Origin of the sequence: Microbacterium sp. Marseille-Q6965, from assembly GCF_946151065.1 — a bacterium.
Lineage (GTDB): Bacteria > Actinomycetota > Actinomycetes > Actinomycetales > Microbacteriaceae > Microbacterium.
Genome location: NZ_CAMGZA010000002.1, coordinates 169465 through 225149, shown reverse-complemented (window position 1 = coordinate 225149; position 55685 = coordinate 169465). Strand labels below are relative to the sequence as shown.

At 71.9% G+C, this 55685-nt stretch carries 57 protein-coding genes, 2 tRNA genes and 1 riboswitch (2 of these 60 only partly in view); of the genes, 26 read left to right on the top strand and 33 right to left on the bottom strand.

Annotated features, from left to right (window positions below; genetic code table 11):
• The 5 genes from groL to N8N77_RS07560 form a co-directional block, all read right to left on the bottom strand.
• A protein-coding gene (gene groL, locus N8N77_RS07580) for a chaperonin GroEL (protein WP_261165969.1) crosses the window boundary here: on the bottom strand, positions 1–134 show its 5' end (the start). The gene continues 1486 nt to the left of window position 1, outside the view; only the first 134 of its 1620 coding nucleotides appear in the window; its start codon is at positions 132–134; its stop codon lies beyond the left edge, outside the window.
• A 251-nt stretch (positions 135–385) separates the two neighbouring features.
• Complete coding sequence (locus tag N8N77_RS07575; protein WP_261165967.1) at positions 386–589, bottom strand: cold-shock protein; 204 nt, start codon at positions 587–589, stop codon at positions 386–388.
• 107 nt (positions 590–696) lie between these two features.
• Entirely contained in the window at positions 697–1233 is a 537-nt protein-coding gene (locus N8N77_RS07570) for a LytR C-terminal domain-containing protein (protein WP_261165965.1), read from the bottom strand.
• Positions 1234–1293: 60 nt separating this feature from the next.
• Complete coding sequence (locus tag N8N77_RS07565) at positions 1294–1533, bottom strand: DUF3263 domain-containing protein (protein ID WP_261165963.1); 240 nt, start codon at positions 1531–1533, stop codon at positions 1294–1296.
• 9 nt (positions 1534–1542) lie between these two features.
• A complete protein-coding gene (locus N8N77_RS07560; protein ID WP_261165961.1) occupies positions 1543–2574 on the bottom strand; it encodes a DUF2332 domain-containing protein in 1032 nt (343 codons plus the stop codon).
• A gap of 65 nt (positions 2575–2639) precedes the next feature.
• Between N8N77_RS07560 and msrB the strand changes: the two genes are divergently transcribed.
• Entirely contained in the window at positions 2640–3041 is a 402-nt protein-coding gene (gene msrB, locus N8N77_RS07555) for a peptide-methionine (R)-S-oxide reductase MsrB (protein ID WP_261165959.1), read from the top strand.
• On the top strand, positions 3038–3601 hold the full coding sequence (locus N8N77_RS07550; RefSeq protein ID WP_261165957.1) for a nitroreductase family protein: 564 nt from the start codon (positions 3038–3040) through the stop codon (positions 3599–3601). Before msrB ends, N8N77_RS07550 begins: the two co-directional genes overlap by 4 nt.
• Here the strand turns inward: N8N77_RS07550 and N8N77_RS07545 are convergent.
• Entirely contained in the window at positions 3582–4574 is a 993-nt protein-coding gene (locus tag N8N77_RS07545; protein ID WP_261165956.1) for a DMT family transporter, read from the bottom strand. The two genes, N8N77_RS07550 and N8N77_RS07545, sit on opposite strands and share 20 nt — an antisense overlap.
• Before the next feature lie 78 nt (positions 4575–4652).
• Between N8N77_RS07545 and N8N77_RS07540 the strand changes: the two genes are divergently transcribed.
• Positions 4653–6023 (top strand): glucose-6-phosphate dehydrogenase, encoded by a 1371-nt coding sequence (locus N8N77_RS07540; RefSeq protein ID WP_261165954.1) that lies wholly within the window; start codon positions 4653–4655, stop codon positions 6021–6023.
• 104 nt (positions 6024–6127) lie between these two features.
• On the opposite strand, the gene N8N77_RS07535 is transcribed toward N8N77_RS07540, so the two are convergent.
• From N8N77_RS07535 to N8N77_RS07525, 3 genes are all read right to left on the bottom strand, one after another.
• On the bottom strand, positions 6128–10831 hold the full coding sequence (locus tag N8N77_RS07535) for a DUF11 domain-containing protein (RefSeq protein WP_261165952.1): 4704 nt from the start codon (positions 10829–10831) through the stop codon (positions 6128–6130).
• Between the two features lie 223 nt (positions 10832–11054).
• Positions 11055–11127, bottom strand: a tRNA-Thr gene (locus tag N8N77_RS07530).
• 44 nt (positions 11128–11171) lie between these two features.
• Positions 11172–12194 carry a thioredoxin domain-containing protein gene (locus N8N77_RS07525; RefSeq protein ID WP_261165950.1) on the bottom strand — a complete coding sequence of 341 codons (1023 nt, stop codon included), beginning with the start codon at positions 12192–12194 and terminating at the stop codon, positions 11172–11174.
• Positions 12195–12428: 234 nt separating this feature from the next.
• Here N8N77_RS07525 and N8N77_RS07520 point away from each other — a divergent pair, with 234 nt between their 5' ends.
• Together N8N77_RS07520 and N8N77_RS07515 are read left to right on the top strand one after the other, a co-directional pair.
• Positions 12429–13532, top strand: coding sequence for an ABC transporter ATP-binding protein (locus tag N8N77_RS07520; protein WP_261165948.1), 1104 nt, complete (start codon positions 12429–12431; stop codon positions 13530–13532).
• Positions 13533–13631: 99 nt separating this feature from the next.
• Positions 13632–14930 (top strand): DUF4032 domain-containing protein, encoded by a 1299-nt coding sequence (locus N8N77_RS07515; RefSeq protein ID WP_261165946.1) that lies wholly within the window; start codon positions 13632–13634, stop codon positions 14928–14930.
• Positions 14931–14973: 43 nt separating this feature from the next.
• Here the strand turns inward: N8N77_RS07515 and N8N77_RS07510 are convergent, their stop codons facing one another.
• Positions 14974–15240: a BBE domain-containing protein gene (locus tag N8N77_RS07510; protein ID WP_261165944.1), complete on the bottom strand. Its 267-nt coding sequence runs from the start codon at positions 15238–15240 to the stop codon at positions 14974–14976.
• Positions 15241–15279: 39 nt separating this feature from the next.
• Here N8N77_RS07510 and N8N77_RS07505 point away from each other — a divergent pair, with 39 nt between their 5' ends.
• A complete protein-coding gene (locus N8N77_RS07505; protein WP_261165942.1) occupies positions 15280–15441 on the top strand; it encodes a helix-turn-helix domain-containing protein in 162 nt (53 codons plus the stop codon).
• Between the two features lie 18 nt (positions 15442–15459).
• Here N8N77_RS07505 and rlmB read toward each other — a convergent pair whose 3' ends face one another.
• Both rlmB and cysS read right to left on the bottom strand, forming a co-directional pair.
• Positions 15460–16428, bottom strand: coding sequence for a 23S rRNA (guanosine(2251)-2'-O)-methyltransferase RlmB (gene rlmB, locus N8N77_RS07500; RefSeq protein ID WP_261165941.1), 969 nt, complete (start codon positions 16426–16428; stop codon positions 15460–15462).
• Entirely contained in the window at positions 16421–17809 is a 1389-nt protein-coding gene (cysS, locus tag N8N77_RS07495; protein ID WP_261165939.1) for a cysteine--tRNA ligase, read from the bottom strand. The genes rlmB and cysS overlap by 8 nt, the downstream gene beginning before the upstream one ends.
• An 85-nt stretch (positions 17810–17894) precedes the next feature.
• Between cysS and N8N77_RS07490 the strand changes: the two genes are divergently transcribed.
• Positions 17895–18815 carry a DMT family transporter gene (locus N8N77_RS07490; RefSeq protein WP_261165937.1) on the top strand — a complete coding sequence of 307 codons (921 nt, stop codon included), beginning with the start codon at positions 17895–17897 and terminating at the stop codon, positions 18813–18815.
• Between the two features lie 51 nt (positions 18816–18866).
• On the opposite strand, the gene ispD is transcribed toward N8N77_RS07490, so the two are convergent.
• Both ispD and N8N77_RS07480 read right to left on the bottom strand, forming a co-directional pair.
• Positions 18867–20162 carry a 2-C-methyl-D-erythritol 4-phosphate cytidylyltransferase gene (ispD, locus tag N8N77_RS07485; RefSeq protein WP_261165935.1) on the bottom strand — a complete coding sequence of 432 codons (1296 nt, stop codon included), beginning with the start codon at positions 20160–20162 and terminating at the stop codon, positions 18867–18869.
• 79 nt (positions 20163–20241) lie between these two features.
• Complete coding sequence (locus tag N8N77_RS07480) at positions 20242–20724, bottom strand: CarD family transcriptional regulator (protein ID WP_261165933.1); 483 nt, start codon at positions 20722–20724, stop codon at positions 20242–20244.
• 170 nt (positions 20725–20894) lie between these two features.
• On the opposite strand from N8N77_RS07480, the gene N8N77_RS07475 reads away from it, so the two are divergent.
• A complete protein-coding gene (locus tag N8N77_RS07475; RefSeq protein ID WP_261165931.1) occupies positions 20895–21365 on the top strand; it encodes a DNA modification methylase in 471 nt (156 codons plus the stop codon).
• A 64-nt stretch (positions 21366–21429) separates the two neighbouring features.
• Here N8N77_RS07475 and N8N77_RS07470 read toward each other — a convergent pair whose 3' ends face one another.
• The gene (locus N8N77_RS07470; RefSeq protein WP_261165929.1) at positions 21430–22116 is read right to left on the bottom strand and encodes a response regulator transcription factor; all 687 of its coding nucleotides are present in this window, start codon (positions 22114–22116) and stop codon (positions 21430–21432) included.
• Positions 22113–23309 (bottom strand): cell wall metabolism sensor histidine kinase WalK, encoded by a 1197-nt coding sequence (locus N8N77_RS07465; RefSeq protein WP_261165927.1) that lies wholly within the window; start codon positions 23307–23309, stop codon positions 22113–22115. The genes N8N77_RS07470 and N8N77_RS07465 overlap by 4 nt, the downstream gene beginning before the upstream one ends.
• Before the next feature lie 178 nt (positions 23310–23487).
• On the opposite strand from N8N77_RS07465, the gene phoU reads away from it, so the two are divergent.
• Positions 23488–24174 (top strand): phosphate signaling complex protein PhoU, encoded by a 687-nt coding sequence (phoU, locus tag N8N77_RS07460; protein ID WP_261165925.1) that lies wholly within the window; start codon positions 23488–23490, stop codon positions 24172–24174.
• A gap of 71 nt (positions 24175–24245) precedes the next feature.
• Here phoU and N8N77_RS07455 read toward each other — a convergent pair whose 3' ends face one another.
• On the bottom strand, positions 24246–24998 hold the full coding sequence (locus tag N8N77_RS07455; protein ID WP_396652815.1) for a phosphoglyceromutase: 753 nt from the start codon (positions 24996–24998) through the stop codon (positions 24246–24248).
• A 71-nt stretch (positions 24999–25069) separates the two neighbouring features.
• Between N8N77_RS07455 and N8N77_RS07450 the strand changes: the two genes are divergently transcribed.
• Positions 25070–25891: a bifunctional 2-polyprenyl-6-hydroxyphenol methylase/3-demethylubiquinol 3-O-methyltransferase UbiG gene (locus N8N77_RS07450; RefSeq protein ID WP_261165922.1), complete on the top strand. Its 822-nt coding sequence runs from the start codon at positions 25070–25072 to the stop codon at positions 25889–25891.
• 4 nt (positions 25892–25895) lie between these two features.
• On the opposite strand, the gene N8N77_RS07445 is transcribed toward N8N77_RS07450, so the two are convergent.
• The 4 genes from N8N77_RS07445 to N8N77_RS07430 form a co-directional block, all read right to left on the bottom strand.
• On the bottom strand, positions 25896–27002 hold the full coding sequence (locus tag N8N77_RS07445; RefSeq protein WP_261165920.1) for an aromatic acid exporter family protein: 1107 nt from the start codon (positions 27000–27002) through the stop codon (positions 25896–25898).
• A 40-nt stretch (positions 27003–27042) separates the two neighbouring features.
• The gene (locus N8N77_RS07440) at positions 27043–28143 is read right to left on the bottom strand and encodes a folate-binding protein YgfZ (protein WP_261165918.1); all 1101 of its coding nucleotides are present in this window, start codon (positions 28141–28143) and stop codon (positions 27043–27045) included.
• On the bottom strand, positions 28143–28748 hold the full coding sequence (locus N8N77_RS07435; protein ID WP_261165916.1) for an FABP family protein: 606 nt from the start codon (positions 28746–28748) through the stop codon (positions 28143–28145). Before N8N77_RS07435 ends, N8N77_RS07440 begins: the two co-directional genes overlap by 1 nt.
• Positions 28749–29025: 277 nt before the next feature.
• A complete protein-coding gene (locus N8N77_RS07430; RefSeq protein WP_261165914.1) occupies positions 29026–29316 on the bottom strand; it encodes a hypothetical protein in 291 nt (96 codons plus the stop codon).
• A gap of 129 nt (positions 29317–29445) precedes the next feature.
• Here N8N77_RS07430 and N8N77_RS07425 point away from each other — a divergent pair, with 129 nt between their 5' ends.
• The 7 genes from N8N77_RS07425 to pstB all read left to right on the top strand — a co-directional run bounded on the left by N8N77_RS07425 (position 29446) and on the right by pstB (position 37705).
• On the top strand, positions 29446–30150 hold the full coding sequence (locus N8N77_RS07425; RefSeq protein WP_261165912.1) for a response regulator transcription factor: 705 nt from the start codon (positions 29446–29448) through the stop codon (positions 30148–30150).
• Between the two features lie 75 nt (positions 30151–30225).
• Positions 30226–32409, top strand: coding sequence for an RNA degradosome polyphosphate kinase (locus tag N8N77_RS07420; protein ID WP_261165910.1), 2184 nt, complete (start codon positions 30226–30228; stop codon positions 32407–32409).
• Entirely contained in the window at positions 32406–33344 is a 939-nt protein-coding gene (locus N8N77_RS07415) for an NUDIX hydrolase (protein ID WP_261165908.1), read from the top strand. The genes N8N77_RS07420 and N8N77_RS07415 overlap by 4 nt, the downstream gene beginning before the upstream one ends.
• Positions 33345–33569: 225 nt before the next feature.
• Positions 33570–34676 (top strand): phosphate ABC transporter substrate-binding protein PstS, encoded by a 1107-nt coding sequence (locus N8N77_RS07410; RefSeq protein WP_261165907.1) that lies wholly within the window; start codon positions 33570–33572, stop codon positions 34674–34676.
• Positions 34677–34814: 138 nt separating this feature from the next.
• Positions 34815–35783 carry a phosphate ABC transporter permease subunit PstC gene (pstC, locus tag N8N77_RS07405; RefSeq protein ID WP_261165906.1) on the top strand — a complete coding sequence of 323 codons (969 nt, stop codon included), beginning with the start codon at positions 34815–34817 and terminating at the stop codon, positions 35781–35783.
• Position 35784: 1 nt separating this feature from the next.
• Entirely contained in the window at positions 35785–36885 is a 1101-nt protein-coding gene (gene pstA / locus N8N77_RS07400) for a phosphate ABC transporter permease PstA (RefSeq protein WP_261165905.1), read from the top strand.
• Between the two features lie 40 nt (positions 36886–36925).
• On the top strand, positions 36926–37705 hold the full coding sequence (gene pstB / locus N8N77_RS07395; protein ID WP_261165904.1) for a phosphate ABC transporter ATP-binding protein PstB: 780 nt from the start codon (positions 36926–36928) through the stop codon (positions 37703–37705).
• 51 nt (positions 37706–37756) lie between these two features.
• Here pstB and N8N77_RS07390 read toward each other — a convergent pair whose 3' ends face one another.
• The 3 genes from N8N77_RS07390 to N8N77_RS07380 all read right to left on the bottom strand — a co-directional run bounded on the left by N8N77_RS07390 (position 37757) and on the right by N8N77_RS07380 (position 40618).
• A complete protein-coding gene (locus N8N77_RS07390; protein WP_261165902.1) occupies positions 37757–38659 on the bottom strand; it encodes an aminodeoxychorismate lyase in 903 nt (300 codons plus the stop codon).
• A gap of 242 nt (positions 38660–38901) precedes the next feature.
• Positions 38902–40023, bottom strand: a complete 1122-nt coding sequence (locus N8N77_RS07385; protein WP_261165900.1) for a 5-(carboxyamino)imidazole ribonucleotide synthase — start codon at positions 40021–40023, stop codon at positions 38902–38904.
• 52 nt (positions 40024–40075) lie between these two features.
• Positions 40076–40618: a PH domain-containing protein gene (locus tag N8N77_RS07380; RefSeq protein WP_261165898.1), complete on the bottom strand. Its 543-nt coding sequence runs from the start codon at positions 40616–40618 to the stop codon at positions 40076–40078.
• A 144-nt stretch (positions 40619–40762) separates the two neighbouring features.
• Between N8N77_RS07380 and N8N77_RS07375 the strand changes: the two genes are divergently transcribed.
• The 3 genes from N8N77_RS07375 to N8N77_RS07365 all read left to right on the top strand — a co-directional run bounded on the left by N8N77_RS07375 (position 40763) and on the right by N8N77_RS07365 (position 43460).
• On the top strand, positions 40763–41533 hold the full coding sequence (locus tag N8N77_RS07375) for a biotin--[acetyl-CoA-carboxylase] ligase (RefSeq protein ID WP_261165896.1): 771 nt from the start codon (positions 40763–40765) through the stop codon (positions 41531–41533).
• A 113-nt stretch (positions 41534–41646) separates the two neighbouring features.
• The gene (locus tag N8N77_RS07370) at positions 41647–43233 is read left to right on the top strand and encodes an acyl-CoA carboxylase subunit beta (protein WP_261165894.1); all 1587 of its coding nucleotides are present in this window, start codon (positions 41647–41649) and stop codon (positions 43231–43233) included.
• A complete protein-coding gene (locus N8N77_RS07365) occupies positions 43230–43460 on the top strand; it encodes an acyl-CoA carboxylase epsilon subunit (RefSeq protein WP_261165892.1) in 231 nt (76 codons plus the stop codon). The genes N8N77_RS07370 and N8N77_RS07365 overlap by 4 nt, the downstream gene beginning before the upstream one ends.
• A gap of 254 nt (positions 43461–43714) precedes the next feature.
• Here the strand turns inward: N8N77_RS07365 and N8N77_RS07360 are convergent, their stop codons facing one another.
• From N8N77_RS07360 to N8N77_RS07345, 4 genes are read right to left on the bottom strand one after another with little or no spacing between them, the layout of a single operon-like run.
• The gene (locus N8N77_RS07360) at positions 43715–44752 is read right to left on the bottom strand and encodes a hypothetical protein (protein ID WP_261165891.1); all 1038 of its coding nucleotides are present in this window, start codon (positions 44750–44752) and stop codon (positions 43715–43717) included.
• A complete protein-coding gene (locus N8N77_RS07355) occupies positions 44749–45984 on the bottom strand; it encodes a sensor histidine kinase (protein WP_261165890.1) in 1236 nt (411 codons plus the stop codon). Before N8N77_RS07355 ends, N8N77_RS07360 begins: the two co-directional genes overlap by 4 nt.
• Positions 45974–46630: a response regulator transcription factor gene (locus N8N77_RS07350; protein WP_261165889.1), complete on the bottom strand. Its 657-nt coding sequence runs from the start codon at positions 46628–46630 to the stop codon at positions 45974–45976. The genes N8N77_RS07355 and N8N77_RS07350 overlap by 11 nt, the downstream gene beginning before the upstream one ends.
• A 58-nt stretch (positions 46631–46688) precedes the next feature.
• Positions 46689–47966: a class I SAM-dependent RNA methyltransferase gene (locus N8N77_RS07345; RefSeq protein WP_261165887.1), complete on the bottom strand. Its 1278-nt coding sequence runs from the start codon at positions 47964–47966 to the stop codon at positions 46689–46691.
• A 104-nt stretch (positions 47967–48070) separates the two neighbouring features.
• On the opposite strand from N8N77_RS07345, the gene N8N77_RS07340 reads away from it, so the two are divergent.
• On the top strand, positions 48071–48862 hold the full coding sequence (locus N8N77_RS07340) for an SGNH/GDSL hydrolase family protein (RefSeq protein WP_261165886.1): 792 nt from the start codon (positions 48071–48073) through the stop codon (positions 48860–48862).
• A gap of 282 nt (positions 48863–49144) precedes the next feature.
• Here the strand turns inward: N8N77_RS07340 and N8N77_RS07335 are convergent.
• Positions 49145–49220: transfer RNA gene (locus N8N77_RS07335), tRNA-Arg, on the bottom strand.
• Between the two features lie 53 nt (positions 49221–49273).
• On the opposite strand from N8N77_RS07335, the gene N8N77_RS07330 reads away from it, so the two are divergent.
• The gene (locus tag N8N77_RS07330) at positions 49274–50545 is read left to right on the top strand and encodes a hypothetical protein (protein WP_261165884.1); all 1272 of its coding nucleotides are present in this window, start codon (positions 49274–49276) and stop codon (positions 50543–50545) included.
• Here N8N77_RS07330 and N8N77_RS07325 read toward each other — a convergent pair.
• Genes N8N77_RS07325 through N8N77_RS07315 form a run of 3 tightly spaced genes read right to left on the bottom strand, consistent with a single transcriptional unit; the run spans position 50518 to position 52219 of the window.
• Positions 50518–51054, bottom strand: a complete 537-nt coding sequence (locus N8N77_RS07325; protein ID WP_261165882.1) for a hypothetical protein — start codon at positions 51052–51054, stop codon at positions 50518–50520. The two genes, N8N77_RS07330 and N8N77_RS07325, sit on opposite strands and share 28 nt — an antisense overlap.
• Positions 51051–51584 (bottom strand): DUF4352 domain-containing protein, encoded by a 534-nt coding sequence (locus N8N77_RS07320; RefSeq protein ID WP_261165880.1) that lies wholly within the window; start codon positions 51582–51584, stop codon positions 51051–51053. The genes N8N77_RS07325 and N8N77_RS07320 overlap by 4 nt, the downstream gene beginning before the upstream one ends.
• Entirely contained in the window at positions 51581–52219 is a 639-nt protein-coding gene (locus N8N77_RS07315) for a hypothetical protein (RefSeq protein WP_261165878.1), read from the bottom strand. The genes N8N77_RS07320 and N8N77_RS07315 overlap by 4 nt, the downstream gene beginning before the upstream one ends.
• A gap of 93 nt (positions 52220–52312) precedes the next feature.
• Here N8N77_RS07315 and N8N77_RS07310 point away from each other — a divergent pair, with 93 nt between their 5' ends.
• From N8N77_RS07310 to N8N77_RS07300, 3 genes are all read left to right on the top strand, one after another.
• Positions 52313–53890: an anion permease gene (locus N8N77_RS07310; protein ID WP_261165877.1), complete on the top strand. Its 1578-nt coding sequence runs from the start codon at positions 52313–52315 to the stop codon at positions 53888–53890.
• Between the two features lie 53 nt (positions 53891–53943).
• A riboswitch (guanidine-III (ykkC-III) riboswitch) is annotated at positions 53944–54010 on the top strand.
• Positions 54011–54026: 16 nt separating this feature from the next.
• Positions 54027–54341 carry a multidrug efflux SMR transporter gene (locus N8N77_RS07305; RefSeq protein ID WP_261165875.1) on the top strand — a complete coding sequence of 105 codons (315 nt, stop codon included), beginning with the start codon at positions 54027–54029 and terminating at the stop codon, positions 54339–54341.
• Complete coding sequence (locus N8N77_RS07300; protein WP_261165873.1) at positions 54342–54695, top strand: multidrug efflux SMR transporter; 354 nt, start codon at positions 54342–54344, stop codon at positions 54693–54695.
• Between the two features lie 10 nt (positions 54696–54705).
• On the opposite strand, the gene N8N77_RS07295 is transcribed toward N8N77_RS07300, so the two are convergent.
• Positions 54706–55422 (bottom strand): NRDE family protein, encoded by a 717-nt coding sequence (locus N8N77_RS07295; RefSeq protein WP_261165872.1) that lies wholly within the window; start codon positions 55420–55422, stop codon positions 54706–54708.
• 76 nt (positions 55423–55498) lie between these two features.
• On the opposite strand from N8N77_RS07295, the gene coaBC reads away from it, so the two are divergent.
• Positions 55499–55685, top strand: the start of a protein-coding gene (coaBC, locus tag N8N77_RS07290; RefSeq protein ID WP_261165870.1) for a bifunctional phosphopantothenoylcysteine decarboxylase/phosphopantothenate--cysteine ligase CoaBC. The gene runs 1058 nt beyond the window's last position; the window shows 187 of its 1245 coding nt (coding positions 1–187); it begins with the start codon at positions 55499–55501; its stop codon lies beyond the right edge, outside the window.

Here is a 55685-nt window from a genome sequence, read left to right as displayed (position 1 = left end):
GCGCCCCACTTCTTCTCGAGCACGACGTTGCGACCGCGCGGGCCGAGCGTCACCTTGACGGCGTCGGCCAGCTGGTTGAGGCCGCGCTCGAGGCCGCGACGGGCCTCCTCGTCGAAAGCGATCATCTTTGCCATGTGTGTGTCGTCCCTCCCGGACGTAGGCGTATGGGTTTAGCACTCAAATCCTGCGAGTGCTAACGCCATTCTGGCACTCGACCCCAGGGAGTGCAAGCCGCGCAACGCGCCCTCCGGTGCCGCGCCGCGCACGCGTCCGCACCGCCCGTGAGCGCGCCCGCGCGTGCCGGCCGGGGCCGCACGCGCACGAACGCCCCGGGAGGATCCCGGGGCGTTCACCCACCGTCAGAGAGGCGGGGCGCTCGAGGACGTCAGAGCGGGCGGACGGCCTCCGCCTGCGGGCCCTTCTGCCCGGCGCCGACGGTGAACTCCACCGCCTGCCCCTCCTCGAGCACGCGGAAGCCGCTCATCTCGATGTTCGAATAGTGGACGAAGACGTCCTGGCTGCCGTCGGAGACGGTGATGAACCCGTACCCCTTCTCGGCGTTGAACCACTTGACGGTGCCCTGGGTCATGCGGGAGCTCTCCTGGTGCTGCGGGGAATCGACAGCGCCAGCGTAGCCAGCGGAACCACCCGCCGGAACGCGTTCAGGAGAGGTTTGACACGCGCGATTCGGAACGTTTACCCGGCGGAAACACGATCCAGGCCGAGGACCACGGTGACGATCTTCGTGGCCGGGTCCGAGACGTAGGCGGTGCTCTCCTGCAGTCGCCCCCCGCCCAGCGCCTCCGCCACGCCCGCCGCGGCGGCCTCGTGTTCCGGCGCGGCGTAATAGACGACCGTCTCGGGGATGTCCGTGGCGCTCGAGGCGCCTGCCGAGACGTCGTCGCCGTTCCAGCCGGCGGCGACGAGTTGTTCCTCGGCGCGCACCTCGGCGCCCTGGGACGAGGTCCCGTTCAGGATGAGCACCTCGTAGGACGTGTCGACGACCGCAGCGACCGACGGCTCCGGCTCCGGCTCCGCGACGACATCCTGTTGCTGCGACAGGGCGAGGAACGTCACGACGCCGGCGCAGAACAGCACCACGGCCGCCACTCCCGCCCACAGCAGCGCGACGCCGACGCGCATGCGGGGGTTCTCGGCGCGGTGCGCGCCGATGCGGTCGCGCTGACGAGGGATGTCGTCGAAGCGGTCGCGGGGGTACGTCTCGTTCGGCACCCGACGATGCTACCGGGCACCTCTCCGGCGATTCTGAACGGCGGGCGACCGCGGCCCGGTTCAGGCGTGCAGGGCGGCGCGGCGCGCAAGACGTTCGTCGCGCACCCGGCGCAGGCGCTTGACGAGAAGCGGGTCGTGCTCGAGTGCGTCGGCGGTGTCGATGAGGCGGCCGAGCACCTGGTAATAGCGGGCGGGCGTCATGCCGAGGGTGGCGCGGATCGCCTCCTCCTTGGCGCCTGCGTGCCTCGTCCATTCCGCCTCGAAGGCGAGGATTGCGCGATCGGTCTCGGTCAGGGCCACACCTTCACGCTAGGACGAGGAGCGCGCGCCCCCGGGAGGCACACCGCGCGCGCCGGAATCCTGCGCCGTGCGGGCTGCGATCCACGCGCCGAGCGGGTCGGCGGCCGCGATGATGTCGCCATCCAGCGCCAGCGCGAAGCCATCCCAGCCGACCGGCTCGGGCGGCCGCGTCCACGCGTCGTGAAGGGCGGGTGCGTCCAGCGTGATCCAGCGTGCATCCAGCGAGCGGATGATCGCGATCAGGCGCTCGCGTGCGGCGCGCGGCACGTGCGGCAGGACACCGGGCGTCGTCACGACGAGCGTGGCCTCCGGCGGCGCCTGCGCCGCCAGTGCCTCGAGCACGCGGGGCGCACTGGCGTCGGCCGCGACGAGGAGCGGCGGATCTGCGGCCGCGACGTCGAGGGCCGCGTCGATGCGCGCGGCCCGGCCGCTCTCTCCTGGCCAGACGAGCCCCCTGATCCAGGCCCGATCGTCGGGACGCGTCGGGTGGCGGGGGGCCGGATCGACCCCGGCGCGCCACACGACCTCCGGCAGGATGGTGGGCACGGGGGTGTTGCCGCGCAGGGCGCACTCGAGCACGACGGGAGCTCCCGCCCCCAGCTCACGCACCGATCCGTCGTCGCCTCGGAAGCGATACGCATAGCGGTCGGGGTAGAGGCACAGGCCGGCCGAGGCGCCCACCTCGAGGAGCGCGATCGGCCCGCGCACCCGTTGCAGGGCGTACACCAGCGGCGCGCAGCGTCCCGGCTCGTTGGTCTGCACGGACCGCGCGGCACACTCCGCGACGACGAGATCGGCGTGCGATCGCACGAACGCTGCCCACCGGTCGTAGTCGCCCTCCTCGGCACCGAGCAGGCGGGTGACCGCGAACACGAGCGGCGGCTGGCGATGGGGCGGGTCCAGACGCGCGAGCAGCGCCGCGATGTCGCGGTCGCGGGCCACGCCCGCCGCCCATTCCGCGTACAGCGCGCTGCGCCCGGGGGCCTCATCGCGCGCGAAGCGGGCGTAACGCTCGCGCACGGCGGCGACCTCGGAGTCCATGCCCCCAGTCTGCCCGCACGCCCGCGACCCGCGCCGGCGCACCCCGATCCGCGTACCCTGGAGACATGGCCTATGAAGTGCAGAAGTCCGAGGACGAGTGGCGTAACGAGCTCGGCGAGGACCGGTACGCCGTCCTGCGTGAGGCCGCCACCGAGCGCCCGTGGACGGGCGAGCTGCTGGACGAGGAGCGCGCCGGCATCTACACGTGCGCGGCGTGCGGCAACGAGCTGTTCGTGAGCGGCACGAAGTTCGACTCGCACTGCGGCTGGCCGAGCTTCTACGAGTCCGTGCGCCCCGAGGCCGTCGAACTGCTCGAGGACACCAGCCACGGCATGGTGCGCACCGAGGTGCGCTGCGCCAAGTGCGGCTCGCACCTCGGCCACGTGTTCCCCGATGGCTTCGGCACCCCCACCGGCGACCGCTACTGCATGAACTCCATCGCCCTGGACTTCACGCCGGAGTCGTGAGCGTTTCCGACGCCCGCACCCCGCACCCGGCGCGGGATGCGGTGCGCGCGCGCCGCTCGTACTCGAAGGTGACCGACGTCGCACCCACCCGCGAGGAGCTGCTCGACCTCGTCGCGGCGGCGGCGCGCGTGGCGGATCACTCCGGGCTGCGGCCGTGGCGGCTCATCGAGTTGCGCGGCGCGGACCGCGAGCGGCTCGGACGCGCCATCGCGAAGGCGCAGGGCGACGACGAACCGTCGTCAAAGCCGCTGCGTGCGCCGCTGCTGATCGCCATCGTCGCGTGCATCCGGCCCAGTGAGAAGGTGCCCGCGTGGGAGCAGGAGGCCGTCGCCTCGGGGGTCGCCCACACGCTGAGCCTGCTGCTGGATGAGGCCGGCTGGGGCGTCATCTGGCGTACCGGCCGCTACACTCGCAGCAAGCCCGTCGCGAAGGCGCATCGCCTCGCGAAGGACGAGCGCCTGCTGGGGTGGCTGTATGTGGGCGGCAAGCCTGAGGACGAACGCGGCGGTCACCGCAAGACGGTGGATCCCGAGGAGTTCCTCAGTCGGCTGCCGCAGTAGCGTCGACGGCGGCCGGGCGCCGACGGCGCCAGCGCACCGCGGCGATCGCGACGCCGATGGACGCGAGCGCCACCGTGGTGGCGGACTGCCACGCCGCGGCGGGCGCCACGGGCGGCCAGATCGCGTCGAGCACCACCGACCCGACGAGTTGGCCGAGCACCGAGGCCAGGCCGAACAGCAGCACGCCCGTCCGGGCAACCAGCGCCGCGCTCATGAAGATGTAGACGCAGCCGATCAGCCCGCCCACGTACAGCCACGGCTCGCCGGGCAGCGGATCCGGTGCGCCGACGACGGCCACGTGGATGAGCGCCGCGATGGCGAGCACGGCGGTGCCCCCGACGAAGTTCACGGTCGTGGCCGCCAGCGCGGACCCGACGGCCGCCCGCAGCCGTCCGTTGGTGGCCTGCTGCCACGCCACAGCGAAGCCGACGAGCAGCGGCAGCACCAGCATCCACAGCGGCGCGCGCGTGATGGCGTCGCCGCCGAGCGAGAACGCGACGGCCGCGAGCGCGAGCGCCGCGCCGACCACACGCGGCACGGTGACCGCCGTGACCCCCGCCGGCCCGTAGCCGACCCGATCCACGACGATGCCGATCAGCGTCTGGCCCGCCACCATGCCGACCGTGAAGAGCGAGACGCCGATGATGGCCACGGTGAGGCCCTGCGTCGCCACGGTGAGCGCCCCGGCGGCGCCGCCGACGAGCATCCACCACGGGGCCTTGCCCGACCGGATGGCCGCGATGAGCGAGCGGATGCCCGAGCGCCCGGCGGGCAGCAGGGCGCTGAGCACGACGAGGATCGCCAGACCGCTGCCGAAGGAGATGACGGCGGCGACGAGACCGTCGTCGAGCGCAACGCCGAGCTGGGCATTCACGCGGGCCTGCAGCGCGGCCAGCACGCCCACGGCCACGGCGCCGCCGATCGCCAGCACCGCCGGCAACCAGGAACGGGCGGCGGGTGGAGCGACGGTCACCGATCCAGCCTACGCCCGCCCCGCCGCGCGTCCGTCCCGCCCTCGACGGGCGCCGGCGGGCGCGGCTAGCCTCGGGGCATGGGCAGACCGAGCGCGAGCGTGGTGATCCTGGGCGCCGGCGGCGACCTGACCGAGCGGCTGCTGCTGCCCGGCCTGGCCAGCCTGCTGATGCGCCACGACTACGACGTGCAGGTGATCGGCGCCAGCACCGGCGAGAGCACCGACGACGAGTGGCGGCGGCTCGTCTCCGAGAGCTTCGCGAGGGTGGAGGACGGCGGCGACGCCCCGCCCGACCTGCTCGACTCGGCGGTCTACATCCGCGCCGATGCGACGAGCGCGGAAGACCTGCGGCGGGTGCTCGCCGCCTGCCGTCATACCCCCGTGATCTACTTCGCGTTGCCGCCGAGCGTCACGATCGCGGCGTGCGAGGCGCTGCGCGAGGTGGACCTGCCCGACGACACCCGGCTGGCACTCGAGAAGCCGTTCGGCACCGACCAGGCCTCGGCGCGCCGACTCAACCGTCTGCTGACGCGGCTGGTGCCCGAGACGCAGATCTACCGGATCGACCATTTCCTCGGCATGTCGATGGTGCTGAACATCCTCGGGATGCGGTTCGCCAACCGGATGTTCGAGGGCGCGTGGCAGCGCGAGAGCGTCGAGGGAGTGGAGATCGTCTTCGACGAGACGCTGGGCCTGGAGGGGCGCGGAGGCTACTACGACGCCACGGGCGCCCTGATCGACATGCTGCAGAGCCACCTGTTGGAGGTCATGGCACTCCTCGCCATGGAGCCGATCCCCCGCCTGGACGAGGTGGAGCTGCGCTCGAACATCGCGCAGGTGCTGCGCAGCACGCGTGTGCGCGGCGGCGACGCCGTCGCCTCCAGCCGCCGCGCGCGGTACAGCGCGGGGCGTGTAGGGTCCCGTGAACTGCCGTCGTATGTGGACGAGCAGGGTGTGGACGCGAGCCGCCAGACCGAGACGCTTGCAGAGATCGTGTGCGAGATCGACACGCCCCGATGGCGCGGCGTGCCGTTCGTCCTGCGCTCCGGGAAGGCGCTCGCCGAGGATCGGACCACCGTGACCGTGCGGATGCGCCCCGTGGAGCCCATCGAGGGGCTCACGGGCACGCCGAAGCCCGACAGGATCACGATGGATCTGATGACGGGCGACGTCGCGCTCGCGGTGACGATGAACGGCAGCGGCGACGTCTTCGCCCTCGAGCAGAGCGTGCTCACCACCGAGCAGAAGCCCGGTCACCTCCTGCCGTACGGCCAGGTGCTCAAGGGGATCCTCGACGGCGACCCGTTGCTGTCGGTGCGCGGCGACGTTGCCGAGGAGTCGTGGCGCATCGTCGAGCCGGTGATCGCCGCCTGGCGCGACGGGAGCGTGCCGCTCGAGGAGTATGCGGCGGGATCGGCCGGCCCCGGGTGGGAGACCGACCGGCGCTGAGCACCGCGATGCCGACCGGGGACTCACCGGCGTGGGGCGATGATCCCGCCGGTTACGCCGGTACGCCCGGATGCCGGTGCACCTCACCGCCCCGAACGTGCGCCCTACCGCAGCCGCGCCCGTCGACGCATGCCCGCGATGAGCGCCGCGCCGAAGGCGAGCAGCAACGCCGCCGCGCCGAGCACGACGATCGGTGCTCCGTCGACCCCGGTGGCGGCCAGCCCGCCCGTGTACGTCCGCACGATCTCGGAGCGGCCCTGGACCGGCTCTCCGCTCGGCCCGGTTGCGGTTGCGGCGGCCTGGTTCTCGACGCTGCCCCGGGCGGCATCCGCGGCGGTGACGACATATGCGTCGGCGGTGGCCGTGACCGACGCCCCGGGCGCGAGCGACGCGAGGCGCGACGGTGTGAGGCCGGCGAGCTTGGCGTCGACGATCGCCACGTCCGTGAGAGTGACGTTGCCCGTGTTCGTGACGGTGATGCGGTACGAGATGGACTCCCCCTGCTCGAGCACCCCGTCGCCGTCGGCGTCGTGCGGCGCCGCCTCCTTGTCAACCGCGAGCTGCGTGGAGACGGGTGCCGGGGACACGCTCACCGTCGAGGGCGGCGTGGTGATCTCCCCGCCGCCGGGGAGTGACCCTGTCGCGGTGGCGGTGTTCGTGATCTCGCCCGCCACGATGTCGTCCTCGGTCACGAGGTAGGGGTCGGCAGTGAAGACGACCTGCTCCCCCACCAGGAGCGTCGCGGATGCCGGAGCGATCCGGACCACCCGAGGGTCGTCGATCGAGACGTTCTCGATGCGGGTGTTGCCCGTGTTGGTCACCGCGAACGCGTAGGTGATCCGCTCCCCGAGATCCGCCATGCCGTTGCCGTTGAGGTCTTCCAGGGTCGCGAGCTTCTTCATCAGCATGCCCGGATCGACCGTCGGCGTGGACACCGTCGCCGGCGGCGACTGCGTCTCGCCGCCGCTCGGAGTGCTCCCGGTGGCGCGCGCCGAGTTCAGGATGACTCCCCGGTCCACATCCGCACGGGTGACGACGTAGGGATCGGCGGTGAACACGGCCTCAGCACCCGGGGCAAGGGAGTCGATGCTCGCCGGCGTGAGACCGGTGAGCATCGCGTCGTGGGCACGCACATCGTGCAGCGTGACGTTGCCGCGGTTGGTCACCACGATGGTGTAGCGGATGCTCTCCCCCTCGTCGGCGACGGCATTGCCGTTGCCATCCACGAGTTCGGCCCGCTTGTCGGTCACGAGCGCGGCGACGGGATCGCTGACGGGCAGGGAGTGCGTGGCGCGCTCGGAGCCGACCGTGTTCCCGCTCGGTGCGCGCCCCGCGGCCGTGGCGACGTTGACGAGGCGTCCGGCGTCGATGTCGGCCTGCGAGACGCGGTACGCCTCCGCCGCGAAGGTCTCGGACGCGCCGGGGGCGATATCGGCCGAGACGGGGCTGATCGAGGAGACGCGGTCATCCGTCACGCTGACGCCGCGCAGCGTCACGTTGCCCGTGTTCGTCGCGACGAACACGTAGGCGACAGTCTCGCCGAGGTCGGCGACGCCGTTGCCGTTCGCGTCGTCGAGCAGGCCGTTCTTCTCGAGCACCAGTCCCTCCGCCACGTCGGCGGCGGCCACGGCCGCCGACGCGGGCGGGGTGGTGATCGCCGCGCCGCCCGGCACGGTGCCCGTGGCGGTGGCCGTGTTGACGATGTCACCGCCGGCGAGGATGTCCTCCTCGGTCACCGTGTACGGTGCCGACACGAACAGCTGGGTGCGCCCGGCGTCGATCCGGGCCGAGGCGGGCTGCACGCCCTCCACACGGGGATCGTCGACGGCGACGTCTTCCAGGCGCGTGTTGCCGGTGTTCGTCGCCTCGAAGGTGTAGGTGATCGTCTCGCCGACATCGGCCACGCCGTTGCCGTTGGCGTCGGAGAGCTCTGCGCTCTTGCCGAGAGTGAGGCCGGGCCGCACGGTCTCGACCTCCGTGCTGCTGGGCGGCGACTGCACCCGCGCCGAGTCGGGTGCCGTACCGGCCGCGGTGGCGGTGTTCCGCACGACCCCGGTCGCGACGTCCTCCTCCGTGACGATGTAGGGCGACGCGGTGAAGCGGACCGATTCCCGCGGCGCCAGAGACGCCACGCTCACCGGGGCCATGGCCCCGGCCTTCGGGTCGTCGACGGACACGTCGGAGAGGGTGACGTTTCCGGAGTTCGTGACGACCACGGCATAGTCGATCACCTCACCGGCGTCGGCCACGCCGTTGCCGTTGGCGTCCGCCAGCTGGCCCGATTTGACGGCACGCAGGGCGGGGGCCGCCTGCGGTACGTCGACGACGGTCGCCGACGGCGGCGGGATGATCTCCGCGCCATCCGGCGCCCGGCCGGTTCCCGTCGCCTCGTTCTCCACCGCGCCGCTGTCGACGTCCGCCTGCGTCACCGTGTACGGGTCGGCGGTGAACAGCACGCGCTGCCCGGGGATGAGCCGTGCGCTCACGGGCGAGATGCCGGTGACCTTCGGGTCGTCGACGGCCACGTCGGTCAGAGTGAGGGTGCCCGTGTTGGTGGCGAGGAACGAGTAGCGGATGATCTCGCCCGCATCGGCGAGGCCGTTCCCGTTGACGTCCTCCAGGTCGGCGCGCTTGTCCAGCACCCAGCTCGCGACCGGATCGACGGTCGGGATGGTGACCGAGGACGGATCGGTCTCGATCCGCTCAGCTCCTCCCAGGGGCATGCCGGAAGCCGTCGCCTCATTCACCACGCGGGTGTTCTGGACATCCTCGTCCGTGACGACGTACGGGTCGGCGGTGAAGATGACCTGTTCCCCGGCGGGGATGTCGGCGGAGGCCGGGGTGATGCCGGTCACCCGGGGGTCCTCGACGGTCACCTCGCGGATGTCCACGTTGCCCGTGTTCGTGACGACGAAGGAGTACTGGATGCGCTCTCCGCCATCGAGAAGCCCGTTGCCGTTGGTGTCCTCGAATTCGCCCGACTTGACGAGGGTGAGTCCGATGTCGGCCGTCGGTGTCACCGTGGAGCTTGGCGGTGACTGCACCGTCGCGCCGTCTGGAGACGTGCCGCTCGCGGTCGCCGTGTTGCGCACCTGCCCGTTCGCGACGTCCTGCGCGCTGACGAGGTACTCCCCCGCGTAGTCCTGCGACGCGCCGGGAGCGAGCGTGACGCGCTCCGGGGTCAGCGTCACGATGGCGTCCTCCACCGAGACGGCGTCGAGGGTGACGTTCCCGGTGTTCGTCACGGTGACGACATAGCGGATCGTCTCGTTCTCGTCGGCGGCCCCGTTGCCGTTCGCGTCGACGAGCTCGGCGGACTTGATGGCCTCCAGGGCCGGCTCGGGGGGTGCGGCCACGGACCAGCTCGACGGGGCGCTGGTGATGACGTCGCCGAAATCGTCGGTGCCGGAAGCGGTGGCGGTGTTGTCGACGGATCCCGAGTCGATGTCGGCCTGCGTGACGGTTCGCGACCCGGTGAAGCGTGTCGTTCCCCCTGCCGCCAGATCGACCGCGGAGGGCGAGAGGTCCACCGCACGAGGATCGGTGACCGCAACGCCCGTGAGGTCGGTCGTACCCGGATTGGACACGGCGAACCCGTAGCGGATCATCTCGCCGACGTCCGGCACGCCGTTGCCGTTGACGTCGTCGAGTTCGCCGGTCTTGACGATCGTGAGCGTCGAAAGCTCGACGGTGATGCTGTCGGAGGCGGTGTTGTTGGCGGCGATCGCGTCGGACTCGTTGCCGAGCACGGTCGCCGTGTTCTGGATGCTCCCGCTCGTCGCATTCGCGGCGATGCGGGCGCCGATCGTGAAGGTGACGCTCGCGCCCACCTCCAGTCGGCCACCGCTGCAGGTGAGCTGCCCCGCGCTGACCGAGCAGCCCGCGGGAAGCTCGAGGCCGGTGAGCGCCCCGGGCAGGCGGTCGCTCACGGTGAAACCGGAGGAGACACCCGCGCCGTTGTTGGTGATCGTGAGGGCGAAGCTCGCATCGCCTCCCGGCTTCACCCGGTCCTGCGCGAAACGCTTCGAGATGGCGAGATCGGCGGGAGAACCCATCGACGACGTCGCGTCGTTGTTCGACGACGGCGGTCCGGAGATCACCGAGACGACCGTGAACGTAGGAGTGGCCGCGGCCGGGTTGGTCACGCGCACCTGCGAGATGTCGCCGGTGGCGTTGTCGGTGAAGCCGAGATTGCCATTCCCGTACGTCCACGCGCCGCCGGCGTTGTAGCCGCTGAGACGCGCCGGCGCCGGGAAGCTGGTGACCACACCGGTGGTCGACAGCCGGTGGATCTGACCGCCACCCATGCCCCAGAAGTACCCGCCCGCCCAGGTGAAGTCGGCCGCCGGGAAGTTACGTGAGAGCGCCACCTCCGTGCTCGCACTGCCCGCCACAGCCAGGTTGGTGCGGAACAGGCGCGCCCCGTTCGTGTACCAGAACTCTGCCGTCGAGGCGCGGAAGGCCCCCACGTGCGCCGCGACGGCGGCCGCCTTGACGTTCTGCACCGCACCGTTGCTGTGGATGCGGATGATGTACCCGTTACCCACGCCGTAGATGAAGTTGTCCTGCTCGTTGTAGCCGACCGCGTTATACGTGATGGCGGCAGGCCCACCGATGTTCTGGAAGCGCAGTTCGCCGCTCAGCTGCGACCCGCCCGAGAGCTGGGTGGGTGACGCCTGCGCCAGGTAGACCATGGCCTCCGCATCGCTGAAGGGCGCCGCGCTGGCCGGCGTCGCCACGAGCAGAGAGGCGACGATGGCGCCGGCGGACGCGAGCGCGGCGGCGGCGCGCCGCAGGGAGGTCTTCATCCCCCGGCGGGAACGGGAAGCGATGGGGTTGCCCGGGCGGGGGTCGTACACGTGTTGTTCTCCTGACGCGACTCACGGCACATGCCATGCCGCTCGAAGCGTAGCGGTTCGGCGACACTCTTCCCGTCACCGGCCGTCATCGCGGTGCGGCGTCGAGAGTTCGCTCGCCCATCGACCCGACGCGCCTGCGTGCGCAGGCGGAACGTCGCGCGAGACCCTTCGGTGCCGGCTGAGGGGCTCGAACCCACGACCCCCGCTTTACAAGAGCGGTGCTCTACCAACTGAGCTAAGCCGGCGCGCGTTCCATCCTAGGGCGTGGCCCGCCGCTGCCCGCCCGGGCTCACTCCGCGGGTGTGGCGCTGCCCGAGGGCGTCGGCGTGGGCGACGGGGTCGACAGGTAGGCGTCGCTCTCCACCGTGAGCACGAACTGCGTGAACTCGGCGGGGTCGTCGAGCGAGCCGACGTAGGCCTCGCCGTCGACGAGGATCAGCGGGGCACCCGCGAGCGTGACGCCATCGGTTCCCGGCAGCGCTCCGTCGAGGGCCTCGTTCGTCGTCTGCCGCGCCCAGTCCAGGTATGGGGCCAGCTCGATGCACTCGCGCACGTTGCGCTCGTTGGTGGCGCCGGAGGCGACCGCTAGGTCGGCGAGCTGCTCGTCGGTGTAGCCCGCGGTACCGGGCTCGGGCTGGTCCAGCAGGAGGGCGTGGTTGAACGACGGGAAGGCCTCGGGTGCGTGCGTGGCGACGCAGGCCGCCGCCGCGACCGCGCGCTGCGAGTACTTCGTGCCGTTGGACTTCGGAGTCAGCAGCGCCACGGGGTGGTAGCTGAGCGTGACGTCCCCGCCCTCCACCCAACGCGCCAGACGGGCGGCGTTCGCACGCTCGAACTCCCCCGATTCGGCGGAGAGATAGTCGACGTACACGCGGATCTGGACGGGCTCGGCCGCCGGCGTCTCCTCGGCCTCCGGCTCCTGGGTGGGCGTCGGGGTCGGGGTCGGGGTGGCGTCGGCCGAATCGATCATCGCCGTGACGTCGCGCCCGTTCACCGTGAAACCGCCATCGACGAACCCCGCAGGCACCCGCGTCTCCGAGGTCACCTCGGGAACGACGGTGTTGGTGATCGCGAACGCGGCGGCCCCCACGATCGCGAGCGCACCGACACCGATCCCGACCCGCGTGAGCACACGACGCCGGCTCTGCCGCGCGGACACCTGCTTCGCCTTCTCGCGCAGCGCCTCGCGACGGCTCACGTCGGCGGCCGACTCGGCCGCCTCGCGACCGTGCCGCGCCTGAGCCGGGTCGACCGGGTGGCCCTTCGGGGCCTCGTCCGGCACCGGTGCGTTCGGCGTCTCGTCGCTCGACATGGTCCTCCCTCGCCGCTCGTGCGGCCTCCCCAACCTTCCCGAGGATAGTCCCGGGTCCTGGGAATGCGCTCCCCCGGTCGCGCCGCAATCGCCCGACGCGACCGGCTTCGCGCCCCACGGAATCGGCGCGCGTGCCATACTGATGGCGACCCAATGACGGGTCGCGGCGGGTGCCCCCGCCGTTCCATCACTACGGATCGTCCGGCACGTACCTGCCGGTGAAGGAGAAACGACATGGCATCCGTCACGTTCGACAACGCCACCCGCGTCTACCCGGGCGGCACGCGTCCCGCGGTCGACAAGCTGGACCTCGAGATCGGCGACGGCGAGTTCCTCGTCCTGGTCGGCCCCTCGGGCTGCGGAAAGTCCACCTCGCTGCGCATGCTCGCCGGCCTCGAAGAGGTCAACGACGGGCGCATCCTCATCGGCGACCGCGACGTCACCGACGTGCCGCCGAAGGACCGCGACATCGCGATGGTGTTCCAGAACTACGCGCTGTACCCGCACATGACCGTGGCGGAGAACATGGGCTTCGCGCTCAAGATCGCCGGTGTCGGTAAGGACGAGCGCGCCAAGCGCGTGCAGGAGGCGGCCAAGCTGCTCGACCTCGAGCCCTACCTCAACCGCAAGCCGAAGGCCCTCTCGGGTGGTCAGCGTCAGCGCGTCGCCATGGGCCGGGCCATCGTGCGCGAGCCGCAGGTGTTCCTCATGGACGAGCCGCTGTCGAACCTCGACGCCAAGCTCCGCGTCCAGACCCGCACCCAGATCGCGTCGCTGCAGCGCCGCCTGGGCGTCACGACGGTGTACGTCACGCACGACCAGACCGAGGCCCTCACCATGGGCGACCGGATCGCGGTGCTGAAGGACGGCATCCTGCAGCAGGTGGGCACGCCGCGCGACCTCTACGAGAAGCCGACGAACGTCTTCGTCGCCGGCTTCATCGGTTCGCCCGCCATGAACCTCTTCCCGGCCGACATCGCCGAGGGCGGCATCCGCTTCGGCACGAAGATCGTGCCCGTGGAGGCGTCGGCACTCTCGAAGGCGCACGGCTCCGAGGTGACCGTGGGCGTGCGTCCCGAGGACATCCAGGTCGGCCCGGCCGGTGGCGAGGGCCTGCAGGTGACCGTCGACCTCGTCGAGGAGCTCGGCGCCGACGGCTACCTGTACGGCCACTCCGAGATCGAGGGCAAGCGCACCGACATCGTGGCGCGCGTCGACGGACGCACGCACCCGAACGCCGGCGAGACGGTCTCGCTCACCCCGGTGGGCGACCACGTGCACGTGTTCGACATCGAGACCGGCGAGCGTCTGCGCGAGAAGGCGGTCGCCTCCGTCTGATCGCAGAGATCCATCCGCGGCGCGGACCGGTGCTCGCATCGGTCCGCGCCGCGGTGCATGCGGGGCGCACCACCGACGAGCTGAGCGGAGAGACAACAGATGCCCGAGTCGCTGCGCATCACGGCGAGCGAGATCGACCCCCAGCTGCTGGCGCTGCCCTGGCGCACCCGGCTGGAGGAGTGGCCGCGGGAGCACATCGTGCGCCTGCCGAAGGGCATCTCCCGGCACATCGTGCGCTTCAGCGAGCTGTCGGGACAGGTGGTGGCCGTCAAGGAGACGACCGAGCACATGGCGCGCCGCGAGTACGAGATGCTCGGTGCGCTGCAGCGCCTCGAGATCCCGTGCGTGCGCCGCGTGGCGGTGATCGCGGGCCGAACGACACCGGCCGGCGATCCGCTGCCCGCCGCCCTGGTGACCGCTCACCTGAGCTTCTCGATGCCATACCGTGCACTGTTCACGCAGACGCTGCGCCCCGACACCGCCACGCGCCTCGTCGACGCGCTCGCGCTGCTGCTCGTGCGGCTGCACAACGTGGGCTTCTACTGGGGTGACGTGTCGCTGTCGAACACGCTCTTCCGCCGCGACGCGGGATCGTTCGCCGCGTACCTCGTCGATGCCGAGACGGCGGAGCTGCACGAGGGCGGCACGGCGCTCAGCGACGGCCAACGCGAGCACGACCTGGACCTGGCGCGCACGAACATCGCCGGCGAGATCATGGACCTGGCGGCGAGCGGCCGGATCGATGCGGACGTCGACGCGATCCGCATCGCCGACGGCATCGTCTCGGCATACCGGTCGCTGTGGGCGGAGCTGACGGCACCGGAGTCGTTCGACATGTCGGAATCGTGGCGCATCACCGAGCGCGTGCGGCGCCTGAACGACCTGGGCTTCGACATCGGCGAGATGGCGATCCAGACCGCGCCGGACGGCGCCCACGTGTCGATCACGCCGAAGGTCGTCGATGCGGGTCACCACCAGCGCCGCCTGCTGCGCCTGACCGGCCTCGACGTGCAGGAAAATCAGGCCCGTCGCCTGCTGAACGACCTCGACGAGTACCGCGTCCGCACCGAGCGCGGCGAGGACGAGGAGGAGATCGCCGCCCACGAGTGGCTGACGCGCGTCTTCGAGCCCGTGGTCCGCGCGATCCCCATCGAGCTGCGCGCGAAACTCGAGCCGGCCGAGGTGTTCCATCAGGTGCTCGAGCACCGCTGGCTCATCTCCGAGCAGCGCGAGCAGTGGGTTCCTCTGGCCGAGACCCTCTCGAGCTACATCGAGAACGTGCTGCGCCACCGGCGCGACGAGGCGACGATCATGGGCCCGCCCACGGAGACCTTCACCGCCGCAATGGGCGCCGTGTCGCCGGACGACGCGGAGGGCGACTGGCGCGACCGCGTCTGATCCGGGCGCTTGCGTGCCCCCCCCCTGGCGAGCACCGCGCTGCTCACCCTGCCGGGTCGATGAAGAAGTTGTCCCGGAACAGGCCGGTGGGATCATAGCGTCGCTTCAGCTCCCGCAACCGGCGCAGGTGGGCGGGTGGGAACGCACGCTCCACGGGCGGCGGCATGGTCGACTCGAAGCTGAGGTACATGCCCTCGAAGAAAGGCACGAGGCGTGGCCAGCGCTCGTCGAGCCCGGACCGGACCGAGCCGAACGCCGAGACCGAGAATCCCGCTTCGCGCCAGCCGTATGCCGTCGCATCGGCGGGCACATCCGCGACCGCTCCCCCGACGGCGCGGATCGCGAAGAAATGGCCGGACTCGTGGCCCGTGCGGTGGAGCCCACCACGCCGGTCACGGTGCGCTACGGCCTCACGCCGCGCGGCGCCGAGCTCCTGACCGCCATGCAGCCCCTCGCCCTGTACGCGCAGCGATGGGAAGCGTCGCCCGAGGAGCGGGCCGCGTCCGCCTGATCCGCTCCCCGAGGGCGGCTACTGCTGGGCCGCGCGGATGGTGGCGACCTGGTACAGCGCGACCGAGGCCGCGATGCCCGCGTTGAGCGACTCGGTGGCCGCCGAGATCGGGATCGACACGACCTGATCGCAGTTCTCCGTCACCAGTCGCGACAGCCCCTTGCCCTCACTGCCGACGACGATCACGATCGGCCGGTCGGCCAGCTGCAGCTCGGGCAGCGACACCTCGCCGTCGCCGTCGAGCCCCAGCACGAAGACCCCCTGCTTCTTGAGGTCCTTGAGCGTGCTCGTCAGGTTGGACGCCATCGCGACGGGGATGCGCGCCAGCGCGCCCGCGCTCGTCTTCCATGCCGCGGCGTTCACGCCGGCCGAGCGTCGCTGGGGCAGGATCAGACCCTGCCCACCGAAGGCCGCCGTGGAGCGGATGATCGCGCCGAGGTTGCGCGGATCGGTCACGCCGTCGAGCGCGACGAGCAGCGGCGTCTCCCCGGCGTCGACGATCCGCTCCAACAGATCCTGCGGGTGCGCGTACTCGTACGGCGGCACCTTGAGGGCGACGCCCTGGTGGACGCCGTCGAAGCCCGCCATCCGGTCGAGCTCCGGGCGGGTCACCTCGAGCACGGGGATCTCGCGCTTGCCGGCGATCGACAGCATCTCCTTGACGCGGTCATCCATCTCCACGCGCTGGGCGATGTAGAACGCCGTGGCGGGGATGCGCGCGCGCAGCGCCTCGAGCACCGAGTTGCGGCCCGTCACGTACTCGTTGTCGTCGTTGGGACGACGCTGGGAGCTGCGGCCTGCGACCGGCCGCTTCGCGGCGGCGCGCTCGGCCAGCGCCTTGGCCTTGTGCGCCTTGTGGTACGGGCGGTCCTCCGCCTTCGGCGTGGGTCCGCGCCCCTCGAGCGACTTGCGGTTGTGACCGCCGGTGCCCTTGGTGGGACCCTTCTTCTTGCCCCTGCTCGCGCCGGGGCGTCCGGGCTTAGCCATCGATGCTCCAATGTGTGCCGTCTGGTGTGTCCTCAAGGGTGATGCCGGCGGCCACGAACGCATCGCGAAGCCGATCGGCCGTGCCCCAGTCCTTCGCCGCGCGCGCCTCGGCGCGCTGGGCGATGAGGGTGGTCAGGAGAGTGTCGAGCGTCGCCTCCGCGACGCCCGCGGCCCCGCCGTCGCGGTCCGGCGCGTCGAGGCCGAGGATCCGCAGCATCGCGACCACGCCGCGAAGGGCGTCGCTCGCGGCGGCCGTATCGCCGGCGTCGAGGGCCGTGTTGCCGGCCCGCACGGTGTCGTGCACGACCGCGAGCGCCTGCGGCACGCCGAGGTCGTCGTCCATCGCCGCGGCGAAGTCGGCAGGGAGCGGCCCGCCGGCATCCGCCGCGATCCCCGCACGCTCGGCACGGAGGAGGAAGCCATGGATGCGGTCGAGCGCCGCGGCTGCCTCGTCGAGCGCGCGTTCGGAGATGTCGAGGCTGGACCGGTAGTGCGCGGCCAGCAGCGCGTATCGCACGACGTGCGGGGGGCGGGCGGCCAGAAGGTCGCGCGCCGGCGTGACGTTGCCGAGCGACTTCGACATCTTCTGGCCCTCGACCGTCACGAGGCCGTTGTGCACCCAGTAGCGCGCGAACCCGTCGCCGGCGGCCTGCGACTGCGCGAGCTCGTTCTCGTGGTGCGGGAATCGCAGATCGAGCCCGCCGCCGTGGATGTCGAACTGGGATCCGAGGTAGCGCCTCGCCATCGCCGAGCACTCGATGTGCCACCCGGGCCGGCCCGCTCCCCACGGCGAGTCCCACGAGGCGTCGGCCGGCTCGTCGGCCTTGCGGCCCTTCCACAGCGCGAAGTCATGCGGATCCCGCTTGCCACGGGGGTCGGCGTCGGCGGCATCCTCCATGTCGTCGACGGACTGGTGCGTGAGGGTGCCGTACGCGGGCCAGGAGCGCACGTCGAAGTACACGTCGCCCGCCGCCGCGTACGCATGACCGCGCTCGATGAGTTGCGCGATGAGCTCCTGCATCTGCGGGATCGACGCGGTGGCACGGGGCTCGTACGTGGGCGGCTGGATGCCGATCGCGGCATATGCCGCATCGAACTCCCGCTCCATGCGGTACGCCAGGGCCCACCACGGCTCGGCGGCCGTGGCGTTGGCGAGCACCTTGTCGTCGATGTCGGTGACGTTGCGCACGAAGGTGACGCGGCCGTAGCGGTGCTCGAGCCAGCTGCGCAGCACGTCGAACGCGAGGGCGCCGCGCAGGTGTCCCACGTGCGGGCCCGACTGCACGGTCGGCCCGCACACGTACATCGTGACGTTCCCCGGGTCGAGGGGCGCGAAGTCGCGCAGCGCCTGGGCGCGCGTGTCGTAGAGCCGGAGGGTCACCACACAAGACTACTGACCGCCCGCTGAACGTTACGGTCAGCGCCGGCGAAACATCCGCGTCGCGTGCGTGGGATAGAACTGTGGGGTGCCCGTGATCGCCGTCCTCGCCGCCGCCGTCCTCTTCGGCACGACGGGCACCGCCCAGGCTCTCGGCCCCGAGGGCACGACCCCCTTCACGGTCGGCGGTGTGCGTCTTGTCATCGGGGGCACCGTTCTCGCCGCGCTGACGGCCCTCGCCGCGTGGCTGCGTCGGCGCCGCACGCCGCACGCGCCGCGGCCGCGACTCGCCTTCCGCCCCGCCGCGCTCATGGCGGTGACCGCGGTATGCCTGACGGTGTACCAGCCGCTGTTCTTCCTCGGCACCTCCCTCAACGGCGTGGCGATCGGCACGGTGATCGCGCTGGGCTCGTCCCCCGTTCTGGCCGGCGTCATCGAGGGCGTGCTGCACCGCCGACTGCCGAGTGCCACCTGGATGTCGGCGACGTCGCTCGCGACCATCGGCGTCGTGCTGCTCGGCGTGGGTGGGGGCGGCGATGTCGCCGCCGATCCCGTGGGCGTGGTCGGATCGATCGGCGCGGGCGCGTCGTTCGCCGTGCTCGCGGTGGCGCAGCGGCGCCTGCTCGACGACGGGTGGCACCCGTTCACCGTCGTCGGCGCGATGGGCGGCGGATCCGCCGTCCTCGCGATCCCGCTGCTGTTCACGGGAAGCCTGGCGTGGCTGGCCGACCCGCGCGGCGTCGCGATGTCACTCTGGCTGGGCCTCGTGACCGTCACCGTCGCGTACGCGCTGTTCACCTGGGGCCTCGGCGGGCTGAGCGCTGCGGCGGCAGCGACCCTGACGCTCGGCGAGCCGCTCACCGCGAGCGTGCTCGGCATCGTCGTGCTGCACGAACAGCTCGCCGTGCTCGCGATCATTGGTCTGCTCGTGCTCGGCGCGGGGCTCGTGCTGCTGGCGTGGGGGTCGCGCGCGCCGCGCGATCCAGCACCCCTGCCACTCGAAGGCTGAGGCGTCCGGCACCGGGTTGCCGCTCGCCGCGCCTCGGCCCGGGTCGCCGGATCAGGCGGGCACGAGCAGCGCGACCGCGAACGCCTGCACGCCCTCGGCGCGCCCGGTGAAGCCGAGCCCGTCGGTCGTCGTGGCCGAGACGGACACGGGCGCGCCGCCCAGCGCGCGTGACAACGCCGCCTCGGCCTCGGCGCGGCGGGCGGCGAACCGCGGGCGCTGCGCCTGCACCTGCACCGCGACGTTGCCGACCGCCCAGCCCGCCGCGCGGACGAGGCGGTCCGTCTCGGCGAGGAAGGCGTCGGCGTGCGCGCCGGCGAACTCGGGGCGATCGGTGCCGAAGTGGGTGCCGATGTCGCCCAGGCCCGCTGCCGAGAGGAGGGCGTCCACGACGGCGTGCGCGACGGCATCGCCGTCGGAATGCCCAGCGAGTGCGGGCTCGCCCGGCCACTCCAGACCCGCGAGCCACAGCGTGCCGCCGTCCGAGAACGCGTGGACGTCGGTGCCCAGGCCGACCCGCGGGGGCCGCGATCCGGGACGCCGCCCGGCCGCCGGCCCGGGCTCCGCCGCGGGCGCCGCGGCCTCGGCGCCCGCGCCGTCGACGGTCGCGCCGTCGGCCATGACGATGCCGCCCGAGCCGCCCACGGGAGGAATCGGCGAGTCGGCGACGAGTGCGCGCGCCCGCTCAAGGTCGGCCGGCGTCGTGATCTTGAAGGCGAGGGGGTCGCCCTGCACCGCGGCCAGCGGGTGCCCCGCCTCGGCGACGAGCGCCGCGTCGTCGGTGAACTCCCCGTCCGCCGTCGCGTAGGCGGCCACGAGCACGTCACGGCGGAAGCCCTGCGGCGTCTGTGCCGCACCGAGCTGCGAACGATCGACGACGCCCGTGATCCGGTCGCCCTCGACCCTCTTGATCGTGTCGATCACGGGCAGCACGGGAACCGCGCCCCAGCCCGTCCGATCGACGGCGTCGATCACGCGGTCGAAGACGGCCGGCGGCGTGAGGGCGCGCGCGGCGTCGTGGACGAGCACGATCTCGACGCCCGGGAGCACCCTGCGCAAGCCCGCCGCCACGGACTCCTGGCGCGTCGCGCCGCCCGGCACCACCGACACGAGCTGCTCCCGGTCACCCGCCGCCTCGCGGGCATCGGTGAGGGCCTCACCGACGCGATCGGCCGGCGCCACCACCACGACCTGGGCGAGCGGCCCGGCGAAGACGCCGCGCAGCGCATGCCGCAGGATCGTGTGCCGGTCCAGTCCCACGAACGCCTTCGGTGCGCCCGCCCCGAGACGGGTTCCGGAGCCGGCGGCGACGACGAGAACCGCGATGCGCGGCGCGAGGACTTCGGTCACCCCATAAACGTACCGCCGGGTGCCCTTGCGGACACCCGGCGGTGTGGTCTGGATCGCGACGCGCGCGAGCCGTGACTGCTCAGGACGCGAGCACCTCATCGAGGAGTGCGGCGGCCTTCTCCTCGTCGATCTTCTCGGCGAGCGCGAGCTCGCTCGTCAGGATCTGGCGGGCCTTCGCGAGCATGCGCTTCTCGCCGGCCGAGAGGCCGCGGTCCTGGTCGCGACGCCACAGGTCGCGCACGACCTCGCTCACCTTGATGACGTCACCCGACGCCAGCTTCTCCAGGTTCGCCTTGTATCGGCGGGACCAGTTGGTGGGCTCCTCGGTGAACGGCGCGCGAAGAACCTCGAAGACCTTGTCGAGGCCCTCCTGGCCGATCACATCGCGGACGCCGACGAGGTCGACGTTCTCGGCGGGGACCTCGATGACCAGATCGCCCTGCGTGACGTTGAGCTTGAGGTAGACCTTCTCTTCGCCCTTGATCTTGCGAGTCTTGACTTCCGTGATCGTCGCGGCCCCGTGGTGGGGGTAGACGACGGTCTCGCCAACCTCAAAAAGCATAGATTGATATCCTTTCGGCGTTCTTCAGGATATCACAGCCCGGGATGCACTAAGGTTCCGCCGCTGCCGCCGGAGGCCCCGGCGCTCCTGCTGGTCACGCCCCCGCGACCCTCTAGACTGAACGGCAGGGCCCGTCGTCCGGCGGCTGTCCGGCACCACCTGGAGGATCCGTGAACTCGCGCACTCTCGCGTCCCTCGCTCTCGGCGGCCTCGTCGTGCTCGGCACGGCCGGCTGCGCCGCCATCACCCCGCAGGCGACGACGATCAACTACTCCCCCGCCGACGGCGTCAACGTGCCGCTCCCACAGGACTCACCGGTGGAGATCCTCAACGCCCTCGTCGTGACCGATGAGGACGGCCGCGACGGCGGCTTCGTCGCCACCATCGTCAACTCGAGCGACTCGCGCGCATCCGTCTCGCTCGACTGGGGCGGCGGCGCGGGCGAGCTGACGGTTCCCGCCAACTCGTCGGTGAGCCTCGGCGGCGACGAGGACCCGCTGCTGCTCGAGAACATCGACACCCCGGCGGGCGCCACGCTGCCCATCGTCTTCAACGCCGGCGGCGAGCCGGTCGAGGCCGAGGTGCAGGTCTTCGACGAGACGCTCGAGTACCTCGAGGGGCTCGCCCCGTCCGAGGACTGACCCGCGACGACCAAAAGGCGCCCACCGCGACAGCGGGGGCGCCTTTTCGTGGTCGCGGGACCGGTCATGCCGCCTCGAAGCGGTAGCCGAGGCCGCGCACGGTCACGAGCATGACCGGTTCGCTCGGGTGCTCCTCGATGCGCGAGCGGATGCGCTTGATGTGCACGTCGAGCGTCTTGGTGTCGCCGAAGTAGTCGCTCCCCCACACCCGGTCGATGAGCTGCCCCCGCGTCAGCACGCGCCCGGCGTTGCGCATCAGCACCTCGAGCAGCTCGAACTCCTTCAGAGGCATGCTGATCGGCTCGCCGTCGACCGTGACCGTGTGCCGATCGATGTCGAGCGTGACGCGCCCGCCCTGCAGCACCCGCTCCTCGAGGTCGGCCTCGTCCTGCTGCGCCCGGCGCAGGACGGCGCGCATTCGGGCGAGCAGTTCGCGGGCCGAGTACGGCTTCGTGACGTAGTCGTCGGCGCCCAGCTCCAAGCCCACCACGATGTCGATCTCGCTGTCCTTCGCCGTGAGCATGATGATCGGCACCCCGGACGTCGTGCGCACCTGGCGGCAGACCTCCGTGCCCGGCATGCCCGGCAGCATGAGGTCGAGCAGCAGGATGTCGGCGCCCCGCTCTCGGAAGGCCGCCAGCGCGGCATCACCGTCCTCGGCGATCTCGACCTCGAAGCCCTCCCTGCGCAGCAGGTAGGCCAGCGGATCGGCGAGGTCCGGCTCGTCTTCGACGAGGAGCACGCGAGTCATGCTTTCTCCTTCTTGAGGGAACGGCCCGCCTTGCGGGCGACGGGTGCCTGGCGGGCCTCCGGATCGGGCACCGGGGCCTCGCTGCGCGGCAGACGGATGGTGAAGGTCGAGCCGCGCTCGGGCTGAGACCAGAGCCGGATCTCGCCGCCGTGGCGAGACACGGCATGCTTGACGATCGCGAGGCCGAGCCCCGTCCCGCCCGTGCGGCGCGAGCGGGCCTGGTCCGCGCGGTAGAAGCGCTCGAAGATGCGCTCCTGATCGGCCTCCGAGATGCCGATCCCCTGGTCCGTGACGGCGATCTCGACGGCCTCGTCGTCGGCGCGCACCCCGACCCCCACGCGCGACGCGCGCGGCGAGTAGGCGATGGCGTTCGCGATGAGATTGCCGACGGCCTCGATGAGGATCTGGGCGTCCCCGCGCACGTACAGACCGCGGTCCCCGCCGCGCACGAGCTCCACCCCGGCGGAGTCCGCCTGCACGGCGTTGGACTCGACGGCCGCGGTGACCACCTCGTCGATCGCGACGTCGCCGATGTCGGTGAGCTCCTCGGCGGCCTGCAGCCGCGACAGGTGCATGATGCGGCTCGTGAGCTGCCCGAGGCGCTCGGCCTCGGCGGTCAGGCGGGCGGCGAAGCGGCGGACCTCGTCGGGCTCGTCGGCCGCGAAGTCGATCGCCTCGGCCAGCAGCGTGATCGCGCCGACGGGCGTTTTGAGCTCGTGGCTCGTGTTTGCGACGAAGTCGTGTCGCATCTGCTCGAGTCGCTCGCGCTCCGACAGGTCGCGCGCGATGAGCAGGTACCAGCGCTCCGTGATGCGCGACATCCGCGCGGAGATGAGGCGTTCCTGGCCCTTGAGCGACCCCGTGCGCAGGCGCATGGACTCGACCGCCGTGCCCGCGGCACGGGCCGTCTTCAGCAGATCGCGGAGCCCGGAGGTCGCCAGCGGCGTGCCCGCGTGGAAGCCGAGGACCCCGGCGGGACGCGAGACCTCCACGACCGTGCCCGACGCGTCCACGACGGCGGCGGCCTCGTCCATGGCGTCGAGGACCGCGGTCACGCCCTCGGGCAGTGCGCCGCTGTGCTCGCGCATGAGCCGCTCGCGCACGCGCACCGCCCACACGATGAGGAGCGTGATCCCGCCGCCGATGAGTGCGCCCAGGAGCAGGGCGAGCAGCACAAGCTGCGTGGAATCCATGCCCACAGCGTAGAACGCCGCGGAGGGGCGAATTCACCGGATGTGCACCCGACGGCGGTCACGCGGGCGACTGTTCCCAGCCACGTCACCATCCGTTAACCTTCGCTGACGACAATCGTGAACGGCCCGCCGCCCCGGTGCGCGCGCCTGCCCACGGCACGAACGAAAGGTCCCACCGATGCGCGAAGTCTTCCACCAGTCCCTCGAAGAGGTGCAGTCGCGTCTCGTCGAGATCGCGGAGCTCGTGACCGTCGCGATCGACAAGGCGACCAGAGCGTTCGGCACGAGCGATGTCGCCCTCGCCGAGGAGGTCATCGCGGGCGACGCGGTGATCGACCAGAAGTCGCTCGCGCTCGACGAGCTCGCCGTCGAGATCCTCGCCATGCAGCAGCCGGTCGCCCGTGATCTCCGCATCGTCGTCGCCGCGCTGCGCACGAGCGCCTCGCTCGAGCGGATGGGCGACCTCGCCGAGCACATCGCCCAGCTCGCGCGCATGCGCTACCCCGAGCGCGCCATTCCGAACGGCTTCAAGACGACGTTCGAGCAGATGGGCGCCCGCGACGTGGAGGTCGCCCGCAAGCTCACGGAGCTGCTGCGCACGCAGGACATCGCGATCGCCGCGGCGATCCGCGACGCCGACGACGAGATCGACGAGCTGCACGCCTCGGTCTTCGAGAAGGTGCTGGGCGCGCAGACCGCCGCCGACGCGGCCGCCGTCGTCGACGCCACGCTCGCCAGCCGCTACCACGAGCGGTTCGCCGACCACGCCGTCGGCGTGGCCAAGAAGATGGTCTACCTCGCCACCGGCGACTGGAGCGGCTCGAGCGACATCGCGGCCAGCGCGGTCGGCACCGCCGAGGCCTGATCCCCGCGAACGCGAGAAGGCGCCGCCCCCTTGCAGGGGCGGCGCCTTCTCGTTGCGCGCGATGCGTCGGGTTACTTCTTGCCCTGGGCCGCGACGGCGGCGGCACCGGCCGCGGCGGCCTCGGGGTCGAGGTACCGGCTCGGGCCGATCGGCATCATGTCCTCGCCCAGCTCGTACACGAGCGGGATGCCGGTGGGAATGTTCAGGGCGGCGATGTCGTCGTCGCTGATCCCGTCGAGGTGCTTCACGAGGCCCCGCAGCGAGTTGCCGTGAGCGGCCACCATGACGGTCTTGCCGGCACGCAGGTCGGGCACGATCTCGCCCTCCCAGTACGGCAGCATGCGGTCGATGACGATCTTCAGCGACTCGGTCGCGGGGACGTCGCCGTCGATCCCGGCGTAGCGGGGGTCATCGGTCTGCGCGTACTCGTCGGCGGGGTCGATGGGAGGCGGCGGCACGTCGAACGAGCGGCGCCACTCCATGAACTTCTCCTCGCCGAACTCGGCGAGCGTCTGAGCCTTGTCCTTGCCCTGCAGCGCGCCGTAGTGGCGCTCGTTCAGCCGCCACGACCGCTTCACGGGGATCCACAGCCGGTCCGCGGCGTCGAGCGCGATATCGGCGGTCTGGATCGCGCGGCTCAGCACCGACGTGTGCAGGATGTCCGGCAGCACGCCCTGCTCCTTGAGAAGCTCGCCGCCGCGCCGCGCCTCGGCGCGGCCCTTCTCCGTGAGGCGCACGTCCACCCAGCCGGTGAAGAGGTTCTTCTCGTTCCATTCGCTCTGCCCGTGGCGGAGCAGGATCAGCGTGTACGTCATGATGCCCATGCTAGGCCGTGGCACCGCCGCACACCCCTCCGTTCGGCTTCCGTTCATCCGCGACCGGGCAGGATGGTCCGGTGCGCGCGGGGACTCAGCTGATCGGTCGCCCGACCCGCGGCACCACCGGCACGAACCGGCTGCGCCGGGTGGATCGCTGGATCGCGCAGCTGCCGGCGCTGCGTGCCGCGCCCGGCCCGCTCGTCGTCGACCTGGGCTTCGGCGCCAATGGGGTGACCACCTTCGAACTCGAGTCCCGCCTGCATCGGGCCGGCGCCGGCGCCGACGTGCTCGGGCTGGAGCTCGATCCCGAGCGCGTCGCCACGGCGCAGGGCCAGCTGGAGCGCACGCGGCGTGGCGAGACGGTCTTCTCCCCCGCGGCGCGCGTGACGTTTGCGCGGGGCGGCTTCGAGGTGCCGGCGCCGCGTCGGCCCGCCGTCATCCGCGCCTTCAACGTGCTGCGGCAGTACGACGAGGCCGACGTCCCCGCCGCGTGGGCGCAGATGGCCGCCCGCCTCGCTCCCGAGGGTGTGCTCGTCGAGGGCACGTGCGACGAGATCGGGCGCGTGGCATCGTGGATCGACGTCGGGGCCGACGCGCGCCCCCTGCGCTTCACCGTCTCGCTGCGCCTTCACGGGCTGGATCGCCCCTCGATCGTCGCCGAGCGTCTGCCGAAGGCGCTCATCCACCGGAACGTGCCCGGCGAGCGGGTGCACGCGTGGCTCAGCGCGCTCGACACGGAATGGGAACGGGCGGCCGGCCACGCCGTCTTCGGCCCCGTGCAACGCTGGCTCGCGACGGTCGCGGCGCTGCGTGAGGCCGGCTGGCCGATCGACGGCACCCGCTCGCGCTGGCGCCTCGGCGAGGTCAGCGTGCCGTGGCGGGCGGTGGCGCCCGCCTGACGCGTCAGATGCGCGGGAGCGCGCCTGCCGCGACCTCGCGCGGCTCGCCCGCCGCCACCAGCAGATCGACGACCATGGGGCGCAGCGAGGCGACGACGTTCTGGTCGCCCAACCGGGCGCGCGGCAGCAGCGCGGCCGGATCCAGCGTGGCAGCGATCGCCCGCAGCGCCTCGCGCGCCTCGCCGTCGCGATCCGGGTGGTCCAGCGCCACCGCCACGAGCGCCGCGGCGCGCTGCACCGAGGCGAGCACATCGGCCAGCTCGGGGCGCGCCTGCCCGTCGTCGACCGCGTAGTGCACGCGGCGCGCGACGACGCGCAGGTTCCGGGTGGCCAGATCCATGGCGTGCTGCATCGCCTGCAGGCGCGCCAGCTCCTGCCGGCGACCGCGCAGGAACGGCGACATGCGCGAGATCGCCTGCCCGGACTCCAGCGACGCCGCCCATACCTGCACGGGGTGTTGCAGGTCGCGCGCCCGCGTCAGCCCCCGCTCGGCACGCAACCGGTCGCCGCGGCGCAGGCCCTGCACGACCCGCGCGAGGGCGCGGTCGAACTCCTCGAACACCTCCCGGGCGTCGCGGACGACGGCCCGCATGGGGTTCCGCGGCAGCAGCGAGGTCACCAGCAGCGCCAGGGCGCCGCCGATCGCCCCGTCGAGCAGCCGCGCGCCGGGGTACTGGCCGAGCGGCAGCATGAAGGCGATCGCCGTCTGCACCGCGGCGGAGATCGGGAACTGCGGCGATGGCGAGAGGAAACGCCCCACCGCGAGCGTGACGGCGAGCGTGATCGCGAGCTGCCACCAGCCCGGCCCCCACGCGAGCAGCAGCACCTCGGCGATCGCGATGCCCGTGAGCATCCCGGCCACCGTCTGCAGCACCTTCGACGGCCGCGCGTCGCGCAACAGACCCAGGCTCGAGATCGTCACCGTCGCGGCGAGCAGCGGCGTCTCGTGCCCCAGCAGGACGTGGGCGAGCACGAACGCCGCGGTGGCCGCTGCCACGATCTGCACGATTGCGATCCACGAGTCCCGCAGGCGCACGAGACCGGCCCGGGGTCGGTAGCCGGAGTGCCACCGCGTGGGCACGATCTGGGTGAGCGGATCGGATTCGGCCACGCCTCGAGGCTATCGGCCGCGCGTGGCGCCCCGGTCGACCTCAGCGGTCCTGAGCGAGCGGCCGGCGCGACAGCCGCGTGAGGCGCGGCACATCGGCCGTGGCGCCGGCGTCGGCCGGCACGATGATCTCCTGCGCCGCGGCGATCCGGACGCCGTCCGCCTCGACTTGCAGCGCGGCGTCGCCGGGCGTGCGGCGCGAGACGAGCGCGAGGGCGATCGGCCCGAGCTCGTGATGCAGCGCCGACGACGTGATGCGCCCCGCCTCGGCGTCGCCGGCGAACACGGGCGAGCCGGGCGCGGGCAGCACGCTGTCGGAGCCGTCGAGATGCAGCATCACGAGGCGCCGGGGCGGATGGCCCAGGTTGTGCACCTTCGCGACTGTCTCCTGCCCCCGGTAGCAGCCCTTGTTCAGGTGCACGGCCGTGCGCAGCCAGTCGGCCTCGTGCGGGATCGCACGGTCGTCGGCCTCGCCGGCCCAGCGCGGCCGCCAGGCGGCCACCCGCAACGCGTCTGCGGCCATCGTCCCGGCAAGCGGCAGCGAGCGCACGAGGTCGGCGCCGGCCGCGGGGACGATCGCCTCGCACCACGCGCGCTCGGTGCCGGGGTGCTCCGCGACAGCGGCGTACTGCCATCCGCCCGGCGTGACGCCGCCCCACGGATCGGTCCACACGACGTCCGCCGCCGCGCGCACCGCGGTCTCGGCGGATCCTCCCGGCACGTAGCCCGTGACGAGCAGATCGTCGCGCGCCGCCACCTCCACGCGGGATCGGAAGCGCATCATCGTCAGCCACTTCGCCAGGCCCGGCGCATCGGGCGCGTCGGCGATGAGCCAGGTCGTTGCGCCGTCGTCCACCACGGCGGCCGCGTGCTCGATGCGGCCCTGCGGGTCGAGGATGAGCAGCTCGGTGCTCTCCCCCGGCGCGAGCGCGCGCACCTGCTGCGAGGTGATCGAATCCAGCCAGGTCAGGCGGTCCTCCCCGGAGACGGCCACGACCGCGCGGTCGCCGAGTGGGGCGGCCGCCTCGCCGCGCGCCAGCGCGCGTTGCTCGCGGATCGGGTCGCCGTAATGGGTGCGAACCCACTCCGGCGCGTGCTCGGCGATCCCCGCACGCTGGGGGTCCGGCGTCGCGGCCTCGCTCATCACTGCACCTTCGCCAGACGCGCCGACGCGTGCGAGCCGAGCTCGCGCCCCAGCGCGGCGATGTCCCACGCCCACAGCAGGTGGCCGTCGACGAGGCCGTACATGCGTGCCGCGGCCGCGTACACCTTCGTGCTCGCCGAGCGCATCACGGCGTCGGTGCCCAGATCGATGCGGGGCCCCTTCACCTCGCCCACGTACAGCTCGCTCACGCCGTCGGAGTGCACGAGCGACACCTCGATGTCGAACCCGCCCTCCGCGTTGCGCAGCGCCTCCACGTCGTCGGCCGTGCGAGGGCCCGCGTTCTCGAGGGCCGGCAACAGCCCGGGCCCGGTGTCGGTCGCGACGGCGGGACGCGCGAGGCGCCAGAATCCGGTCTCGGAGTTCAACCGCTGCGCCGGACGGTCGCCGTCGGCGGCGAGAAACGCGCTCGCGGAGTAGTTCAGGTAGCCGGAGCCGTCGTGACTGAAGCTCACGCGGTGCGTGAACTCGCCCTGATAGCGGGTATCGCCCACCGCGTAGTCGATCACGCCGGTCCCCTCCCACACGCCGAGGAGCCAGGACAGCGGCACGATGTCCGCCGGAAGGTCGGTCGGGATCTCGATCATGGTCCCTCCAGCGTATCCGGACGGGCGCGCCGAGGGGCCGGCTCCGCAGGAGCCGTGCGGGTTCGCGCGCGCGGCGGGGCGGACGCGGCGCGGATCAGCGCTGGCCGCGGAAGAGGTTCACGATAACCGCGCCCGAGATGAACGCGATCGCCAGGCTCGCGAGGCCGAGCAGTCCGACGAAGAACAGTTCGAGGGCGACGAGATCCATACCGCCCACTCTACTCCCTCGACAAACCCGCTCTTCCGGACGCACCGCGCCGCCGTGCGACGGCGAGGGTTACGACGGCACGATGGCCGCGAGCGCGAATCCCAGCGAGATGAAGCCCATGAGCAGCAGTCCGCCGAGCACGGATCCGGCGGTGCGCACGATAAATCCCTCGGACCGACCGGTCCACAGGTTGGCCGCGAACGCGACGATGAGCGTGGCGCCCGCCGCGATCGCCATCCACGCGAAGCGCACCTCGAACGGTGCGAACACGCCGACCGCGACGGAGGCGAGCACGGCGAAGACCCAGGTGGTCACGAGCGCGCCGACCGCCGAACGGGGCGCGAGCGCGGGCGTCGTCATGCCCACCATTCTCGCGCATCGTCGCACCGGCGGGGGCGCGCGGCCCTCGACCGCGGCACAGGGCTCTCTCAGCAGCGCCTATTATGGGTGCACCCGGCGCGGACCCCGCCGCCCGGAAAGGACGTTCGCTTGGCCCAGCTGCTCGTGTTGAGTTCCGCCCAAGGCGGCGGAGCGGTTCTGCCCGCCCTCGAGCTCCTCAGCCACCGCGTGCGCCAGATTCCGGCCGAGCCGGCGCAGCTGGTGAACGCACCGAACGCCGACGTGATCTTCGTCGATGCGCGCATCGACCTCGTGGGCGCCAAGTCGCTGTGCAAGATCCTCAACACGACCGGTCTCGACGCGCCGCTGATCCTCGTCGTGACCGAGGGCGGGCTCACCGCCGTGTCCAGCGACTGGGGAGTGGACGACGTCATCCTCTCGACCGCCGGTCCCGCCGAGGTCGACGCGCGGGTCCGATTGGCGGTGGGGCGGCAGACGGCCGAGCAGCCCTCGGGGCGCGTGCAGACGTCGGGAATCACGATCGACGAGTCGTCCTACTCGGCGAAGGTGCACGGCAAGCCGCTGGACCTTACCTACAAGGAGTTCCAGCTGCTGCACTTCTTCGCCACGCACCCCTCCCGGGTGTTCACTCGCGAGCAGCTGCTGAGCGAGGTGTGGGGATACGACTACTTCGGCGGCACCCGCACCGTCGACGTGCACGTGCGTCGCCTGCGCGCCAAGCTGGGCGACCTCGAGCAGCTCATCGGCACGGTGCGGAACGTGGGCTACCGCTTCAACGTGTACGAGGACGACCAACTGCCGCCGACGAAGTCCGAGGCGAAGCAGCAGCGCTGAGGCCGCGCGCACCCCGGGGCTGACACGCTCGAATCCGTTCACCTTCGGGAAACCGCGCGGTGCCAGGATGGGGGAATGAGCGACACGACCATCGTGGACACCGGGCTGGGCGACGCGGACGACGACTTCGACGAACTCGTCGAGTTCGACGAGTCCGATCTGCCCGACGGTCGCTACATCGACCGCGAGCTGAGCTGGCTCGCGTTCAACCAGCGCGTGCTGGAGCTCGCGGAGGACCCCGACGTGCCGCTGCTGGAGCGCGCCAACTTCCTCGCGATCTTCGCGAGCAACCTCGACGAGTTCTTCATGGTGCGCGTGGCCGGCCTCAAGCGCCGCATCGTCACCGGCCTCGCGGTGCCCAGCAACATCGGCACGGCTCCCGCCCGGGTGCTCGAGGCCATCAGCCAGAAGGCGCACGAGCTGCAGACGCGGCATGCCGCCGCGTGGCACGAGCAGGTCAAGCCGGCGCTGAGCGAGGAGGGCATCTCCCTGGTGTCGTGGAACGACCTCGACGGCGAAGAGAAGGCCGAGCTGTACGAGTACTTCCAGTCGCGGGTCTTCCCCGTGCTCATGCCCCTCGCGGTCGACCCGGCACACCCGTTCCCCTACATCTCCGGCCTGTCGCTGAACCTCGCGATCCGGATCCGCAACGCCCGCACGGGCCGCGAGGAGTTCGCGCGCCTGAAGGTGCCGCCCATGATGCCGCGCGCGGTGCGCGTGCCCGAGCGAGACCCGCTCAGCGAACGCGTGCGGCTGCTGCCGCTCGAGGATCTCATCGCCGAGAACCTGAGCGACCTCTTCCCGGGCATGGATGTGCTGGATCACCACGCGTTCCGCCTCACCCGCAACGAGGACGTCGTGATCGAGGAGGACGAATCGGAGAACCTCATCCAGGCGCTGGAGGAGGAGCTGCTGCGCCGGCGCTTCGGGCCGCCGATCCGTCTCGAGATCACCGAGGAGATGGACGACGTCACCCTGCGGCTGCTGCTGGACGAGCTCGACATCTCCGAACAGGAGGTGTACCGGCTGCCGGCGCCGCTCGATCTGCGGGCCCTGTTCGAGCTGGGGAAGCTGGACCGTCCCGACCTGCGGTACAAGAAGCACGTGCCGGTGACCGCGCTGGCGCTGCAGCCGCTCGACGCGGACTCGAAGCACGCCAGGGCCGACGTCTTCGCGGCCATCCGCAAGGGCGACGTTCTCGTGCACCACCCCTACGAGTCCTTCGCCACGAGCGTGCAGGCCTTCCTCGAGCAGGCCGCCCGCGATCCCCACGTGCTCGCGATCAAACAGACGCTGTATCGCACCTCCGGCGACAGCCCCGTCGTGAAGGCTCTGATCGACGCCGCCGAGAACGGCAAGCAGGTGCTCGCGCTCGTGGAGGTCAAGGCGCGCTTCGACGAGGCGAACAACATCGAGTGGGCGCGCCAGCTCGAGAAGGCGGGCGTGCACGTGGTCTACGGCCTCGTGGGCCTGAAGACCCACGCGAAGGCGGCGCTCGTGATCCGCCAGGAGAAGGGCGAGCTCGTCCACTACAGCCACGTGGGCACCGGCAACTACAACCCCAAGACGAGCCGCATCTACGAGGATCTGGGTCTGTTCACGTGCGACCCCGTCGTGGGGCTCGACCTGACGCGCCTGTTCAACGAGCTGAGCGGCTACGCGATCGAGAAGAAGTTCAAGCGCCTGCTCGTCGCGCCCCTGCACCTGCGCAAGGGCTTGCTCAAGCTCATCGAGCGCGAGCGCCGGCACGCGCTCGCGGGCAAGCCGGCCCGCGTGCGCATCAAGGTCAACTCCATGGTGGACGAGCGCATCATCGACGCCCTGTACCTCGCGAGCCAGGCCGGGGTGAAGGTCGAGGTGTGGGTGCGCGGCATCTGCAGCCTGCGCGTGGACCTGCCCGGCGTCTCCGACAACATCACGGTGCGCAGTGTGCTGGGTCGCTACCTGGAGCACTCGCGCATCTTCGCGTTCGACAACGACGGCTCGCCCGAGGTCTACATCGGCAGCGCCGACATGATGCACCGGAACCTGGACCGGCGCGTGGAGGCGCTCGTGAAGGTCGGCTCGCCGAAGCACGTGCGCGAACTCATGTCGTTCTTCGACCTCGCCATGGACGACGGCACGGCGACGTGGCACCTCGGCCCCGACGCCGTCTGGACGCGGCACCACCGCGACGCCGACGGCCGCCCGCTGCTCGATCTGCAGGACCGCACCATGAGCATCATCCGGCGGCGGCGGCAGCCGAGGGCGGCGCGGTGAGCGAACGGGCCGTGTACGCCGCGGGCGGCGTGCTCTGGCGCATTGCGGACGGCCGGCTGCGCATCGCGCTCGTGCACCGCACGAAGTACCGCGACGTGACGCTCCCGAAGGGCAAGGTCGATCCGGGCGAGATGCTCGCGCAGACGGCCGTGCGCGAGGTGGAGGAGGAGACGGGCATCCGGGCCGCGCTCGGCGTGCCGCTCGGCGTCTCGCGCTACACCCTCGCCAACGGCCGACAGAAGATCGTGCACTACTGGGCGATGCGGGCCAAGGACCGCGCCATCCGCGAGAGCCGCTTCGTGCCCAACCGCGAGATCGCCGCACTCGAATGGGCGGGGCCGCGTCAGGCGATGGCGAAGCTGAGCTACCCCGTCGACCAGGAGATCCTCGAGACCTTCCTGCGACTGTTCGACGACGGCGTGCGGCGCACCTTCCCGGTCGTGGCGCTGCGGCACGGCAAGGCGGTGCCGCGCAGCGATTGGGAACGCGCCGACTATCTGCGGCCGCTGCTCCCGAAGGGGCGTGAGCAGGCCAAGGCGATCGTGGGGGGTCTGCGTGCCTTCGGCGTGAAGAAGATCGTCTCCAGCACCGCCACGCGCTGCGTCCAGACGGTCACCCCGCTCGCGCGGGCCATCGACGCCCGCGTCGTCGAGACGGATGCGATCAGCCAGGATGCGTGGGAGGACGGCATCGCCGATGTGCGCACCGTCGTGGGCAAGCGCGTGGCGTCCGGCAAGGCGGCCGTCCTGTGCTCCCACGGCCCGGTGCTGCCGGCGGTTCTCGAGGAGCTGGCGCTGGCGACCGGCACGATCCGGACCTCCGCCCTCCGCGATGCCGCCGCCCTTGGCACCGGCTCGTTCTCGGTCGCGCACATCAGCGCCGAGAATCCCGGTTCGGGAATCGTCGCCATCGAGACGCACGCCCCGCCCGTCTGACGGCGAACGTCGGGGCGAGCGGCCGAGAGCGCCGGCCGGACTGCTCCTGCGCCACGGGGCGGCGGGCGAAGATCACGCCGAGATCACGGCCGCGGGCACCGCGCCAAGGGTTGTTCACCTTCCGTTCACCTGCAGACCGCAGTCTCTTAAGCACGCGGTCCTAGCGTCTCGGTGTGCCCCGAAGTCCCGAGGGGCAACCCTGATCACCGATCGAACGGATACACAGTGAAGATCACCCGTTTCTCGAGCATCGCCGCCCTCGGCGCGGTCGCCGCTCTGTCGCTCGTCGGCTGCGCCGCGAACGAGGCGCCCGCGGACAACGCGAACGCGAACGGCGGCGAGGAGTCGCTCACCGGCACCATCGAGGCGACGGGAGCGTCGTCGCAGGAGGCCGCTCAGCAGGCCTGGGTCGCCGGCTTCCAGGGCATCCACGCCGACGCCACCGTCAACTACACCTCGACCGGTTCGGGCACCGGCCGCGAGAACTTCCTCGCCGGCTCGTCGAACTTCATCGGCTCCGACCGCGCGTACAACGCCGAGGAGCTGGCCGCGGGCGGCTTCGGCTCGTGCGCCTCGGACTCGATCGTCGAGATCCCCGTCTACATCTCCCCCGTCGCCGTCGCCTTCAACCTCGAGGGCATCGACACGCTGAACCTCGACGCCGCGACCATCGCGGGCATCTTCGCCGGCCAGATCACCAACTGGAACGACCCGGCCATCGCCGAGCAGAACCCCGACGCCGAGCTGCCCGACCAGCCCATCGTCCCGGTGCACCGCGCCGACGCCTCGGGCACGCAGGAGACCTTCACCACGTACCTGCAGTCGACGGCTCCCGACGTGTGGACCTGGGAGGCCAGCGACGAGTGGCCGTCCGACCTCGGCGGCGAGGCCGCTGACGGCACCTCGGGTGTCGTGAGCGCCATCACCGAGGGTGCGGGCTACATCGGCTTCGCCGACGCCTCGCAGGCCGGCGACCTGGGCCAGGTGGCCGTCGAGGTCGAGGGCGAGTACGTGGCGTACTCGGCCGAGGCCGCGTCGGCCCTGGTCGAGGCCTCGCCGCTCGAGGAGGGCCGCGAGCCCCAGGACCTCGCGTTCGCCGTCGACCCCGCCGCCGCTCCCGCCGGCTCCTACCCGATCGCCCTGGTGAGCTACCTCATCGGCTGCGTCGAGTACGAGGACCCGGAGGTCGCGACGCTCGTCAAGGCCTACTTCGAGTACGTCGCGTCGGCCGAGGGCCAGGAGGCCGCTTCCGAGGTCGCCGGCAACGCCCCGATCTCGGAGGGCCTGCGCGAGCAGGTCATGACCGCGATCGACGCCATCGTCACCGAGTGATCCGACGGATCGCTTGACCGCAACGGTGCCCTCGCGCTCCTTCCCGTGGGATCCCTCCTGCGGGAAGGGCGCGGGGGCACCGCCGCGCGATAACCGAACACCTTCCGCCCGACTCAGAGCATCCGAGGAGCCGCTCCGATGACCACCACCACGACGGGGCCCGCCGACGCCCCCTCGTCCGCTCCGCCGAAGCCCGTGATGCGGCCCGGCGACAGGATCTTCTCGGGTACGGCGCTGGCGGCGGGCATCATCATCCTCGTCACGCTCGCGCTCGTCGCGCTCTTCCTCATCGTTCAGGCGATCCCCGCCTTCCGGGGCGACACCTCGGGCAACCACATCCTCGAGGGCCAGCCGTTCCTCTCCTGGGTGTGGCCGTTCGTCTTCGGCACCCTGTGGTCCAGCGCCATCGCGCTCGTCATCGCCGCACCGCTCGCCATCGGGATCGCACTGTTCATCTCGCACTACGCGCCGCGCCGACTGGCGGGCGTGCTCGGTTACATCATCGACCTTCTGGCCGCCGTGCCGTCGGTCGTCTTCGGGCTCTGGGGCGCGCTGACCTTCGCGCCCATGCTCGTGCCCTTCTACCGCTGGCTGAACGAGAACCTCGGCTGGATCCCGATCTTCTCGGGCACCCCGTCGGGCACCGGCAAGACCATCCTGACGGCGTCGCTGGTGCTGGCGGTGATGATCCTGCCGATCATGACCGCCATCTGCCGCGAGGTCTTCCTGCAGACCCCCAAGCTTCACGAGGAGGCGGCGCTCGCCCTCGGCGCCACGCGCTGGGAGATGGTGCGCATGGCGGTGCTGCCCTTCGCCCGCAGCGGCATGATCTCGGGCGCGATGCTCGGCCTCGGTCGTGCGCTCGGCGAGACGATGGCGGTCACGCTCGTTCTCTCGCCCCTCGGCATCGTCACCTTCAACCTGCTCAACCCCGAGAACCCCACCACGATCCCCGCGATCATCGCGCTGCGCTTCCCCGAGGCGCACGACGAGGGCGTGAACACGCTCATTGCGGCGGGTCTGATCCTGTTCATCGTGACCTTCGCCGTCAACTTCGTGGCTCGCTGGGTCGTCTCGCGCCGCGCCGAGTTCTCGGGAGCCAACTGACATGACCACCATCGCCACGCCCCCGGCCACCACGGTGGCCCCGCCGCGGAGCCTGACCGCCGGCCACCTTCCCACCTGGACGCCGTGGGCGCTGCTCGCCGGATCGTTCGCCGTCTCGGCGGTCGTGTTCGCGCTGCTGAACATCGGCGGCGATCCCGCCGACTTCAACATCGCCATGACGCTCGTCGTGGGCATGGTCATCTACATGGCCCTGATCTTCGTGATCTCGTCGGTCGCCGAGAGCCGTCGCCACGCGACGGACCGTCTCATGACCGCCCTGGTGTCGACGGCGTTCGTGATCGCGCTGCTGCCGCTGGTCTCGCTGCTGTTCACCGTCGTCGTCAACGGTCTGGCCCGCTTCGACGGCGAGTTCTTCAGCTTCTCGATGCGCAACATCGTGGGCGAGGGCGGCGGCGCCGTCCACGCCATCTACGGCACGCTGCTCATCACGCTCGGCGCGACGATCATCTCCGTGCCGATCGGCCTCATGACGTCGATCTACCTCGTGGAATACGGCCAGGGCAAGAAGCTGGCGCGCGGCATCACCTTCCTCGTCGACGTGATGACCGGCATCCCCTCGATCGTCGCCGGTCTGTTCATCTACTCGGTGTTCGCGATCATCGTCGGCCCGGGCACCCGCATGGGCATCATGGGCTCGCTCGCCCTGTCGGTCCTCATGATCCCGGTCGTCGTGCGCGGCTCCGAGGAGCTGCTGCGCATCGTCCCGAACGAGCTGCGCGAGGCCGCGTACGCGCTCGGCGTGCCCAAGTGGCTCACGATCGTCAAGGTCGTCCTTCCCACCGCCATCGCGGGCATCACCACGTCGGTCATGCTCGCCGTCGCGCGCGTGATCGGCGAGACGGCGCCGCTGCTGCTCACGGTCGGCATGGTGCAGGGCATGAACCTCAACATGTTCGGCGGCCAGATGGCGACGCTGCCGGTGTTCTCGTACATGCAGGCGAAGTACCCCGGCCTGCCGCCGGAGGCGTTCATCGAGAGGGCCTGGGCCTCGGCGCTCACGCTCATCCTGATCGTCATGGTGCTGAACCTCGTCGCCCGCCTGATCGCGAAGATCTTCGCCCCCAAGATGACCGGCCGCTGAGCCGTCGCCCGAGCTTCCCGCTGAGAGAGAGAACCCGAAGATGTCCAAGAGCATCGAAGTCAACGACCTCAACGTCTACTACGGCGACTTCCTGGCCGTGGAGGGCGTGTCCATCGACATCCAGCCCCGCACCGTGACCGCGTTCATCGGGCCGTCGGGCTGCGGCAAGTCGACCTTCCTGCGCACCCTGAACCGCATGCACGAGGTCATCCCCGGCGCCCGCGTGGAGGGCGAGGTGCTCATCGACGGCAAGAACCTCTACGGCGCCGGCGTCGACCCGGTGCTCGTGCGCCGCCAGGTGGGCATGGTGTTCCAGCGCCCCAACCCGTTCCCCACCATGTCGATCCGCGAGAACGTGCTGGCAGGCGTGCTGCTCAACAACCGCCGCATGTCGAAGAGCGACCAGGACGACCTCGTGGAGAAGTCGCTGCGGGGCGCGAACCTCTGGAACGAGGTCAAGGACCGGCTCGACAAGCCGGGCTCGGGCCTCTCCGGCGGTCAGCAGCAGCGCCTGTGCATCGCCCGCGCCATCGCGGTATCGCCCGACGTGATCCTCATGGACGAGCCCTGCTCGGCCCTCGACCCCATCTCGACGTTCGCCATCGAGGAGCTGATCGCCGAGCTGAAGAACGACTACACGGTCGTCATCGTGACGCACAACATGCAGCAGGCCTCGCGCGTGAGCGACAAGACCGCGTTCTTCAACATCGCCGGCACGGGCAAGCCCGGCAAGCTCATCGAGTACGACGAGACGACGAAGATCTTCACCACCCCCTCGGTGCAGGCCACCGAGGACTACGTCTCGGGTCGCTTCGGGTGAGGCCTCGCGGGCGCGGCGGCAAGCCGACGCGCCCGCAGCGGTACCCGGCGCTCAGTCCCGCGGACCGAGCAGATAGGCGTTCAGGGCGGCCGTGAGGTCCCGGTCCACCGGCAGCTCACGGCCGTCGACGTGCGTGATGGGCGCGGCCAGGCGCGTGCTCGAGACGAGCCACGCCGCGTCGGCGTCATGGAGCGCGGCGACGGGGACGTGCTCGTACCCGGTGGGGTGGCCGTTCTCCTCGAGCCAATCGAAGGCGCTCAGCTGGGTCGTGCCCTGCAGGATGCCGCCGGTCGGCTCGGGCGTGAGGAACGCGTCGCCGCGGCGGATGATGACCGTGGCGGTCGGCGCCTCGAGCACGTAGCCGTCGCTCGTGACGAAGACGGCGTCGTCCGCGCCGCGGCGCTTCGCCTCGCGCAGCGCCGCCATGTTCACGGCATACGAGAGGGTCTTGGCGCCCAGCAGGAGCCACGGTGCCCGTGCCGCGGCTCCGCTGTCGTAGCCGCGATCGAGCGTGACGACGCGGATGCCGCGCTCGCGGGCGGCGGTGCTGTCGGGAGCCTGGGCGGCGGTGAGCCACGCCGTCGGACCGTGGATGCCTTGGCCGGGGCCGCCGTGCTGCACGCCGCGGCTCATCAGCAGCCGGACGGTGTACTCCCCCGGCGGGCACTGCGCCGCCGCGTGCTCGACCACCGCGCGCAGCTGGGCGAGGTTCGGCACCGGCAGATCGGTGAGACGCGCCGAGTGGGCGAGGCGGTCCAGGTGGGGGCCTGTCTCCTGCGGATGTCCGTCGACGACCGCGATCGATTCGAAGATGCCATCACCGCGGTTCGAGCTCAGGTCGCTGACGCTCAGCGCGGGCGCGTCGGGATCGATCGGCGCGAACGTCCCGGCGAAGTCGGTGCGCGGGTCTTCCGCCGGCAGGGTGTCGATGAGGTACGCAAGGCGGAACGTCATGGTTCGAGCCTACGGGTCGCGCTGGCGAGGAAGGGGGTGAACCGAGCCGCAGAAACGCCTCTCGGCGCGTGGTCCGCTCGAAGCGGCAGATGTTGGAGCCCGGGGTTTGCTGCGGCCCGGCCATTCCAGTCTAACGGCCGACGCCGGGAGGTATTCCGGCCGGCCGAGATCTTTTGCACGGCACCGCCGCGACCGACGCGGACGGCAACGGGGGGGGGGGTGCGACGGGCTGACGAACCGCGTCAGGTGAGGAAGTGCGCGGCCGCGGCCCGCGCGATGTAGGCCGCCTCGTCCAGCTCGCCGACGGCGTTGACGTGCCCCACCTTGCGCCCGGGGCGGGGCTCCTTGCCGTACGTGTGGATCCTCGCCGTCGGGTGGTCGGCGATCGCCACGGCGATCCGGTCGGTCATCTGGGCGCCCTGCGGGCCGCCCAGGATGTTCACCATCACGGCCGCCTCCGCGACGGGCGACGGATCGCCCAGCGGCAGGTCGAGCACGGCGCGCAGGTGCTGCTCGAACTGGCTCGTCACGGCGCCGTCCTGCGTCCAGTGCCCGCTGTTGTGGGGCCGCATCGCCAGCTCGTTCACGAGGATCCGCTCGTCGTCGGTCTCGAAGAGCTCGACGGCGAGCATCCCGGTCACGCCGAGCCCCTCCGCGATCTGCGTCGAGAGCCGGGCGGCGACTTCCATGAGCCGCTCGGAGGCGCGCGGCGCCGGGGCGAAGACCTCGCTGCACACGCCGTCGCGCTGCACGGTCTCCACGACGGGGTAGGTGACCATCTGCCCCGAGGGCCGGCGTGCTACCTGCTGCGCCAGCTCGCGCGCGAACGAGACGAGTTCCTCGACGAGGATCGGCTCCCCCGCCGTGTCGGCAAGCCAGTCGGCGGCCTCATCGGCGTTCGAGATCACGCGCACGCCCTTGCCGTCGTAGCCGCCGCGCGGGGTCTTGACGACGGCTCGGCCGCCGTGGTCGTCGAGGAACGCCTGCAACTCGGCCTCGTCGCGCACCGCGGCCCAGTCCGGCTGCGGCGCTCCCAGCTCGGCCAGGCGCGCGCGCATCGCCAGCTTGTCCTGGGCATACTGCAGGGCGTCGGGGCCCGGGTGCACGCTGACCCCTGCGTCCACGAGGGCGCGCAACACCGGTTGCGGCACGTGCTCGTGGTCGAAGGTGATCACGTCGACCTCGCGCGCGAAGGCGAGCACGGCTGCCTCGTCGCGGTAGTCGCCGACCGCGGTGGCGGCCAGCCGTGCGGCCATGCCCTCCGTCTCCGCGAGCACCCGCAGGTCGATCCCCATCTCGACCGCCGGGGCGATCATCATCCGGGCCAGCTGGCCCCCGCCGATCACGCCGACACGCAGCGACATGCTTCCTCCGATCGTCGGTTCCCATCCTCTCACCGCGGGCGGTCGCACGCCGTCACAGACCGGGAGTGGATCCCGTCTGCACGGCGTCGCGGTGCGCGAGGATCTGGTTCACCTCGATCTGATCCGTCAGCACCTCGGCCACCAGCCGCGGGTTCGGGATGTCGGCCAGCACGATCCGGCCCTCCATGCCATCGGCGAGGGTGAGCGTTCCCGTGCCCCACAGCCGCTGCAGCGGCCCCCGGCGGGTGTTGATGGCGTAGCCGCGGGCGTGGGTGAGCTCGGCGCGGGAGCGGGAGAAGAGCCCCCCGGCGGAAATCACCCGTCTCGTGGTGATGGTGTAGCGGTGCGAGAGCCACGCGATCCAGGGGACGACCGCGCCGAGCAGCACGAGCGCGCCGGCCGCCGCGGCGAGCATCCAGTCCTCGAACGGCTCCGGCAGGTTCCCCCACAGATAGCCCGTCGCCCCGGCGACGGCGATGACGAGCAGGGCCGACCAGAACAGCCGGCGCGCGGAGCGGCGTAGGCGTGCCACCACGAGCTCCTCGGGCGCAGGCACGCCCGGCGGCGGAGTGTCGACGCGTCCGGCGATGGTCATTGCTCCAGTCTGCCGCCTGCCGGCGACACCCGACGCGCGAATCTCTGACGCGACTCGGATCGGCAGGCGCCGACCTCCTCGTGCGTGCCGCACCGCGCCTGGGCCGACCGCGACCGGTCCGACCCCGGGCGTACGCTGGCCGACATGGCATGGGAGAGGGCCGAGGCGGCGGGCGCACGGATCGTCGAGGTCGCGTCTGCGGGGTCGACGAACGCGGACCTCGTCGCGACCGCAGGGCGGGGCGAGGCCGGGCACCTCAGCGTGCTGCTCACGCGCGACCAGCGCGCGGGCCGGGGCCGCCTGGACCGGGTGTGGCAGGCGCCGCCGGGCGCCTCGCTCGCTGTCTCGGTGGCGCTGCGGGTCGACGCGATCCCGCTTCCCGCGCGGGGGTGGATCCCGCTGCTCGCCGGCGCGGCCATGGCGTCGGCCGTGGCCGCGCAGCTGCCGGGGCGCGGGGTGGGCGCGAAGTGGCCGAACGACGTGCTCGTAGACGGCCGCAAGATCTGCGGGATCCTCGCCGAGGGCACCGCCGATCCCGCACTGGTGGTGGTGGGGTCGGGCATCAACACGGCGATGACCCCCGCAGAGCTACCCGTCCCGACCGCCACGTCGTTCGCGGCCCTCGGGGCGACGTGCGACGACGACCGGCTGCTCGCCGACTACGTCCGGCACCTCGCGGAAGCGCTGACCAGCCTGGGCGCGGCGCACGGAGATGCCGTCGCCTCGGGTGCGCACGCCGTCGTCTCCCGCGCGTGCGTCACGCTCGGCCAGGAGGTGGCCGTGTCGCTGCCGGACGGATCCGTCGCGCGCGGCCGCGCCGAGGCGCTCGACCCGGCGGGGCGGCTCGTCGTGCGCACCGCAGACGGCGCGCTGGCGGTCTCGGCGGGCGACGTCGTGCACGTCCGCCCCGTGTGAGGCTCGCGCGCCACCGGGCGGGCGATGCTCCTGTCCGCCCTGGACACAGGATCCCGGCAGGCATTGTGTGTGGCCGCCAAGGGCGCGGCGAAGGCCGTCGTTAGGGTGGAACAGTGACCGAACCCGATCTCTCGACGACCGCCGGCAAGATCGCCGACCTCCGCGCCCGCTACGCGGAGGCCGTGACCGAGTCGGAGGAGAAGGCGCGCGAGAAGCAGCACGCCAAGGGCAAGATGACGGCGCGCGAGCGCATCGAGCTGCTCGTCGATCCCGGCAGCTTCGTGGAGTTCGACGAGTACGTGCGCCACCGCACCACCGCCTTCGGCATGGACAAGGCACGGCCGTACGGCGACTCCGTCGTCACGGGCACGGGCACGATCCACGGCCGCAACGTCGCCGTCTACGCGCAGGACTTCTCCACCTTCGGCGGATCGCTCGGCGAGGTCGCCGGCGAGAAGATCGTCAAGATCATGGAGTTCGCGCTGCGCGGCGGCATGCCGATCATCGGCATCCTCGACTCCGGAGGCGCGCGCATCCAGGAGGGCGTCGTCGCACTGGGCAAGTACGGCGAGATCTTCCGGCTCAACACGGCCGCTTCCGGCGTGATCCCGCAGATCTCGATCATCATGGGCCCCGCCGCGGGCGGAGCCGTGTACTCCCCCGCGCTCACCGACTTCGTGATCATGGTCGACAAGACGAGCCAGATGTTCGTCACGGGCCCCGACGTCATCCGTACCGTCACGGGTGAGGACGTCGGCATGGAGGAGCTCGGCGGCGGCTACACGCACAACACCCGTTCGGGAGTGGCGCACTACCTGGCCGAGGACGAGGACGACGCGCTCGATTACGCGCGCACGCTGCTGGGCTTCCTGCCCGACAACAACATGTCGGACCCGCCCGTGTACGAGGCCGGCTTCGAGTTCGAGACCACCGACTCCGATCGCGCACTCAACCGCATCGTGCCCGACTCGCCCAACCAGCCGTACGACATCCACGAGGTCATCTCCCGCGTCGTGGACGGCGGGGAGTTCCTCGAGGTGCAGCCGCTGTTCGCCCCGAACATCGTCGTGGGCTTCGGCCGGGTCGAGGGCCGCACGGTGGGCGTGATCGCGAATCAGCCCTCGCAGATGGCCGGGACCCTCAACATCGACGCGGGCGAGAAGGCCGCCCGGTTCATGCGCTTCTGCGACGCGTTCTCGGTTCCGATCGTCACGCTCGTGGACGTGCCCGGCTATCTGCCGGGCACCGACCAGGAGTGGACCGGCGTCATCCGCCGCGGGGCGAAGCTGCTCTACGCCTACGCCGAGGCCACGGTGCCGCTCGTGACGATCATCCTGCGCAAGGCCTACGGTGGCGCGTACATCGTGATGGGGTCCAAGCAGCTCGGCGCCGACATCAATCTCGCGTGGCCCACCGCCGAGATCGCCGTGATGGGCGGCCAGGGCGCGGTGAACATCCTGTACCGCGGCGAGCTCAAGCGCGCCGAGGAGGCGGGCGAGGACGTCGCCGCCGTGCGGGCGCGCCTCGCCAACGAGTACACGTACAACGTCGCCTCCCCCTTCCTCGCCGCGGAGCGAGGCGAGCTCGACGGCATCATCGAGCCGGCGCAGACCCGGGTGGCGGTCGCCAAGGCGCTGCGCTCGCTCCGCAACAAGCGGGCCGAGCTGCCGCCCAAGAAGCACGGGAACATCCCGCTGTGACCGATCCGCTCGAGACCGAGGCGGTCGCGCTGCCCCGGGTGGAGGTCGTGCGCGGGCGGCCGGACGACCTCGACATCGCGGCACTGGCGGCGGTGATCCCGGCGGCGTATCGTCAGGAGGCGGACGAGGCGACCACCGCCGAGCCCGCGCACGCGGCGTGGACGCGCTCGCGGCGCCTTCGCCGGTCGCCGGCGCTCGGCGCCCGGTGGGGCCGCTTCTCGGGCTGACCGAGTAGAGACCCGGGGAGTTTCTGGGCACCCGCCCGACACCCGATGGGGAGTCTGCCCGCGTAGTTGCGCGGATGTCCCCCAAAGTTCCTACAGACGGCCCGGCTCGCGGCTCGGGATACTTCTTATGGAAACGCAAGAGCGTTCGCCGGTGCGGCGCCCCAGGGTAGGCGACGCAGACCGGCTCCCGCGGACGGTTTTCGGGTAACCGGTCCGCAACTGGCCCGGGGCGGCATCGCCGCCCCGGGCCCCTCTTATTCCGTCCGGACCTCGCGCCGGATCTCCCGCCACAGTTCCACGGCATCGTCCTCCGAGAGGCCGGAGCCCGCGGCACGACGCCCCACCACCGTCACGGCCACCTCCGGGTCGGCCGACGTGCGCACGATGATCCGTGCCGCATCGGTGCCGCGCAGCGTGGCCGCCAGCTCCGACCGCACGCGCTGCAGCTGCGCCTCGGTCAGGTCGTCGAGAAGGTTCTCGTCGAGGATCGTCAGCGCTCCGCCGCGCTCGCGCACGCCACGGATCGCGAGGCGCACCTCGTCGTCGAGCAGGCGCGGGGCGCGCATCTCGTCGCGCAGGGTTCCCTCCGCCAGGCGCGCCCGTAGCCGTTCCGTGTCGTCCAACGACCCGCCGGTCTCGATCACGCGCGTCAGCACGGGGCCGGCCACGAGCAGCGCGAACTGCACGCGCTGTCGCCGCTCGAAGCGGCGCGCCTCCTGCGCCGCCTGCCAGGCGGACGACGCCTGCTGCAGCCTCGCCAGCCGGGCGGTGTCGCGATATGCGCGGTCGGTGAACCACATCAGCAGCTGCGCGAGGGCGACCCACAGCATGGAACCGAGCAACCCGCGCTGCAGCACGAGCGCGATGTCCATCGCCTGCACCGCCTCCACCGCCAGCACGACGATCCCCGCCCAGGCGAACAGCGGTCGCCGGCGCACGCAGATGATCGTGAGCACCATGCCGACCGCCCCGAAGACGCCGGCCGCCGCGAGGTTGTCGATGCGCTCGCCGCTGGCGAGAAACGACAGCGGCGCGGTCAGCGCGCACATCCCCAGCACGGCGCTCGTCACGGGAAAGGGCAGCGGTCGGGGATACACCGGATCCGCACCGCCCGGACGCCGCGGTGCTGCGCCCGGCGCGAGCAGCGCGACGAGCGCCGCGCTCAGCCAGATGGCCACCGCGACGGACTGCAGCGCCGGCGACGGCGATTGCGGGATCCAGATGGCCCCGCGGAGCAGGAAGTACGCCGTCACGGCGAAGACGAGCCCGTAGAGCACCCGACGGACCGTCACGACGATCCCTCCTCGCGCTGCCAGGACACGGTCACCGTCGTGCCGTGCGGTCCGGTGCGGATGTCGGCGCTGCCGCCCACGGCGGACATGCGGGCGATGATGGATCCCCGGATGCCGAGGCGGTCGGCCGCGATGGCATCGAAGTCGACCCCGGGTCCCTCGTCCTCGACCCACGCCTCCGCGCCGTTCGCGTCGGCACGCAGCCCCACGGCAAGCCCGACGGCGTCGGCGTGCTGCACGGCGTTCGCCAGCGCCTGCGTCGCTGCGAGGGTGATGGCGCGCGCGGGACGCCCCGGGATCGGCATCGCGTCACCCGCGATCGTGCGTGCCACGCGGAGCTCGATGCCGAGCTCCGCCGCGCGGCGCTCCAGCTCGGCGGCGATCCACTCCGCGGGAACCTCCTCGTCGCTGCCCTCCGGGTCGTCGTTCTCGGCGTTCGCGAGCCGGCTCAGCGCCTCCCTCGCCATCGCCACCGCCAGTTCGCGGGCGCGGGGCGTGTCGGCGCGCTCGGCCGCCAGCAGCGCCGCGAGCACGCTGTCGTGCATGAGCGCCGCGATCTCCACGCGCTCGCTCTCGGCGGCCTCCGCCACGCTGGCCGCCGTGAAGGTCTCGACCACCTGGGCCCGCGCCTCGTCCACCCCGCCGGCGATGCCGCGGTACATCCATGCGAGCACCACCACGAGGACGGCCAGCAGCAGGGCGATGGAGACGTCGTAAAGCGTCGACTCCCACGCCTCGACCGACCACCCGCCGCGGATGAGGCGGATGTTCGCGTACAGCCAGTGCAGTCCGCCGACCAGCACGATCTGCCACCTCAGCGGGAAGACGACGACCCCCGCCGCCGAGGCGACGGTGAGCAGGTAGAACGGCGCGGGCTGAACGGGCGGATCGGAGACCGTCGCGTCCGTCAGCGCCCAGACGACGAGCACGACGGGGAACAGCAGCGCGAAGGCCCCGGCCGCGGCGCAGGCGCCGAACCCCGACAGGCAGGCGGCGATCATGACCGCGAGGGGCACGTAGAACGCCGCGAGCAGCAGCGGCTCGTTGGGGACGTCGTCGGTCAGCTCGACGATGAGCGCCTGCGTGCCCTGCACCGCCCCGGCGATGCCGGTGAGCACCTGCAGGATGCGCTCGAAGCGCGCGCGCGTGAAGCGTCCGGGCGTCTCACGGGAGGACGACACCTGCGGGACGTGCCGCCAGGCCTCCTCGACGACGCTCTGGCTATCGGGCACCGGGTTCCCCGGCCGGATCGACCAGCCCGTCCTCCATGGCGCGCTTGAGGAGATCCACCTTCGTCGGAGCGGGCCGCCCCACCTCGGTGTACTTCACGCGCACCCGCGTGATGTTCTCCTTCGCCGTCGAGTACGCCACCCCCAGCCGGTCGGCGACGACCTTCAGCGGCAGGCCCGCGGCGTACAGCCGCAGCACCTCGCGCTCGCGGCTGGACAGCTGCGCATCGGCGAATGCGCGGTCGCCCTCCACGGCGCTGGCCCACTCCACGTTGTTGAGGGGTTCGCCGCGCGCGGCCGCGCCGATCGCGTCGATCACCTCGTCGATGGGCGACGACTTGCTGACCACCCCGACCGCCCCGGCGGCGAGCGCCTCACGCACGGCCGCGGGACGATCCGCGACGGAGTGGATGATGACGGCCGAATCGACCGCCAGCCGCACGACGTTCTCGGTCACGGTGGTCCCGTCGCCGAGGGTGAGGTCCAGCAGCACGACGTCGGGCGAGGGCCAGCCCTCGGCGGTGCGACGGGCGAGATACTCCGACACGGTCGCGCCGCTGAACACGACCTCCTGATCGGCACGGCGGATCGCCGCCTCCAGTCCGAGGCGGACGGACTCGTGATCGTCCACGAGGGCCACGCGGATCATGTTCGAAGCCTATGACATCCGCCGGCGCCACCCGCGTGCCGCCGGTCCGCCGGTCCTCTCAGCGTGCGAGGACGGCGACCGCCTCGACGTGGTGCGAGTGCGGGAACAGGTCGAAGGCGTCCAGAGAGGCCAGCTCGTACCCCAGCTCCCGGAACCAGCCCACGTCGCGCGCGAGCGCGACGGGATCGCACGCGACGTAGGCGATCCGCGACGGACCGAGGTCCGCCACGCGACCGACCACCTCGCGCCCCGCTCCCGAACGCGGGGGGTCGAGCAGCGTCACGCCGCGGGTGAGCATCTCGCGGTCGAGGAGGCTCGCCTGGGCGTCGAGGCGCGACAGGAAGCGGTCCACGCGCATGTTCACCGCCTCGACGCCGAGATCGGCGACGTTGTCCTCGGCGTGCGCCGAGGCGCGCTCGTCCGCCTCGACGGTCGTGATCCGTGCGGGGCCGGCCAGCTCGCCGAGCGCGGCGGCGAACAGGCCGACTCCCCCGTAGAGGTCGAGGTGCCAGGCGTCGCTCGACAGCTCGCCGAGCGCGTCGCGCACGGCGCGGTCGAGCGTGGCGGCGGCGGCGCGGTGCACCTGCCAGAACCCGCCCGCGTCGACATGGAACTCGCGCTCGCCGACGAACTCGGCGACCACCTCGGGCTCCGGGCGCGGCGCGCGCCGGTCCTTCCGGGCGGGGCGGCGGATGGTGCGCACGACACCGTCGGCGGGCAGCACGAGGTCGAGGCGACCCGGGGGCGCCTTGCGCACCGCGAGGGCGACCTCCGCCACGCGTGGGGACGCCAGCGGGTGCTCGTCCACCTCGATGACGCGGTGCGAGCGCGCGGCGTACGGCCCGATCCGGCCGTCGTCGTCGACGTGCAGACTGAGCCGCGTGCGGTAGCCGGTGCCGTCGAGGGTCGCGGCGGCGTCGGCGTGGTCGGCGCCGAGCACCGCCTCCGGTCCGCGCACCGGCACATCGATCTCGAGCCCCGCGAAGCGCTCGAACGCCTCACGCAGCACACGCGCCTTGAGCTCACGCTGCGCCGACAGCGCCAGGTGGCCGAGGTCGGCGCCGCCCGGTCGCTCGTCGGCGGCCACCGTGACGTCGGCCTGCGGCCACACATGCGGCACGCGGTCGGGCGAGGCCTCGAGCACCTCGGTCGTCACGGCGCGCGCGAACGACTTCTTGACCTCGGTGACCTGGGCTCGCACGCGCTCGCCGGGCGCCGTGTCCGAGACGAACACCACGCGGCCGGGGCCATCGCCCCCGGCGCCGTGGCGCGCCACGAAGACGCCGCCGTGGGCAACGCCCGTGATCTCCAGCTCGACAAGCTCTCCCGGTTCCATGCGTCCATCGTCCCATCCGCGCATCACCGGCGCCTGAGCGACCGTTACGGCTCCGTGACAGCCCGGTCACGCGACCGACGCGTCGAGCGCCTATCCTCGACCCCATGCGCCCCGAGGCCCACCCGATCCGCACGGTGCTCGTCCTGCTCGCCGCCGTGGCCACCGTCGTGCTCGCGGCCACCCTCATCGTCACGCGGCCGCGCACCGCCCCGAGCGAGGCCAAGCCCGTCGCCGCCGAGTCGGTCTTCGTCGAGGCCGGTCAGGACGCCGCCGCGCGCGTGCTCGTGCTCGGGGACTCGTGGACCTACGGCGCCGCGGCCACCCGCCCCGAGCTGGGCTACGCGCACCGCCTGGCGAGCGTGGCGGGATGGGACATGGTCATCGACGGCGAGCCCGGCAGCGGCTACCTCAAGAAGGGCTGGTACGGCACCACCTTCGGCGAGCGCATCGCCGCCCTCGACCCCGCGCTCGACCCCGATGTCGTCGTCGTGCAGGGCTCGATCAACGACCGTCGTCTGCCCGCCACCGGCTATCGAGAGGCGGCCTCTGACGCGTGGGATGCCCTCGCCGCGACCTACCCGGAGGCGCGGATCGTGGTCCTCGGCCCCGCACCGCAGGTGCTGCCGGTGGAGCCCGCGACGGCGCGGATCGACCGGGACCTCGCCGACCTCGCCGCCCAGCGCGGCTGGCCGTACGTCTCGCCCATCGGCGAGAACTGGATCACGGACGAGAACTACCTCGAGGTGATCGACACCTCAGAGCGCGGCGCGAACCACCCCTCCGACGCCGGCCACGCCTACCTCGCCGAGAAGGTGGCGGCCGCCGTGCGGCCGTACGCGCCGCCCATCACGGTCGAGGCCGTCGACGAGCAGCCGGAGCCGCTCACCGGCGAATGAGGCGCCGCCGCCGGGTCGGCGCCCCCACGACCCACGGCGCCTCCACCCGCCGCTCCGCGACGCGCGGAGCCTCTCGCGCCGCGGGTACCCGGCTGTTGAAACCCATACAAGACAGAAGGACCCACCCTCACGGGCGGGTCCTTCTGTCTTGGCGCCCCCACGACCCACGGCGCCTCCACCCGCCGCTCCGCGACGCGCGGAGCCTCTCGCGCCGCGGGTACCCGGCTGTTGAAACCCATACAAGACAGAAGGACCCACCCTCACGGGCGGGTCCTTCTGTCTTGGCGCCCCCAACAGGATTCGAACCTGCGACCTTTGGTACCGGAAACCAACGCTCTATCCCCTGAGCTATGGAGGCTCAACGAGAATACCAGCCGGGGAGGGTGCTTCCGTCCCGATACCCTGGAGCGGATGAGCACGCGCGCCGTGGAGACCCGCCCGGAAGGGGTGCTCCTCGCCGGCTGGCGCGTCATCGCCGACGCGGGGCGGCTCATCGCGCACCACGGGGCCGCGCTCCTCCTGCTCGCGCTCGCTGGCGTGATCTCGCGCCACTATCTGCTGCTGTGGGCGGTGGACGCGTCGCTCATCTCGGGCGTCCTCGGCCGGCTGGTGATGTCGCTGGTGGTCTTCGTCCAGTTGGTCACCATCGTGGGCGCCCTCCTCGTGATGCGCACGCGCGCATCGAGCGGACGGCCGCTCTCCGACCTGCTGATCGCCAGCGCCGCCGTGATCCTTCCCTTCCTCGTCATCTACGAGCACTACGGCTTCCTCTACGAGGACACCCTGACCATGGGTATCGGCGTCGCGTACAGCGTGATCGACGGCGAGGGCGACGTGACATCGCGTCTGGCCGGCAACACGACGTTCGACGTGCTCGCGACGGCCGCCGTGGCGTTCGGCATCGCGCGAGGGCTCACCCTCGTGGTGCGCCGGCTGCCGGCGGACCGGGAGCGCACCCGCGCCGTGCTGCGCCTCGTGGTCGGATATGCCGAGGTCGTGTGGATCTTCCTCAGCGCCACGATCGTCCGCGAGGGCACACTGGGGTTCGGCGACTGGTGGCACTCCACCCGCCTCGGCGCCGCCCTGGACCGCTGGTGGCTCAGCGTCGAGCTGCACGTGCCCGCCCTCGCCGGCACGCTCGAGGGGCTCTGGACCGCCGCCCTCGCCGTCGCTGCCGCGGCCATCATCGGTTTCGTGGTGCCGCTGGCGTGGCTCGCGCTCGGCACGCTGATCTACGGCGCGCAGGCGCGCCCCCTCATCACCGCGGCCGGTCTCAAGGCGCGCGCGGCTCGCATCGTCGGCCAGGTGCGGGAGATCTGGATCGACCGGGCGCTCGACCTCGCCACCGACCCGGAGCGCCGATTCGGCGGCGCGGTCGGTGCGGTGATCCTCGTGCTGCGCGCCGGCTGGGCGCCCGTGCTCGTGTTCTGCCTGGCCTTCCTCGTCGCCGACCGTGCGGGCTGGGTGCTCGGCGAGCTGGCCCGGGCGCTGCTCGCCTGGCAGCCCAATGCGGTCTGGTTCGCGTGGGACGCGCCCCTCGACGTGCTCGGCACCGTCGTGCAGCGGGTGCTCACCCTCGCGCTGGTCGCCTCGGCCGTCGACGCCCTGTTGCGCGGGTTGGGCGCCGCGCCCGCGCTCCGCCTGCCGGCGCCGGGTTACCGATCCGTCAGCTCGAAGCGGTAGAACTCGGGCGAGAAGGTCCAACCGAGCGGGTCGACGATCTCGACCCGAGCGGGCTCGGCGTCGTCGGGCAGCACGAACAGCGTCTCGAGCCGCGGATCGTCCTGCACGCCGCAGTCCAGCTCGGCGGCGTTCCACCCGGTCAGGTCCACGGCATCGCCGTCGACGGGCGTGAAGACCCGTCCCGCCGCGTCGACGACCCGCGGCGCGCAGGACACGGCGTCGCCCGCGCTCGTCTCGACGTCGATCACCAGCCGCCAGGCGGCGTACCCGTCCGGCGCGACCCATACCGCGCCGTACTCGTCCGTCACGACGTGCTCCCGGGAGAGCGACGCCAGGCGGACGGACGATTCACCGATCGTCGCCCAGCCGTCCGCGCCGGGTGCGACGGCCACGCGCGGCTCGGTGGCGAAGTACCCCTCCCGGGCGTCCTCGGCGGCGATCCAGGTCGTCGCCGCGAGCGCGGCGACGAGCCCGAGCCCGGTGAGCGCGACCGAGAGCGGGCGCCTCACGGGAGCTCCTCCCGCTCCGGCTGCGTGACCGTCAGCACGCTCTCCTCCTGCTCGATCGGCACGCGGATCGCCGTCTCCTGCCGGTAGCGGTCCACGGTCATCACGATCGTCGCCTCCGAGAGCTCCACATCCGGGGCCACCTCGAAGACGACGGGCCCGCGCAACGACATGCCGGGCTGCGCCTGCGGCAGGTCGACGTCCACGCGATCCGTCGCCTCGAACCGGCGGCCGGCGGTGTCCTCGAGCCACCAGGAGAGATCGTCGATGGGGCCCGAGCGCCCCTGCAGCGAGACCTCGACGACGATCCACCGGCCGCGCGTCTCGAGGCGCTCGCCGTCGACCTCGACGCTCTCGGCGGCCGCGGCGCCGTGCACCGTGACGGTGCCCTGGCCGATCGGCACGACGGATCCCTCGCCGCCGGGCAGCACGATCGGCCGATCGACAGGCAGATCCGTATCGATCCGATCCGCGAGCAGCCCGCCTCCGACCACGGCGACGGCAAGCAGCGCCACGGTGACGCGAGACCTCATTCGTCGTCGCCTTCCAGGACGGCGGGGACGCGATCGGTGTAGGGGATCGTCATGCGGGCCACCGGGGCGATATCGCCCCAGTGCCACTCGTCCGCGGACGGGCTGTAGATCCAGCGGGTCTCGAGCGCCTCGACCTCCAGCCGGTCGGCGGGGGCGTCGGCGGCATCGGCGAGCGGCCAGAGATAGGCGATCTCGACGGGCAGACCCGGGTGCAACTGCGGCGAGCGCCGCCCGTCATCGAGCGCGATGACGGAGGTGGCGTCCGGGGCGGGGTCGTCGTCGCCGCCGAGCGCGAGCCCGGCGGGCAGCTCGACGATCTGCCGGGGGAACACGAGGGTCGCGGCGTCGACCGACACGACCGTGGCACGGACCACGAGCCACGCCGACGCGCCCTCGGGAAGGGACGAGGCGTCGGAGGTCGTGACGGTGTAGTCGTGGATCGTCGCGACGACCTGACCGTGATCGTGCGGCTCCCCCGCCGGCCACTGCGGGCGTACCCGCGCGTCGGCCGTGGCGAAACCGCCCAGCGCCGCCACGGCGGCCACCACCGTCACCAGGATCGCGGCGGCGATCCAGACCGGGCGCGGCACGCGCGCCAGCGCCGCGCCGGCGCGTCCCCCGCTCCCCCTCGTCACACCCCCAGCCTACGGAAGCCGGGGGCTTACGCCGGATCCCGCCCCGGCGCTACGCTCGCGGCATTCGGCCCGCCGCCCTCGGAAGGAGGCGTCATGCGCCCCAGCGAGCGTCCCGCGCGGGCCGAGCCGAGCGCCGAGAGCGCCCGGAGCCGGGGGACCGCGGCGATCCTGTGGAAGTTCGGCGTGATGCTGGCGCTGGCCGTCGCGATCGCCCTGGCGCCCACGCCGGAGGGTGTCGACGAGCGGGGCATGCTGATGCTCGGCATCTTCGTCGCCACGATCGTCGGACTCATCCTGCAGCCGCTGCCCACCCCGGCGGTGTCGCTCGTCGGCCTGGCCGCCGCCATGATCACCGGCGCCATGGGCATGACGCCGGTGCGGGTGGATGTGGCGGGCGGCGGCACGGCCAGCCTTCCGATCGAGGCGCTGGCGGGGTTCGCCAACACCACCGTCCTGCTCATCGTCGCGGCGTTCTTCATCTCCGACGGCTTCCTGCTCACCGGGCTCGGTCGGCGCATCGCGCTGCTGTTCATCCGCGTGCTCGGCAGGACGCCGCTCGGCATCGCGTACGGCATGGCGGCCACCGACCTCGCCCTCGCCCCCGCCACCCCGTCGAACACCGCGCGCGCCGGCGGCGTCGTGTACCCCATCATCCGATCGATCGCGGAGGTGCAGGGGTCCACCCCGGAGTCCGACGAGTCGCGCACGAAGGTCGGCGCGTATCTGACGTTCACGGCCGCGATCGTCAACACGATCACGAGCGCCATGTTCATCACCGCCATGGCGGGCAACCCGCAGGCGGTGTCGCAGGCGGCGGCACTGGGCATCGACGTGACGTGGGGCGGATGGGCCCTCGCGGCGCTCGTGCCCGGGGCGCTGAGTCTGCTTGCCGTGCCCTGGGTGATGTCGAAGATCTACGCCCCGACGACGAGGGCCACGCCCGAGGCGCCGCGGATGGCGCGGGATGAGCTGGCGCAGATGGGCCGGCTGTCCTTCGGCGAGACGGTGATGATCTTCACCTTCGTGCTGCTGCTCGTGCTCTGGATCTTCGGGCCGGCCCTCTCGACGGCGCTCAACGCCGCCCTCGGCACACGCCTTCAGCTCGATGCCACCACGGCGGCCTTCGTCGGCATCGCCGTCATGCTCGTCACGCGCGTGCTGACGTGGAAGGACATGGCGCGCAACGCCTCGGCGTGGAACACCTTCATCTTCTTCGCGGTGCTCGTCGGCATGGCCGAGCACCTCAACCGGCTCGGAGTCATCGGATGGATCGGCGAGGTCGTCAGCGGCCTCGTCGGCGGCATGCCGTGGCTGGTGGCCTTCGCGATCCTCACCCTGGTGTACTTCTACGCGCACTACCTCTTCGCCTCCAATACCGCGCAGATCGTGGCCATGTACGGGGTCTTCCTGGGCGCCGCCGTCGCCGCCGGCGCCCCGCCGCTCTTCGCCGCGCTCGTCTTCGGCTTCATCGGCAACCTCTTCGGTGCGCTTTCGCACTATGCCTCCGGCCCCTCCGGCGTCATCTACGGCTCGGGCTACGTCAAGGTGGGCGAGTGGTTCCGCACGGGCTTCATCATGTCGATCGTCGTGATCCTCATCTGGACGCTTGCGGGCGGGGCATGGATGGCGCTGCTGGGCCTCTGGGAGGGGGCCGCGCCGCCGTTCGGATGAACGCCGGCCTCTGGAGCGCGGACGGGGCGGGGCGGCGTCGTTGCTACGGTGGGAGCGGGATCCGATCCGGATCCTGCGGACGAGGGAGCTGTACCCGCATCACGACAAGACGGCCACGGAAGGAGTGGTGCACGCCATGGCGTGGCTCGTCTTGATCCTCTCCGGCATGCTCGAGGCCGTCTGGGCCTCCGCGTTGTCGGCGTCCGAGGGCTTCCGCAAGTGGAAGCCCACCGTCCTCTTCGCCCTCTCGATGACCGCCAGCATGGCCGGGCTGGCATGGGCGATGACATCGCTTCCCACGGGCACGGCGTATGCCGTGTGGGTGGGCGTCGGGGCGACGCTCACGGTCGCGTGGGCGATCGTCACCAAGCGCGAGCGGGCCGGCGTCGCCCGCGTGCTCCTGCTCGTGCTGCTCGTCACCTCGATCGTCGGGCTGAAGGCGGTGAGCTGAGTGGCGTGGTTCGTCCTGCTCCTCAGCGCCGTCGCCGAGGCCGTGTGGGCGACGGCCCTTGGGCTTTCGGACGGGCTGAGGCACACCACCCCGACGGTGGTCTTCCTCGTCGCCCTCACCCTCAGCATGCTCGGGCTCGGCTACGCCGCGAAGCAGATCCCGATCGGCACCGCCTATCCCGTGTGGGTCGGCGTCGGCGCCACCCTCACGGTCGCCTACGCCATGGCCACGGGCGCCGAGAGCGTCTCGCCGTGGAAGATCGTCTTCATCCTCGGCGTCGTCGGCTCCGTCGTGGGACTGAAGCTGATCCCCCAGGAGAAGCCGCGGCACGCCCGGTCGGACGACACCGGCTGACCCGCCGCCGTCAGGCCGGCGCCGCGAAGGAGAGGGTGTTCCACGCGCCGGGGCGCGCGAGCTCGGCGTACCGCACGTCGGCGGCGCCCTCCGCGACCGACGCCACGCATGCGAGCAGCGACATCGTCGGGTAGCCGTGGGGGCGGTTGTCTCGGATGATGGACCGATCGTCGCGCGGATCGAGCGCGGCCGACCGGGCGAGCACGCCCGCCCACGCATCCCACCACGGCTCCCCCTCCGTCGCTGCGTCCGCGAACGCGTCGCGCCACGCCGCGATGCGGGCGGTGGCGGGATCGTCGGGCTCATCGTGGGCGACCATGTGCGTACCGGGGGCTAGCGCGCGGCGCCGCAGCTCCGCGCCGTCCCACGTGGTCACCGCGGCGGCCCCGCCGTCGATCTCGACGAGGTGAAACCCGCGCGTGCGCGGTCCCGACGGTGCACGGCCGGCCACGGCGTCGAGCGCGATCGCGCCGCGCGACTCGATCCGTTCCGCGGGCAGATCCGGCTCGCCGGCGCGGTTCACGATGACCGCCACCCGACCGTCCGCCGGTCGCGCGGCGAGCCAGGCGCCGCCCGCGAGCCGGTCGCGCACCCCGACGGTTCCCGGACGGTCGGGCCACCAGGATCCGAGCGGATCCCACGCCCGCGCCGGGTCCTCGTCACGCACGGCGAGCATGCGCACGGGCTCGCCCGTGCCCTCCGGGACGCGGATCACGACGGTGCACACGGCCTCCAGCCTATGCAGGCCGCGCCGCCGGGGGCTTCGCGATGCGCGCGGACCGCGGATGCGAGAGGGTGGAGTCATGCGGATCGTCGTGGGCGTGACGGGCGGCATCGCCGCGTACAAGACGGTGCAGCTGGTGCGGCTGCTCGTGACCGACGGGCATGACGTGCACGTCATCCCGACCGAGAACGCGCTGCGATTCGTCGGGGCACCCACATGGGAGGCCATCAGCCGCAACCCGGTCACGACGTCGGTGCACGACGACG

Bases quoted from the DNA above. Each gene is read 5' to 3' on its own strand.
- phoU (WP_261165925.1), top strand. From the start codon at position 23,488: ATGCGCGAAGTCTTCCACCAGTCCCTCGAAGAGGTGCAGTCGCGTCTC.
- N8N77_RS07535 (WP_261165952.1), bottom strand. From the start codon at position 10,831: ATGAAGACCTCCCTGCGGCGCGCCGCCGCCGCGCTCGCGTCCGCCGGC.
- N8N77_RS07375 (WP_261165896.1), top strand. From the start codon at position 40,763: ATGGCATGGGAGAGGGCCGAGGCGGCGGGCGCACGGATCGTCGAGGTC.
- N8N77_RS07390 (WP_261165902.1), bottom strand. From the start codon at position 38,659: ATGACGTTCCGCCTTGCGTACCTCATCGACACCCTGCCGGCGGAAGAC.
- N8N77_RS07420 (WP_261165910.1), top strand. From the start codon at position 30,226: ATGAGCGACACGACCATCGTGGACACCGGGCTGGGCGACGCGGACGAC.
- N8N77_RS07385 (WP_261165900.1), bottom strand. From the start codon at position 40,023: ATGTCGCTGCGTGTCGGCGTGATCGGCGGGGGCCAGCTGGCCCGGATG.
- N8N77_RS07435 (WP_261165916.1), bottom strand. From the start codon at position 28,748: ATGATCGAGATCCCGACCGACCTTCCGGCGGACATCGTGCCGCTGTCC.
- N8N77_RS07540 (WP_261165954.1), top strand. From the start codon at position 4,653: ATGGGCAGACCGAGCGCGAGCGTGGTGATCCTGGGCGCCGGCGGCGAC.
- N8N77_RS07340 (WP_261165886.1), top strand. From the start codon at position 48,071: ATGCGCCCCGAGGCCCACCCGATCCGCACGGTGCTCGTCCTGCTCGCC.
- N8N77_RS07330 (WP_261165884.1), top strand. From the start codon at position 49,274: ATGAGCACGCGCGCCGTGGAGACCCGCCCGGAAGGGGTGCTCCTCGCC.
- N8N77_RS07440 (WP_261165918.1), bottom strand. From the start codon at position 28,143: ATGAGCGAGGCCGCGACGCCGGACCCCCAGCGTGCGGGGATCGCCGAG.
- N8N77_RS07350 (WP_261165889.1), bottom strand. From the start codon at position 46,630: ATGATCCGCGTGGCCCTCGTGGACGATCACGAGTCCGTCCGCCTCGGA.
- N8N77_RS07345 (WP_261165887.1), bottom strand. From the start codon at position 47,966: ATGGAACCGGGAGAGCTTGTCGAGCTGGAGATCACGGGCGTTGCCCAC.
- N8N77_RS07465 (WP_261165927.1), bottom strand. From the start codon at position 23,309: ATGGATTCCACGCAGCTTGTGCTGCTCGCCCTGCTCCTGGGCGCACTC.
- N8N77_RS07560 (WP_261165961.1), bottom strand. From the start codon at position 2,574: ATGGACTCCGAGGTCGCCGCCGTGCGCGAGCGTTACGCCCGCTTCGCG.
- N8N77_RS07515 (WP_261165946.1), top strand. From the start codon at position 13,632: ATGCCCGAGTCGCTGCGCATCACGGCGAGCGAGATCGACCCCCAGCTG.
- N8N77_RS07380 (WP_261165898.1), bottom strand. From the start codon at position 40,618: ATGACCATCGCCGGACGCGTCGACACTCCGCCGCCGGGCGTGCCTGCG.
- N8N77_RS07320 (WP_261165880.1), bottom strand. From the start codon at position 51,584: ATGAGGTCTCGCGTCACCGTGGCGCTGCTTGCCGTCGCCGTGGTCGGA.
- N8N77_RS07310 (WP_261165877.1), top strand. From the start codon at position 52,313: ATGCGCCCCAGCGAGCGTCCCGCGCGGGCCGAGCCGAGCGCCGAGAGC.
- N8N77_RS07575 (WP_261165967.1), bottom strand. From the start codon at position 589: ATGACCCAGGGCACCGTCAAGTGGTTCAACGCCGAGAAGGGGTACGGG.
- N8N77_RS07505 (WP_261165942.1), top strand. From the start codon at position 15,280: ATGGCCGGACTCGTGGCCCGTGCGGTGGAGCCCACCACGCCGGTCACG.
- N8N77_RS07525 (WP_261165950.1), bottom strand. From the start codon at position 12,194: ATGTCGAGCGACGAGACGCCGAACGCACCGGTGCCGGACGAGGCCCCG.
- N8N77_RS07305 (WP_261165875.1), top strand. From the start codon at position 54,027: ATGGCGTGGCTCGTCTTGATCCTCTCCGGCATGCTCGAGGCCGTCTGG.
- N8N77_RS07520 (WP_261165948.1), top strand. From the start codon at position 12,429: ATGGCATCCGTCACGTTCGACAACGCCACCCGCGTCTACCCGGGCGGC.
- msrB (WP_261165959.1), top strand. From the start codon at position 2,640: ATGGCCTATGAAGTGCAGAAGTCCGAGGACGAGTGGCGTAACGAGCTC.
- pstA (WP_261165905.1), top strand. From the start codon at position 35,785: ATGACCACCATCGCCACGCCCCCGGCCACCACGGTGGCCCCGCCGCGG.
- pstB (WP_261165904.1), top strand. From the start codon at position 36,926: ATGTCCAAGAGCATCGAAGTCAACGACCTCAACGTCTACTACGGCGAC.
- N8N77_RS07480 (WP_261165933.1), bottom strand. From the start codon at position 20,724: ATGCTTTTTGAGGTTGGCGAGACCGTCGTCTACCCCCACCACGGGGCC.
- rlmB (WP_261165941.1), bottom strand. From the start codon at position 16,428: ATGGCTAAGCCCGGACGCCCCGGCGCGAGCAGGGGCAAGAAGAAGGGT.
- N8N77_RS07470 (WP_261165929.1), bottom strand. From the start codon at position 22,116: ATGACTCGCGTGCTCCTCGTCGAAGACGAGCCGGACCTCGCCGATCCG.
- N8N77_RS07430 (WP_261165914.1), bottom strand. From the start codon at position 29,316: ATGACGACGCCCGCGCTCGCGCCCCGTTCGGCGGTCGGCGCGCTCGTG.
- pstC (WP_261165906.1), top strand. From the start codon at position 34,815: ATGACCACCACCACGACGGGGCCCGCCGACGCCCCCTCGTCCGCTCCG.
- N8N77_RS07455 (WP_396652815.1), bottom strand. From the start codon at position 24,998: ATGGGCATCATGACGTACACGCTGATCCTGCTCCGCCACGGGCAGAGC.